General features: G+C 49.5%; 44 protein-coding genes (1 of these 44 only partly in view). 33 read left to right on the top strand and 11 right to left on the bottom strand.

Going from position 1 to position 57,671, the window contains the following annotated elements; translation table 11 throughout:
* Positions 1–336, top strand: the 3' portion of a protein-coding gene (locus tag JUF13_RS08540) for a hypothetical protein (protein ID WP_203639187.1). Its footprint begins 60 nt before the window's first position; 336 of the gene's 396 nt are visible here — the last part of the coding sequence; the start codon falls outside the window, past its left edge; the stop codon is at positions 334–336.
* 163 nt (positions 337–499) lie between these two features.
* On the opposite strand, the gene JUF13_RS08535 is transcribed toward JUF13_RS08540, so the two are convergent.
* The gene (locus tag JUF13_RS08535; protein WP_125764614.1) at positions 500–709 is read right to left on the bottom strand and encodes a YjzD family protein; all 210 of its coding nucleotides are present in this window, start codon (positions 707–709) and stop codon (positions 500–502) included.
* Positions 710–977: 268 nt separating this feature from the next.
* Between JUF13_RS08535 and JUF13_RS08530 the strand changes: the two genes are divergently transcribed.
* The 3 genes from JUF13_RS08530 to JUF13_RS08520 all read left to right on the top strand — a co-directional run bounded on the left by JUF13_RS08530 (position 978) and on the right by JUF13_RS08520 (position 3,649).
* Positions 978–2,174, top strand: coding sequence for a cation:proton antiporter (locus tag JUF13_RS08530; protein WP_203639185.1), 1,197 nt, complete (start codon positions 978–980; stop codon positions 2,172–2,174).
* A 315-nt stretch (positions 2,175–2,489) separates the two neighbouring features.
* Positions 2,490–2,831: a helix-turn-helix transcriptional regulator gene (locus JUF13_RS08525; RefSeq protein WP_203639183.1), complete on the top strand. Its 342-nt coding sequence runs from the start codon at positions 2,490–2,492 to the stop codon at positions 2,829–2,831.
* Positions 2,832–3,037: 206 nt separating this feature from the next.
* On the top strand, positions 3,038–3,649 hold the full coding sequence (locus JUF13_RS08520) for a CadD family cadmium resistance transporter (protein WP_203639181.1): 612 nt from the start codon (positions 3,038–3,040) through the stop codon (positions 3,647–3,649).
* A 49-nt stretch (positions 3,650–3,698) separates the two neighbouring features.
* On the opposite strand, the gene JUF13_RS08515 is transcribed toward JUF13_RS08520, so the two are convergent.
* Positions 3,699–6,425: a YfhO family protein gene (locus tag JUF13_RS08515; protein ID WP_203639179.1), complete on the bottom strand. Its 2,727-nt coding sequence runs from the start codon at positions 6,423–6,425 to the stop codon at positions 3,699–3,701.
* A gap of 1,593 nt (positions 6,426–8,018) precedes the next feature.
* Between JUF13_RS08515 and JUF13_RS08510 the strand changes: the two genes are divergently transcribed.
* The 6 genes from JUF13_RS08510 (at position 8,019) to JUF13_RS08485 (ending at position 17,257) form a co-directional block, all read left to right on the top strand.
* Positions 8,019–8,711, top strand: coding sequence for a response regulator transcription factor (locus JUF13_RS08510; RefSeq protein ID WP_203639177.1), 693 nt, complete (start codon positions 8,019–8,021; stop codon positions 8,709–8,711).
* Positions 8,701–10,050: a sensor histidine kinase gene (locus JUF13_RS08505; RefSeq protein ID WP_203639176.1), complete on the top strand. Its 1,350-nt coding sequence runs from the start codon at positions 8,701–8,703 to the stop codon at positions 10,048–10,050. Before JUF13_RS08510 ends, JUF13_RS08505 begins: the two co-directional genes overlap by 11 nt.
* An 821-nt stretch (positions 10,051–10,871) precedes the next feature.
* Positions 10,872–11,837 (top strand): LacI family DNA-binding transcriptional regulator, encoded by a 966-nt coding sequence (locus JUF13_RS08500; RefSeq protein ID WP_203639175.1) that lies wholly within the window; start codon positions 10,872–10,874, stop codon positions 11,835–11,837.
* Between the two features lie 194 nt (positions 11,838–12,031).
* Positions 12,032–13,405 (top strand): SLC45 family MFS transporter, encoded by a 1,374-nt coding sequence (locus JUF13_RS08495; RefSeq protein ID WP_203639174.1) that lies wholly within the window; start codon positions 12,032–12,034, stop codon positions 13,403–13,405.
* Positions 13,406–13,856: 451 nt separating this feature from the next.
* On the top strand, positions 13,857–16,127 hold the full coding sequence (locus JUF13_RS08490) for a glycoside hydrolase family 65 protein (protein WP_203639173.1): 2,271 nt from the start codon (positions 13,857–13,859) through the stop codon (positions 16,125–16,127).
* Positions 16,128–16,780: 653 nt separating this feature from the next.
* Positions 16,781–17,257, top strand: coding sequence for a hypothetical protein (locus tag JUF13_RS08485; RefSeq protein WP_203639172.1), 477 nt, complete (start codon positions 16,781–16,783; stop codon positions 17,255–17,257).
* Positions 17,258–17,301: 44 nt separating this feature from the next.
* On the opposite strand, the gene JUF13_RS08480 is transcribed toward JUF13_RS08485, so the two are convergent.
* A complete protein-coding gene (locus JUF13_RS08480) occupies positions 17,302–18,219 on the bottom strand; it encodes a LysR family transcriptional regulator (RefSeq protein ID WP_203639170.1) in 918 nt (305 codons plus the stop codon).
* A 155-nt stretch (positions 18,220–18,374) separates the two neighbouring features.
* Between JUF13_RS08480 and JUF13_RS08475 the strand changes: the two genes are divergently transcribed.
* Entirely contained in the window at positions 18,375–19,349 is a 975-nt protein-coding gene (locus tag JUF13_RS08475; RefSeq protein ID WP_203639169.1) for an NAD(P)H-dependent flavin oxidoreductase, read from the top strand.
* Between the two features lie 55 nt (positions 19,350–19,404).
* On the opposite strand, the gene JUF13_RS08470 is transcribed toward JUF13_RS08475, so the two are convergent.
* From JUF13_RS08470 to JUF13_RS08460, 3 genes are all read right to left on the bottom strand, one after another.
* Positions 19,405–19,848, bottom strand: coding sequence for a hypothetical protein (locus JUF13_RS08470; RefSeq protein WP_203639167.1), 444 nt, complete (start codon positions 19,846–19,848; stop codon positions 19,405–19,407).
* A gap of 717 nt (positions 19,849–20,565) precedes the next feature.
* Positions 20,566–20,835 carry a 30S ribosomal protein S14 gene (gene rpsN, locus JUF13_RS08465; RefSeq protein ID WP_203639165.1) on the bottom strand — a complete coding sequence of 90 codons (270 nt, stop codon included), beginning with the start codon at positions 20,833–20,835 and terminating at the stop codon, positions 20,566–20,568.
* Between the two features lie 577 nt (positions 20,836–21,412).
* Positions 21,413–22,444: an aldose epimerase family protein gene (locus tag JUF13_RS08460; protein ID WP_125764640.1), complete on the bottom strand. Its 1,032-nt coding sequence runs from the start codon at positions 22,442–22,444 to the stop codon at positions 21,413–21,415.
* A gap of 284 nt (positions 22,445–22,728) precedes the next feature.
* Between JUF13_RS08460 and JUF13_RS08455 the strand changes: the two genes are divergently transcribed.
* On the top strand, positions 22,729–23,544 hold the full coding sequence (locus tag JUF13_RS08455; RefSeq protein ID WP_203639163.1) for an alpha/beta hydrolase: 816 nt from the start codon (positions 22,729–22,731) through the stop codon (positions 23,542–23,544).
* A gap of 43 nt (positions 23,545–23,587) precedes the next feature.
* Here JUF13_RS08455 and JUF13_RS08450 read toward each other — a convergent pair whose 3' ends face one another.
* The gene (locus JUF13_RS08450) at positions 23,588–24,406 is read right to left on the bottom strand and encodes a Cof-type HAD-IIB family hydrolase (RefSeq protein WP_203639161.1); all 819 of its coding nucleotides are present in this window, start codon (positions 24,404–24,406) and stop codon (positions 23,588–23,590) included.
* A 245-nt stretch (positions 24,407–24,651) separates the two neighbouring features.
* Here JUF13_RS08450 and JUF13_RS08445 point away from each other — a divergent pair, with 245 nt between their 5' ends.
* The 10 genes from JUF13_RS08445 to JUF13_RS08400 all read left to right on the top strand — a co-directional run bounded on the left by JUF13_RS08445 (position 24,652) and on the right by JUF13_RS08400 (position 33,567).
* Positions 24,652–25,035, top strand: a complete 384-nt coding sequence (locus tag JUF13_RS08445; protein WP_125764646.1) for a MarR family winged helix-turn-helix transcriptional regulator — start codon at positions 24,652–24,654, stop codon at positions 25,033–25,035.
* A 207-nt stretch (positions 25,036–25,242) separates the two neighbouring features.
* A complete protein-coding gene (locus tag JUF13_RS08440) occupies positions 25,243–27,096 on the top strand; it encodes a glycoside hydrolase family protein (RefSeq protein WP_203639159.1) in 1,854 nt (617 codons plus the stop codon).
* 472 nt (positions 27,097–27,568) lie between these two features.
* Positions 27,569–28,069, top strand: a complete 501-nt coding sequence (locus JUF13_RS08435; RefSeq protein WP_203639157.1) for a hypothetical protein — start codon at positions 27,569–27,571, stop codon at positions 28,067–28,069.
* Between the two features lie 212 nt (positions 28,070–28,281).
* On the top strand, positions 28,282–28,833 hold the full coding sequence (locus JUF13_RS08430; RefSeq protein ID WP_203639156.1) for a hypothetical protein: 552 nt from the start codon (positions 28,282–28,284) through the stop codon (positions 28,831–28,833).
* A 14-nt stretch (positions 28,834–28,847) separates the two neighbouring features.
* A complete protein-coding gene (locus JUF13_RS08425; RefSeq protein WP_203639154.1) occupies positions 28,848–29,363 on the top strand; it encodes a hypothetical protein in 516 nt (171 codons plus the stop codon).
* A 42-nt stretch (positions 29,364–29,405) separates the two neighbouring features.
* Positions 29,406–29,903: a hypothetical protein gene (locus tag JUF13_RS08420; RefSeq protein ID WP_203639152.1), complete on the top strand. Its 498-nt coding sequence runs from the start codon at positions 29,406–29,408 to the stop codon at positions 29,901–29,903.
* 61 nt (positions 29,904–29,964) lie between these two features.
* Positions 29,965–30,399 (top strand): hypothetical protein, encoded by a 435-nt coding sequence (locus tag JUF13_RS08415; protein WP_203639150.1) that lies wholly within the window; start codon positions 29,965–29,967, stop codon positions 30,397–30,399.
* 60 nt (positions 30,400–30,459) lie between these two features.
* Entirely contained in the window at positions 30,460–31,647 is a 1,188-nt protein-coding gene (locus tag JUF13_RS08410; protein ID WP_203639148.1) for a hypothetical protein, read from the top strand.
* 239 nt (positions 31,648–31,886) lie between these two features.
* Positions 31,887–32,756: a CAP domain-containing protein gene (locus tag JUF13_RS08405; protein ID WP_203639146.1), complete on the top strand. Its 870-nt coding sequence runs from the start codon at positions 31,887–31,889 to the stop codon at positions 32,754–32,756.
* A gap of 388 nt (positions 32,757–33,144) precedes the next feature.
* Positions 33,145–33,567, top strand: a complete 423-nt coding sequence (locus JUF13_RS08400) for a Spx/MgsR family RNA polymerase-binding regulatory protein (protein ID WP_203639144.1) — start codon at positions 33,145–33,147, stop codon at positions 33,565–33,567.
* A 386-nt stretch (positions 33,568–33,953) separates the two neighbouring features.
* Here JUF13_RS08400 and JUF13_RS08395 read toward each other — a convergent pair whose 3' ends face one another.
* Entirely contained in the window at positions 33,954–34,721 is a 768-nt protein-coding gene (locus JUF13_RS08395) for a C40 family peptidase (RefSeq protein WP_203639142.1), read from the bottom strand.
* Positions 34,722–35,131: 410 nt separating this feature from the next.
* Between JUF13_RS08395 and JUF13_RS08390 the strand changes: the two genes are divergently transcribed.
* Positions 35,132–35,842, top strand: coding sequence for an MIP/aquaporin family protein (locus tag JUF13_RS08390; protein ID WP_203639140.1), 711 nt, complete (start codon positions 35,132–35,134; stop codon positions 35,840–35,842).
* 180 nt (positions 35,843–36,022) lie between these two features.
* On the opposite strand, the gene JUF13_RS08385 is transcribed toward JUF13_RS08390, so the two are convergent.
* A complete protein-coding gene (locus JUF13_RS08385) occupies positions 36,023–36,733 on the bottom strand; it encodes a TatD family hydrolase (protein WP_203639138.1) in 711 nt (236 codons plus the stop codon).
* A gap of 461 nt (positions 36,734–37,194) precedes the next feature.
* On the opposite strand from JUF13_RS08385, the gene JUF13_RS08380 reads away from it, so the two are divergent.
* Positions 37,195–39,735, top strand: coding sequence for a MucBP domain-containing protein (locus JUF13_RS08380; RefSeq protein ID WP_203639136.1), 2,541 nt, complete (start codon positions 37,195–37,197; stop codon positions 39,733–39,735).
* Between the two features lie 70 nt (positions 39,736–39,805).
* On the opposite strand, the gene JUF13_RS08375 is transcribed toward JUF13_RS08380, so the two are convergent.
* The gene (locus JUF13_RS08375; RefSeq protein ID WP_203639134.1) at positions 39,806–40,240 is read right to left on the bottom strand and encodes a MarR family winged helix-turn-helix transcriptional regulator; all 435 of its coding nucleotides are present in this window, start codon (positions 40,238–40,240) and stop codon (positions 39,806–39,808) included.
* Between the two features lie 107 nt (positions 40,241–40,347).
* On the opposite strand from JUF13_RS08375, the gene JUF13_RS08370 reads away from it, so the two are divergent.
* The 9 genes from JUF13_RS08370 to JUF13_RS08330 all read left to right on the top strand — a co-directional run bounded on the left by JUF13_RS08370 (position 40,348) and on the right by JUF13_RS08330 (position 56,459).
* Positions 40,348–40,806: a DUF2798 domain-containing protein gene (locus tag JUF13_RS08370; RefSeq protein ID WP_203639132.1), complete on the top strand. Its 459-nt coding sequence runs from the start codon at positions 40,348–40,350 to the stop codon at positions 40,804–40,806.
* 92 nt (positions 40,807–40,898) lie between these two features.
* Positions 40,899–41,765 carry a hypothetical protein gene (locus tag JUF13_RS08365; protein ID WP_203639130.1) on the top strand — a complete coding sequence of 289 codons (867 nt, stop codon included), beginning with the start codon at positions 40,899–40,901 and terminating at the stop codon, positions 41,763–41,765.
* A 308-nt stretch (positions 41,766–42,073) separates the two neighbouring features.
* A complete protein-coding gene (locus JUF13_RS08360; RefSeq protein ID WP_203639128.1) occupies positions 42,074–44,335 on the top strand; it encodes a MucBP domain-containing protein in 2,262 nt (753 codons plus the stop codon).
* A 251-nt stretch (positions 44,336–44,586) separates the two neighbouring features.
* Positions 44,587–46,761, top strand: a complete 2,175-nt coding sequence (locus tag JUF13_RS08355) for a MucBP domain-containing protein (RefSeq protein WP_203639126.1) — start codon at positions 44,587–44,589, stop codon at positions 46,759–46,761.
* A gap of 226 nt (positions 46,762–46,987) precedes the next feature.
* Complete coding sequence (locus JUF13_RS14555) at positions 46,988–48,628, top strand: MucBP domain-containing protein (protein ID WP_203639124.1); 1,641 nt, start codon at positions 46,988–46,990, stop codon at positions 48,626–48,628.
* Between the two features lie 101 nt (positions 48,629–48,729).
* Positions 48,730–48,981, top strand: a complete 252-nt coding sequence (locus JUF13_RS08345; RefSeq protein ID WP_203639122.1) for an LPXTG cell wall anchor domain-containing protein — start codon at positions 48,730–48,732, stop codon at positions 48,979–48,981.
* A gap of 439 nt (positions 48,982–49,420) precedes the next feature.
* On the top strand, positions 49,421–51,709 hold the full coding sequence (locus JUF13_RS08340; protein ID WP_203639199.1) for a leucine-rich repeat domain-containing protein: 2,289 nt from the start codon (positions 49,421–49,423) through the stop codon (positions 51,707–51,709).
* A 415-nt stretch (positions 51,710–52,124) separates the two neighbouring features.
* Positions 52,125–54,083: a KxYKxGKxW signal peptide domain-containing protein gene (locus JUF13_RS08335; RefSeq protein ID WP_203639120.1), complete on the top strand. Its 1,959-nt coding sequence runs from the start codon at positions 52,125–52,127 to the stop codon at positions 54,081–54,083.
* A gap of 207 nt (positions 54,084–54,290) precedes the next feature.
* Entirely contained in the window at positions 54,291–56,459 is a 2,169-nt protein-coding gene (locus tag JUF13_RS08330) for a collagen-binding domain-containing protein (RefSeq protein WP_203639118.1), read from the top strand.
* Positions 56,460–56,841: 382 nt separating this feature from the next.
* Here the strand turns inward: JUF13_RS08330 and JUF13_RS08325 are convergent, their stop codons facing one another.
* On the bottom strand, positions 56,842–57,585 hold the full coding sequence (locus JUF13_RS08325; protein WP_203639116.1) for a sulfite exporter TauE/SafE family protein: 744 nt from the start codon (positions 57,583–57,585) through the stop codon (positions 56,842–56,844).
* Positions 57,586–57,671 lie beyond the last annotated feature (86 nt).

Here is a 57,671-nt window from a genome sequence, read left to right as displayed (position 1 = left end):
ATGTTGACGGCACCTCAGCCAGCCGCTGCGCAGAGCGTTTATCAGTCGGTGCCACAGGCTTATCGGGGGACTTGGAAACTAAAGCACGCCACTTGGTCAGCGAAAAAGAATCTCAAATTAAAAATTACCGCGCGCTCGTTTAAGAGTCAGTTTGGGTCTTATGCGGGCAAGGAACTAGGGGTCTATCAAGGCAAGCACAGCATCTCGGTCTTTAAGATTGCCGGGGGCATGCAAGTGGGGGCGTACAACAACCTGCAACGCACGCGCTACCAGCAAAAGCCCGCCCTGAAGTGGTCGTTTAACGGCCAATCGATGACCTATGTTCGGGCACGGTAAATCAGTTGATACTTAGAACGACAAAGCGCCTGGGGTAATTCCCAGGCGCTTTTACGGCTTACTTCTGTATGGCTGAAACGTGTGCCAAGAGGCAATCAGTTCCGCTCTTTTTCACATCAAAAAAAGCCTCAGCATCAGCCAAGGCTCCGTTTATCGATCAAGCTTAACGTGACTTTTTATCACTGGAAGCTTGGTTATCACGGCTAAGTAGCGTGATTCCGTTGACCGCAATCACAGCGACTACTGCCATCCAGATCCCAATTTTCATGGGTTCCCAAGTCATTTGTTCCAACGTACCACCGATGTAACCCATAACTTCGCCGAAGATAACGGACCAAAAGATCACGACTAAATTAGATTCAAGCCACTTCACACGTGTCACCTCACAATCGTTATTAGTTTACCACGATTAGTCCTTCAACGGGTAATTAAGTTTGCGCTCGCAGGTAATTTTATCACCAATTTATTGCGTGGCCTAACGGAGCGTGGTCGTCTGTGTTGCGATTGGTGGCGTTTTCTAGTATACTGTATGAAATATGAATTAGAGATGGTTGAAGCGAGTGCTTTCAAGAACGGCGTCCTCCTTGGGTTGGGGGGACCGTTTTATGGCGGTCGCTTTTTTCGTGCGAGGGAGGAAACTTGTGGAACTATTAAAAGACTTAACGTTAATCTTATTGGCAACAACCGTGGTGGGTCATTACTGTACCCGTATCGGGATTCCGGCCGTCATCGGCCAACTGCTAGTGGGAGTCCTGGTGGGACCGGCCATGTTGGGCTGGATCTCACTCAGTCACTCACTGGAAGGCTTTGCGGAAATCGGGGTCATCATCCTGATGTTCATCGCCGGTCTCGAAAGTGATTTACAACTGTTGAAACGCTACCTGAAACCCAGCGTGTTGGTCGCCCTCATGGGGGTGTTGATTCCCGTGTTGGGGACGTACGCCGTGGGGATGTTTTACAACCTGGGCGTCACGGAAAGCTTATTTATCAGTGTGATTTTCGCCGCGACCTCCGTTTCAATTTCCGTGGAAGTCTTAAAGGAAATGAACGCGTTAAACAGTCGCGAGGGGACCACAATCTTGGGGGCCGCCGTGGTCGATGACGTGTTGGCCGTTGTGATTTTGAGTGTGCTGGTCAGCACGACCGGGACCGCCGTTGGCGAGAGCGCCGCGCAGTCTAGCAGCCTCTTACTGACCACAATCGAACAGGTGATTTACTTTGCGGCCATTTACTTGGTGGTCCGCTGGTTAGCGCCTTACATGGCCAAAATTGGCGAACGCTTATTGATTCCCATGGGCCCAACGCTGATGGCCATCATCCTGTGTTTCGGAATGGCCTACGTGGCCGAACTCGTTGGCCTAAGCGATGTGGTCGGGGCCTTCTTCGCCGGTATCGCGATTTCCCAAACGACGGCACGCTCCACGGTCGACCGGCACATTGAACCCGTCGGCTACGCGCTGTTCATCCCCGTGTTCTTTGTCAGCATTGGGTTGAACATGGACTTCAATGGTTTGGGCAAACAGATTGGGTTCATCCTAGTCCTAACGGTCGTGGCCGTGCTGTCCAAACTGATTGGTGCCGGGAGTGGGGCCAAACTGGCCGGCTTCTCCTGGGGCAGTTCCGCCGCAGTGGGTGCCGGGATGGTGTCTCGGGGTGAAATGGCCTTGATCATCGCACAAATCGGGTACGCGGCCAAGCTGATGTCACCGGTTCGCTACTCGGCAATCGTGGCGGCAATCATTATCGCGACGCTGTTGGCACCGTTCCTGTTGCGGTGGACGATGGATCGCGTGCACCATGGGGAAGTCGACCGCTCCAAAGTCCGCCCGTCCGAATAAAACTATGGTCTTTGTTGGCGCCTCCGGGCTGGTGAAAATGGGCCGTGACGCTGTGGGCGCACGTCTGGAGCCGAAAGGCGGTCTCCAGACTTACTTTGAGCCGAAGATCACGTCTCAAAGATAGTAGTTGCCTAAGCGGGAAACCCGCTAAGGCAACTTCCACGGCTGAGCCCATTTTCACCAGCCCTGCGGCTGAGACTCGTTTGATTCGTGGTCGGCTGTGTCGGTGTTCCACTCTCTTTATTGAGTAGAGAGTAGAGACTTTTGCTGACGCTGCTGGTCACTTTCACGACTACCACTAAGGAGTTGAAGGCCATGCTACATCGTGAAAACAGAATCCGTCAGTATCATACCAGTTCGGCTGCGGATTTGATTAAAGAAATTATGGAATTTTACCAGATTACGCAAACTGATTTAGCTGACCGATTAGGGGTTAGGGTTAGTCAAAAGAATATTTCTGAAATTTTAACACGCAAAAGATTTATTAACGAAGTAGTGGCATTAAGAATTGAAACTGTTATGGGAATCTCTAGTTCACTATTGTTGGAATTAGATGCAAACTTTAAGTTGCGTCGAGCTAAAGAAGCTGTTGAAAAGTCTACGCCGAAGAACCCCTCTGACAAATTTCTTAAACGATATGATTGGGTAACAGCCTGATTTTCAAAAGCTGAAAGGGTTCAACTTATTAACAAAAATACAATTCAACCGAATGAGTCAACCATCAAATTAACTTGGTGGTTGGTTCATTTTTTGTTCCAAATTTTCACCGTTTCCCATCCTTAGGGAATTGCCTACTTGTCGGTAACGGAAAATGTGATACACTGCAATTGTAAGAGTTTTCACTACAGATTGGAGTGCCCGTCATGTTCCAGACCATTCTAACGGCCGTGATGTTGTATACCGCCACCGCCGTTGACCTGCTCGTCATCCTCTTGATTTATTTCGCCCACGTCAAAGACAAACGCCAGTACCTGGACATCTATTTGGGCCAGTACCTGGGATCCGTGGCGTTGATTTTGATGAGCCTCTTTTTCGCGTTCGTGCTGCACTATGTGCCCGAAAAATGGTTGTTGGGCTTATTGGGATTAATTCCCATCTACTTTGGGATTCGGGTCTGGTTCGTTGAAGATTCCGGAGAGGCCAAGGCGAAGGAACGCCTGCATAGCAAGGGCCTCAGTAAGTTGACCGAGACCGTGGCTATTGTGACCATCGGGAGCTGTGGGGCGGACAACCTCGGACTGTTCGTGCCGTACTTTGTGACGCTGACCCACCAACAGCTCATCGTGACGCTCATCGTCTTCCTGATCATGATCTACTTGCTGGTGTTCACGGCGCAGAAGATTTCCTGCCTGCCGGGGGTCGGCGAGTTCATCGAGCGCTACAATCGCTGGGTCATTTCGGTCATCTATATCGGCCTGGGGCTCTTGATTATTTTGGAAAATGGCACGATTCCACAGCTATTTAAATTTTTGTAAACGAAAAGCTGACACTAACCTGTGAAGGGTTAACGTCAGCTTATTTTGGTTAAAAATGATGTTGATTGGCTAAATCTTCTTCGCGTCTTTTCAGGGGCCGTTGCCATTCCACCGTGAACCACAGGAGGAGGAAGATAACGAAGCTGGCCAAGCTAATGGTCATGCCCAACTTCAGTCCTGGCGTGGTGTAGTGCAGGACAACGTGGTTCTTACCCGGCTTGAGCGGCACGCCAATCATTCCCGGATAGTTGTGGTGTACGGGAACCAGGGATTGCGCGTGTGTGGCTGATTGGATGGCGACTGGCTTGCCGTTAACCGTTGCCGACCAGCCCGGTGTCTTCGGAATCGCGACGTAAAGCAGGTTGCGGTCCGTGGTCCCCGTGACGTCCCCGGACAACCAGGAGACGCCGCTGTTGGCCCGCAACTTGAACCGTTGTTGCTTCAGGCTATCGGCCAGTTTGACGTATTTACGCTCGTTCATTGAGGCAAACTGGTTGGTGTAGCCCGCCAGTGGCGTCTGAGTGATGTAACTGATTTTCAACACATCGCCCTTGGTGAACCAGCCCAATTTTGCCAAATACCGGTAACCATCGGCCTTGATCATGGGTCTAACCGAACGGCCGTTGACCGCTAGACTCGAGTAGATCATCGCGTTGGCCGGTGAATAACCGTGCAACAGGCCGGTCGCGTTGACCCGCACCTTAAACGTTTGGACAAAGCGTTGGCCCGGCATTTCGGTTGAGCCGGCAACCCGTTTCAGGTCGTCCTCGTGGGCGCGGTGGGTCGTGACGCTCAAGACCTTCACGGGCGCCAACGTATTCTTAGGCGCATCTAAGGCCGCCAGAATACGCTGCTGGTTGATCAGCGCCGCCTGGTCATCCAACTGAAGCTTGCCAAATTTCTGCGGCACTGCGAAGCCGAAACCGGCGTACGTATCCAGCAATGAGATGGGGTCTTTGTGTTTAGCGTTCAGCCGATATTTAACGCCCATCAGCGTGTCACTCAGACTAGTATAGCCCTGGGAACTGATCCGCCGCACGTTGGGACTGAAGTAGCCGAGGTCGTGTTGGAAGACCCGGGCCTGCTCGTTCAGCGTAGAGCTGTAGTAGCTGACGCCGGGATAATTGAACATGATGGCGTCGTTGTAGTGGTTGTAAACACCTTCATAGGCCCGGCCGATTTGCGAATGGCTGAAGTCGATGCGGTGCAGGTTGGGCTTCGGTTTGGCAGCCGTCACCCGGTTGAGGGTCGCAGCGTCCTTTTGATAGTATTTTTCAAACTTAGGCTGAGACCCCCATTCCATGCCCTGCGTGGCGATTAGGAAGGTGCCACCCAGTTCAAATGAAATCAGGATGCCCATTAATCCCAGCCGAATCGGGCGCCACTCGGTGATAAAGAGCAGCATCGTGTTGAGTAACAGGAGTCCTAACGCCGGCCACAGCAGGTGAAAGGCCGGTTGACTCATGACGTACAGGTCGTGATTGTAGCTGGGCAACAAATGGTCCCAAACGGTCGGAATCACCTGAGCGCTCAGAAACCCAATGACCAGTAAACCCGCGGCCCAGACCAGGGCGAGGACCTTTTGCGGGTCATTCATCGACTGGGACGGGTGCGTTTGCCAAGCCCGGTAGGCCGTCGTCAATGCCAGAAACGTAAAGAAGTAGACGTTGCGGTACGGGAAGCCAGCGGGCTGTTGGAACATGTGCCAGGTGGTGTTCAATACCGTGACGAATAGGCCTAGTCCCATGACAATTAAGAGCCACATCGTTCGCTTCTTTTCCACCGCGTGAATCTGGGGGGAGACGAAGTAGACGATGAGTAGCAGAAACATCAGGGTGCCCATGAACAACGACGGTGCATGGTATAAATGGGACGCGTAGGTGCTGGTCCCCGGCGCAAACTGGGCGAGCACTTCCGGTCCGAACATCGGCGTGGGCAAGTAATTGTTGATGAAGAAATTACTCTTTCCGGTCAGTAGCATCCCCATCGCTGTTGGAATCAGGACAATCATCGACATTCCACCGGCAACCAAGGAACCAATCGTAAATTGGCGAATGGCGGGCCAGTGCATGTGCCAAACGTCCTTGAATGGCGTCGCGTTTGGTTGATGTTCAATGATTAAGTAGATAAAGTACATAACTGAAAATAGGCAAGTCATATAACCCATATAGTAATTGCTGATAATGGTGACGGTTAAGCTAACCGTGTACAGGCCATAGCGGTGCAGGCTGACGATGCGGTGTAGGCCCAAAGCCACCAGTGGCAGCCAAATCAGGGCGTCTAACCACATCATGTCGTAGAAGTACATGCTAACGAACCCGCACAGGCTAAAGGCCGTGGTGAACAGTAACATGGACCAGCCGCTCTTTAGAAAGGCGTGCCGGATGAAAACGGCCATGGTCAGGCCAATCGTGCTAATTTTTAAAATAATGATCCAGGTCATCGCTACCGGCAATTTGGTCGCCGAAAAAAGAAAGACCAGGAGATTGAATGGACTGATGACGTAGTAGGTCAGAAGGGGAATAATCCCGCTTCCAGACCCAAGTGAAAAGGAAAATAGGTGAAACTGCCCGTGCAGGACGGTTGCCCGCAGATTTTCCAGAATGGGGATGTACTGGGTCCCCATGTCGCTAAATAGTAAGTTTCGTGGGCCAAACGGTGTAATCTGTAAACGCCAAAAGATTAGACACAGAATGGCGAATGGAATTAGAAATGCTCCCCCATACACCCAGCGGCTAACTCTTAGGTCCGCTAGGGTGTGCCGTTGTTGCTTCATGAATACCCCTCCGTTATTGATCCTGGTTAAATTGGTCTTTGTCCGCGCCTCCGGGCTGGTGAAAACTGGGCCGTGACGCTGTGGGCGCACGTCTGGAGCCGAAAGACGGTCTCCAGACTTACTTTGGGCCGCTGAGAAACGCGTCTCAAAGATAGCAGTTACCTAAGCGGGAAACCCGCTAAGGTAACTCCCACGGCTGAGCCCATTTTCACCAGCCCTGCGGCTGACACGGAATTTAATCCGCATCAATCGTCGTGGACAGTCTGCTGTTATGATGTGTTGGTGAAAATGGTGTCGCGTTGCGTCCGTTCCCGGCGGTGCGCTCAAAGTGCCCTGCTGTGGGGCCGGTTCCAGCCTGGAAAGCGGGCTTCCACCTCAACTTTGAGCCTGAGAAGCGGTCTCAAAGGTTGCCCCATGCTCTAAATAGAGAAAATCACTCTATTAAGACCATCGACACAGCCGGGCAGTTTGGCCCGCCTCTGGTCACTTCCACGACCGGCCCAGTTTTCCCAGCCCTGCGTCTGACACGGAATTTAATCCGCATCAATCGTCGTGGATGGTTTGCTGTTATTATTTCATGGTACGTCGTTTTTTATCCATGATGATTGCTGACTAGTTTTTAGTCAATTGTGAAGCGATTGGTCGTGACCCGACTCGAAAGTCAGCGGGAATCAAACCAACCAGTACCAAATATGTCTGACTATAATAGAATACCATGCAGACTCTTTGGTTAAAAGTCTACCGCAAAAATGGAGGAGCTCCGCCGGTGATGACCCAAACTTCGTAAAAACTTAGCGTTTAGTTAGGGGAACGACTTAAGCTCGTGGTCAGCACCGGGATTTGTTGCCGATTTTCGGTGATTTGGGGCGGGTGAAATAGGTGAATTTTCAGGGAAGTTTAGCCAAGTCAAGATAGGCGTAACCCGACAACTTAAGGTTACGTTATTGTTAATGGTGTAGGGTATAAGCTTAATTGCCCTGGCCGGAAACGATAAGACCGGGTAACCACTCCGGATACGCAATCAGTTGTGGTAAAATTTAGCTGATTGGCTGCCTAAATCTAGTGGGCGATGCAATTAAATTGTTGTTGGATAAAATGAATTGTAAATTAAATAGCTGGAGATTTGAGACAAATGTTTTAGGCAATCATTAAATGCTGGTGACTTTCATAGTTGTTGAAAGCGCGACATTAAACCTACGTTGGTGACCACTAGTATCAACCAGCGCATCGGCATGTACACAGAAATAACGGTTGGAATTGGTGCGGGTTAAATCTGTGTGAGCCGTAGGGCTGGTGAAAAGGAGCCAGTCGTGGGAGTGACCAGAGGTGAGCCAAGGCGACCAGCTGTGTCGATGGTCTTAGCTGAGTGGTTTTTCTCAGCTTAGAGCATGGGACGACCTTTGAGACCGTACTTTGGCTCAAAGTCGAGGTGGAAGCCCGCACTGTGGCTGGAACCGGCCCCACAGCAGGGCACCTTGAGCGCACCGCCGGGAACGGACGCGACGAGGCTCATTTTCACCAGCCCGGAGGCGCTATCAACGACCGATTTAAACTGAACCAAAACCAAGATAAAATTATTAGGAGGAATGCCCGTTGAGTACTACTGCGAAGGTATTAGTTGTCGAAGATGAAAAGGAATTATCCGCGGACATTGTCGAATTAATTTCGCCAATTTGTGAAACCGAAACCGCTTTTGATGGCGAACAGGGAGAGTTTTTAGCCAGCCAGGATGTGTTTGATGCCATCATTTTGGACCTGATGCTGCCCGGTGAAAGTGGGCTGGACCTGCTTTTACACATCAGAAATAAGGGTATCAAGACCCCCGTACTGATTTTGACCGCGAAGGATACGATTGCTGATAAGTTGCGGGGCTTCAATGATGGGGCCGATGATTATGTCACCAAGCCGTTCCATCGGGAGGAATTACTCGCCCGTATGAAGGCGCTATTGAAGCGGACAGGACATCTGAATAGCTCGGATGTGATTACCCTCGGCCAATTGTCGATCAACACCAGCAAGCATTTAGCCACCTTTAACGGGGAACCTTTGACGTTAAAGGGTCGCGAGTTTGATCTGCTGGCCTATTTGGTGGCCAATCCGGGGACAATCATTACCAAGGAACAAATTTTTAACCGGCTGTGGGGCTTTGACTCCGAGACCAGTCTGTCCGTGGTCGAAGTTTACATGAGTAACCTGCGTAAAGAGCTGAAGAATGCCGGCAGTGACCTGTCGTTGCGGACCATCCGGAATGCGGGGTACATCGTGGAGGCCCCAGATGAGCAATAAAGTCAATCGCGCCCAACAGTGGCGGCTTTTTTGGAGCAGTTTTATCGGCTTCACCCTGATTTTCGTGTTGCTGGGCGTCATCGTGTTCGTGCTGTTTCGGCGAACGATTCTGACGTCTACGGATCAGACACTGCGGGTCGAGCGCAGCGCTCGGCTGGCGGGACCGCCACAACAGAAGACGGTGCAACCTTTTCAAAAGGATAAGCAGGACGCGCAACAGGCCCTGCACCGAACCGCCATTCATCCGTTCATGACGACGACGGTGATTTTTAACACGAACGGGAAAATCTTAAACAAGAACCAACTGGGCTCGCGCTACGAGACATTAAAAAATGTGGTCCTGGACACCGCGCAACAGGGACAACTCCATTCGATCGTCATCAATGGCAAGTATAATTTCCGAACATTATTGGTGAAGGTACCGCAGAACAATACGGACAAGACGGTGGCGGGCAAGTACCTGCTGATTATGGAAAATATTGACCCGCAAAAGGCCGCCATGCATACGTTTACCAAGGTCATGTTGATCACGATGGGTGTCTTCTGGTTGTTGTCAATCTTGATGAGCATGTGGATGTCGCGCTTGACCATGCGGCCGATTCTTCGGTCGTGGGGCCGGCAGACCGAGTTTGTGGGCAATGCCGCCCATGAGTTGCGGACACCGCTAACCATCATCCAAAATAAGCTGGAACTCCTCCTGACGAAACCGAACGATAAAATTATTGATCAGGCGGAAAATATTGCGATTGCCAGTAGTGAAAGTCAGCGACTCCAAAAGCTGACCCAGGATCTGTTAGCGCTAGCGCGGTCGGATTCCAATACGCTGCAAACGAACTTTGAAATGACCCACGTTGCCCAGTTCTTGGACCGGACCGTGGAACCCTACACGGAAATTGCTGCCAGTCAGGGGAAAAAGTTGGTCATGGAACCCGTGGCAGATTTCAAGGCGACGTTGGACCAGAACCTAATCCATCAATTGATGAACATCCTGATTGATAACGCCATGAAGTATTCGCCCAAGGGCAGTACCATCACGGTGACGGCCAAGCTCGTCAATCGCAAATGGCAACTGATTGTCGCCGACCAAGGCATCGGCATTCAGTTGGCCGACCGTAAGCGAATCTTTGACCGGTTCTACCGAGTCGACACGTCTCGGAGCCGTCAAACCGGCGGCAACGGCTTAGGCCTGTCGATTGCGCAGTGGATTGTCAGTCTCCATCACGGCACGATTGCGGTCAGGGACAACCAACCGCACGGGAGCCAGTTTGTGGCGACGTTGCCCCTCAATCCAGAAAATGGGTTGACCAGCCGGCACGAAAAGAAACCCAAGAAAAAGTAAGGCGACTTAACTAAGTGGTCGTCAATCAGGTTCCAGCTAGTTATCTGCGGCTGGAACCTTTTGTTTACCCCGGCCAATACGAAACCATTCAATCCGGAAAAAGTTTCAATGGCGCCGGTTCTATGGTAAGGTTGTTTCATCAAGACCACTGGCTACTGGGACTACTAGTCGTTGTCAGTGCCTCCGGGCTGGTGAAAATGGGCCGTGACGCTGTGGGCGCACGTCTGGAGCCGAAAGGCGGTCTCCAGACTTACTTTGAGTCGCTGAGAAGCGCGTCTCAAAGATAGCAGTTGCCTAAGCGGGAAACCCGCTAAGGCAACTCCCACGGCTGAGCCCATTTTCACCAGCCCTGCGGCTGACCGCGGCTTGGCCCACTAGCCAGCTGGTCATTGGCGACATTGATGATTCTATCAGCCGACGTGATGACTGTAATTAGATGTATTAACAATGAATATAATTAAAATGGTTAGAAATAAACATAATGTTAAAGCAGTTTGATTTGAAACGGTGGCTGAAGTAAATTGTCGCCGCGGTAAAATGCGTGAACCGGTGTTAGTGACCAGAGGCGGGCCAAAGTGCCCAGCTGTGTCGGTGGCCTTGGCTGGGGTCCTTTCCCAGCCTAGCCCACGGGACGACCTTTGAGACCGGTCTTTGGCTCAAAGTCGAGGTGAAAGACCGTTTCTCAGGCTGTAACCGACCCCATAGCAGGGCGCTTTGAGCCTGCCGCCGGGAACGACCAGGTCACGTATTTTTCGCTGGTAAGGTGACGAACAAAGCCAACCGGTTCGGATCAACTGATGAATAAGGAGTATGTCAAAAAGATGTTAACTATCCGCGATATTGCCGCGAAGGCCGGAGTCTCAGTATCGACCGCCTCACGGGCTTTAAATAATAATCCGCGTATTAGCCAGGCGACCCGGGAACGCATCCAGGCGCTGGCCGAGGCGGAGGGGTATTTACCAAACTATAATGCGAAAAATTTAACGGCGGGGGAAGCCAATGCCGTGGGGGTGGTCTTTCCGACCGCGGACCACAGTCATCCCGAGAATCCGTTCTACATTGACCTGTTACGGGGAATCAACGGCCAATTGACCCAACGACATTACGTGTTGTCCGTGGCCATCAGTAAGACGTCCGCAGACCTGTTGGAGAACGTTAAATCCATGGTCGTCCAGGGAAAAATCAAGCGATTCGTCCTGATGTATGCGCACCACGATGACCCGATTGCGGCCTTTCTGCGCCAGCATCACCTGCGCTTCGTGACGATTGGACAGCCGGATGACAACGCCAACGATTACTTCGTGGACAACGATAACCTGCAAGCTGGGATTGGTGGGGCCACCTACCTGCTAGACCAATTGGCGGTCAAGCATCCCGTTTTCGTAGAGTCGGCGCACGACTGGGCCTACGAACAACAACGGCGTCAGGGGTACGAACGCGTCGCTGCCAGTTTCAACGTGGAACCGTTGACCTGCAAGCTGGGCGAGGTCAATCGGGCCCGCTTGTTCATTAAGCAACATCCAGAAATTGATGGCATCATGGCGACCGATGACTTTAACGCGATTGAATTTTATCGTTTGGTTCGCGAACAGTCCAGCATCCGTAATTTTCCGGTGGTCAGCTTCAACCATTCGCTACCAACGGGTTTGACGGATGCAGATTTGCATTCGGTGAACTTGTTCCCGGAAAAAATGGGTTCGGCAACCGTGGCTTTATTGTTTAGTGACCGGGAACCGTTGGACACACCGACCCCCGGACAGATCAGAATTCCGTACGAAATTAAATAGATTGTGAGGGCTTGCACGACTGGCGATAAATCCAGTCGGCAGGCCTTTTTTAATTGTCAGTGGCATAAAAGCGCTTTAAAAAAGTTCACAAAAAAGTTGCGCAAACGGTTGCATTAATTTCAATCCGGTGCAATAATGATTCATGTAATCGTTTTCAGCAATTATTTAAAAATGAGATTTTAGGAGGTTTTCACATGTCAGATGTTGCTTCTGAAAAGGCACCAACAGCTGAAGCCAAGCCCAAAAGTGGCCTGCCTAAACTGCCTGCCAGCACAATTTGGATGATCAACTTTGGTTTCTTGGGGGTTCAAACGGCCTTCACGTTACAAAGTTCTCAAATGAGTCGGATCTTCCAAACCATTGGGGCCGATCCTAACAGTTTAGGGTGGTTCTTCATCTTGCCACCATTGGCCGGCTTGATTGTGCAACCGATTGTCGGGTACTATTCCGACAGAACTTGGGCACCAAAGTGGGGTGGCCGCCGGTTACCTTACCTGTTACTTGGAACGATTGTCGCGGTCATTGTCATGTGCCTGTTGCCTAACTCAGGGAGTATGGGCTTCGGGTACGCGTCACTAGCTGCCTTACTGTTCGGTGCCATTACCGTGGCCTTCCTGGACTTGTCTTCTAACGTTGCGATGCAACCGTTCAAGATGATGGTTGGGGACATGGTCAACGATGACCAGAAGAGTTACGCTTACGGGATTCAAAGTTTCTTATCCAACACGGGTGCCGTTTTAGCCGCCATCCTGCCATTCCTGTTTGCCGCAATTGGGATTGCCAACACCGCTTCTAAAGGGGTTGTGCCCGCAACGGTTAAGGTTGCCTTCTACGTTGGGGCTATCCTGTTGGTCATTACGAGTTTATTCACGATTTTCCGGGTTCACGAATATGATCCAGATACTTATGCAAAATACCATGGCATTACCAAGGAAGATAACGCTGAAGGTGGGAACTGGTGGACGTTACTGAAGTCCGCACCTAAGGTCTTCTGGACCGTTACCTTAGTTCAATTCTTCTGCTGGGTTGCCTTCCAATACCTGTGGACTTACTCCGCCGGTGCTATCGCTGCCAACGTTTGGCACACGACGAACGCCGCATCCGCTGGCTACCAGGCTGCTGGTAACTGGTACGGGGTCTTAGCCGCCGTTCAATCCATCGCTGCTGTTATTTGGTCATACGTTTTGGCTAAGTTACCAAACAACGTGCACAAATTGGGTTACGCCGGGAGCTTAGGTTTAGGGGCTCTTGGGTTTATCTCCGTCTTCTTCCTGCACAACCAATACGCTTTGATCGTGTCATTTATCTTAGTTGGGATTGCTTGGGCTGCGATGAACACTTACCCATTGACTATGGTTACCAACGCTTTGTCCGGTGCCCACATGGGGACTTACCTGGGGTTATTCAACGGATCAATTTGCTTGCCACAAATCGTTGCTTCCTTAGCTAGTTTCGCTTTGTTCCCACTGCTCGGTGGTGCCCAAGCCAACATGTTCTTGTTAGCTGGTGTCATCATGGCTATCGGTGCCTTCTCCGTCGGCGCCATCAAGGAAACTTACAAGGCTTAAACGGATGCTTAATTCGCCTTACCGGGTGAGAAAAATGAGACTGGAACGCTGGGGGCAGGACGCCCGAAGCCGAAGGGCGGTCTTCGGGCTCGCTTTGAGCCTCTTAGACCGAGTCTCAAAGTCGCCATTTACTGAGCAGTGCGCTCAGTAAATCCCCCGGCTGAGCTCATTTTTCTCACCCTCACGGCTAACATCGGTTTAAACCGGTCAGTTCTTTTCCTTAACTGATTGCTTCGATTTGATTGGAGCTTTCTTGTATGATGTAACTTAGACTCCGGTCCCATTTACAGGCTCCCGGAGGCGGACAGTACACCATTTATAACATTGTAAATAAACTGGTCAAAGGAACTTTGGCTGGGGCGGCCTGAGGGTTTAACCATTTTGGCTGAGCGCTTGGGTCGCTTTTCTTTTAAACGAAAATAACACACTTAAAAAAGGAGACATGTTTACCATGAAACGTATTTTTGAGGTACAACCTTGGAACGTCATTACCCATACTTTTGACCCCCAAGACAAGCGTCTTCAGGAATCCATGACTAGCTTAGGTAACGGCTACATGGGAATGCGGGGCGACTTTGAAGAAGGTTACTCTGGCGACTCTTTACAAGGCATTTACTTGGGTGGTGTCTGGTACCCAGATAAGACCCGGGTCGGCTGGTGGAAGAACGGTTATCCTAAGTACTTCGGTAAAGTGGTCAATGCCGTTAACTTCATCAAATTACCCATCGAAATCAATGGTCAAGCCGTTGATTTAGCCAAGGATAAGTTTAGTGACTTCACCTTGGACCTCAACCTACAACAGGGTGTCTTGAACCGGTCATTTACGGTTGAACGCGGGGACGTCAAGGTTGCCTTGACCTTCCAACGCTTCCTGAGTGTGGCCCAACAAGAACTCTCCGTTCAAAAGGTCACGGTCAAGAACTTGAGCGACGCCAGCGTTGACGTCACCATCAAGCCAAGCATCGATGCCGATGTGAAGAACGAAGAAGCCAACTATGACGAACGGTTCTGGGACGTCTTGGCCGCAGAACAAGGCCAAGACAGCGGTAGCGTGGTTGCCAAGACGACGCCTAATCCATTTGGCACCCCACAATTCACTTCTGGGATGGAAATGCGGACCGTGACGGATCTTAAGAGCGTGGCCGTTACCCAACCGAACGACAAAGAAGTGGTCAACGCTTACACCGGGAGTTTAGCCCCACAAGCAACCACTGAATTAGAAAAGCGGGTTATCGTAGTGACTTCCCGTGACTACGACAGCCAAGAAAAATTAACGGCCGCGATGCACGAACTTAGCGACAAGGTTGCCAAGTCTTCCTATGAAGATTTATTCGACGCCCACACCAGCATCTGGGGCAAGCGTTGGGAAAAGTCCGACGTGGTCATCAACGGCGACGACGAATCGCAACAAGGGATTCGTTTCAACCTGTTCCAGCTGTTCTCCACTTACTACGGTGAAGATTCTCGCTTGAACATTGGGCCTAAAGGATTCACGGGTGAGAAGTATGGTGGTGCTACTTACTGGGATACTGAAGCCTTCGCCGTTCCTGTTTACCTGGGAATCACGAACCCCGAGGTTACCCGCAACCTGTTGATGTACCGTTACAAGCAATTGGACGGTGCCTACATCAACGCCAAGGAACAAGGCTTAGACGGTGCCCTCTTCCCAATGGTGACGTTCGATGGGATCGAATGCCATAACGAATGGGAAATCACCTTCGAAGAAATTCACCGGAATGGTGACATTGCCTTCGCCATTTACAACTACACCCGTTACACGGGCGATACCAGCTACGTCCTGCATGAAGGGGCCAAGGTCTTGACCGAAATTTCTAAGTTCTGGGCCGACCGGGTACACTTTAGCAAGCGGAACAACAAGTACATGATCCATGGGGTCACGGGTCCTGACGAATACGAAAACAACGTTGACAACAACTGGTACACCAACATTTTGGCCCAGTGGACGTTGAAGTACACGTTGGAAATCTTGGGTAAGGTTGATAAGGAAACGGCTAAGAAGCTGAACATTTCTGCCGACCAAAAGGCCAAGTGGCAAGATATTGTTGACCGGATGTACCTGCCTTACGACAAGGACTTGAACATCTTCGTCCAACACGATGGCTTCCTGGACAAGGACATCGAACCCGTCAGTGCTATTCCAGACGGTCAACGGCCAATCAACCAAAACTGGTCGTGGGACAAGATCTTGCGTTCACCTTACATCAAGCAAGGGGACGTGCTCCAAGGTATTTGGGACTTCATCGACGACTTTACGCCGGAACAAAAGAAGTCAAACTTTGATTTCTACGAACCATTGACGGTTCACGAATCAAGTCTGTCTCCCGCAATTCACTCCGTCTTAGCCGCTGACTTGCACTACGAAGACAAGGCCGTTGAACTGTACAACCGGACGGCCCGTTTGGACCTGGACAACTACAACAACGATACGGTCGATGGCTTACACATCACGGCCATGACCGGTGGTTGGATTGCCGTGGTTCAAGGATTCGCTGGCATGCGGGTTCGCGATGGGCAATTACACTTTGCGCCATTCCTGCCTAAGCAATGGAAGAGCTACAGCTTCCGTCAAGTCTTCCGTGGTCGCCTGATTGAGGTCAGCGTTCACGCTGATGGTCCACACTTCAAGTTGATCAGTGGGGAACCATTGACGATTGACGTGGCTGGCGAAAAGGTCAACTTAAGCGCCGCAGTCACTGAGTAAAAATGTGTACGACTTCGTTCCCGGCGGCGGGCTCAAGCGGCCCTGCTGTGGGGTCGGTTCCAGCCGAAGGGCGGGCTTCCACCTCAACTTTGAGCCTGAAAAGCGGTCTCAAAGGTTGCCCCATGGGCTAAGCTGAGTAAGAAACCTCAGCTAAGGCCATCGACACAGCTGGGCGGCTTGGCCCGCCTCTGGTCACTGACAGGGTTCGCACCCGTTTTTATCAAGCTGATGGCTAAACAGTTCTGCTGGCGCCTCCGGTATGGTGAAAATGAGACCGGTTCGCTGTGGGCGCCCGCCCGGAGCCAAAAGGCGGTCTCCAAGCTTACTTTGAGCCTCCTAACCCGAGTCTCAAAGATAGCAGTTTCCTAAGCGGTAAACCGCTAAGAAACCTCCCCCAGCTGAGTTCATTTTCACCATGCCTGCGGCTGACACTGATTTAGCCCATAGGTAGGCGGAGTCATCAAGGTTGACTGAATAGAAATCGTACAAAATGTAGTCAAAAGGCAGCACTCACGTTAATTGTGGGCGCTGCTTTTGTTGTCGATTGAGGTTAGGAAGTTCAGTGTGTATCACCATGTGTTTGGCTAACGCTTTGAAACCATTGCTCGGTATAATTTCCGCAAATTTCAATCCGATTCAAGGGGATGATGGCGGTGAAAAAGCAAGATTTCATCATTGACGCTAACTTTAAACGACTGCGAAACTATTGGCTGGCTTACGCACTGGGCCTGGTCACTTACCTGCTGGGACTTTTGATTAATTGTCGCTTGGTTTTCGGCCAATTTGTGCCGGTGTGGGATGGTGTTTCCTGGTATCTGACGGTCAATTTGATAGGACTCTTTCCGGTGATCTGCATTGTCGGTGAAAAGGTGATTGTCCGCCATTACCGACGCAGGGTGCCGCAGTTTGGCGATGCCACGGCCCCGCTTCAGGACCACCATGTCTATGCGCACATGGGTGGGCCTTTCTTGATTGGTGGTGCCATACGTATTAAACGTCCGACCAGTCACGCCGGCAATTTTGATTATGTGATTCGCCGGTCAATTGATTTCTTGGGTGTGGTGTTGGCGCCACTAGTCTTAGTCGGTTTGTTGGGGATACTTGGCTGGCAACAGTTGATGAGTCGGTAAAATAGTCCTCACCGTAAGTGGTGGGGGCTATTTTAGTCGCTGTTTTAGCGAATTGCCCGTACCAACTCATCAGTCAAGAAATGGGCTAACTGTTGAATCGTTTGATCCGCCGTGGTCAGGGTCATGATGGAGGTGTCGGTGCGAATAAAGTTGGTCGGCAGGGGCATCAGGTTGTAGCGACCCGCGGGCAAGTGGCGTTCGGCCAGTTTGCGGGTCGTGATGGTTGTGGCATTGGTCATGTTGAAGACGGTTTTCAGGGCGCTGGCTGGCGTCGGTAAGAACAGTTGGTTGCGGGGGTGAATGCCGACGCGCTTGAAGAGATTGTCTACGTAGGCCTGAAATTCGGAATGACCAGAAAGCCCGACGTATCGGCACTCTGCCATTCTGGTCAGCGTGTCGTCCTCCAAAGGCAGATAGAGCGTACTGGGATCGAATGGCTGACAGGAGTCGGCAATCGGCAGGTAGAAAACGGGCGAGGGGAGGTCGTTGATTTCAATGTCCGCGGCATTCCAACGCTGGCCAATTGAAATATCGATAGCGCCCTCAGCCAGGTCGCTGGCCACGTGGCGGGTCTGCGATTGGGTGAGTTCGATGTTGGCTTGGGGATGAGCATCCAGGTAGCGCGTGATGGCGTCGATAATGTCCTCGGTCAGAAAGGGATTCCCGTTGCTGATGCGGATGGGACGGGATTGCTGGGCTTTGAGGTTTTCAATGCCCGTGTTTAGGCTGTCCTCAGCACTGGCGATTTTTTTCAGGCTGCTAAGAATAAAGGTCCCAAATTTGGTGAGCTCAATCGGCTTGTCGCGCCGGTTGATCAGGACGACGCCAAACTTGGTTTCCTCGTCCTTTAAAATGCGGCTCACGTAAGGCTGACTCAGGTAAAGCCGGTCGGCAATTTCTGAGATGGTGGCAGAAAATTCGACTGCTTGCAAAATACTTAATAGGGTTCGCTGACGATTCATGGGATTAGGCTCCTTTGGTCATGGGTTATTACACTTTGGTTATATTTTAAGAATGAATGCGTATTGGTCAGGGACGCTCTTTGCTAATATAATAGCACTTGTGAACGGATTTACAAATTAAAAGATAACCAAAAATCACCCAGGAGGTAATAGTCATGACCAATCGAATTTGTGATATTTTAGGAATTGAGAAGCCCATTATTCAGGGGCCACTACTGTGGTTGACGGATGCTAAATTGGTGGCCGCCGTTAGTAATGCCGGTGGCTTAGGGATGCTGGGGTTCAACGCGGACCAAACCACGGTCACGAAATCTTTGGACGAGACGATTGAGCGGATGCGTACAGAAATTCACAAAACCAAGGCACTGACCGACAAGCCGTTTGGATTGAATTTCGGACCGACCGGCGATCCCAAGACCGATACCTTTACGCGGCCAACGCTAGACCTGATCTATGCCGAAAAGATTCCGGTGGTGGCCTACGTGGGCCCCATCGTCCCAGCCTTGTTCAAGGAATTACACGAACACGGGGTCAAAATCGTTTACCGGTACATCACCCCGTCCGTTGAGAACGCCCAAGAGGCCGAAGCCAACGGTGCCGACATCATTGTGGCGACTGGTTTTGACGAGGGGGGTACCGTCCCCGAAAGAACGGTTGGGACCCTGTCCATCGTGCCGTTATTGGTCGATGCGGTTGACCATACCCCAATCATGGCCGCTGGGGGCATTACGGATGCCCGGACGGCGAAGGCCGCCTTTGCCCTTGGTGCGGAAGGTGTGTACTGCGGCACGGCCTTTCTGATGAGTCAAGAATCGCGGATGGCCGAGAACATCAAGCAACAGGGTGTTACGACTAATGCCGATGACATGTTGATGTACCGGTCAGAACCGGCCTACTACCGGTCCTTGCCGGGGGAATTACCGAACCACTTGTTGGAGATGAACCAAGCTGGCGCAACTGGTCAGGAAATTTTCAAGGCCTCTAATGCGTATGATGGTATGCGTCAGGGGATGCTGGTCGGGGACCTCAGTAAGGGGTACGCCTCGTTTGGTCTTGGGATTTCTAACATCCACACGATTGATCCCGTACAAACAATTGTTGATCGAATTAGCGCAGGAATTCCTGCATAGAAATTAAAAAGGAGCCGTGACGATTGGGTCACAGCTCCTTTGTCATATATTGTGTTTAAAAGTCGTTTGGCATATTTTCCTGTTGCTGTTCCTTGGCCTTGACCATGGGCGCGTCTTCTTGCCAGTAGGCCAGCCACTCACCGTGCGTGGTCAGGCTTTCCAAGTCGAGTTGGTCCTTGACCAAAAAGTCTTGTTCGAGCCGCTCTTTGAAAGTGGTGAGGAGGTGCTGCATGGTCGCGAGGTTGGCGTTCAGGTCGTCGCTACCCATGTTGGCGATGTCTGCTTCAAATTCAGTGCGGATAGCGGTTTCAATTTTACGCAGTTGCCGTTCCTTGTCACGGGCTAACTTCGGTTGGTTATGCACGTCAAACGCCATGGCGGGGCTCACGCCAACGAATTGCGCGCTGATTTTAGGTAAGTCGAGGCCGTAGGGAACCTGATCTTCATCCCGGTTGCCATAAACGGTAAAGTCGCGAATGACCGTTAAGATTTCTGTCATGTGATTTTCTCCTTTTTAGGAACAATGTTAACTCAAGTTTACGGCAGGGAAAAACCCACGTCAAACGAAGCCGCGGGCAGGGTTTGACGTGGGTCAGATTTTGAAATTTTGTTCAGTCTTAGTAATGGACTGTGTCGTTTGACCGGGAAACGGTGTTAGGTCGTTTGATTGGTTCTACACAGCTCTGTCCCGAGTCTGGCAGCCTCCGAAACGTGCTACACGGGGCAGGTCCCTGCGCTTAACCCCGGTTCAGCAATGACCGTGCACGTTGACCGGGAAACGGTGTTAGGTCGTTTGATTGGTTCTACACAGCTCTGTCCCGAGTCTGGCAGCCTCCGAAACGTGCTACACGGGGCAGGTCCCTGCGCTTAACCCCGGTTCAGCAATGACCGTGCACGTTGACCGGGAAACGGTGTTAGGTCGTTTGATTGGTTCTACACAGCTCTGTCCCGAGTCTGGCAGCCTCCGAAACGTGCTCCGCGAGGCAACTCCCTCCGCTTAACCACTGGTTCAGTAACGAATTACACGTTGACTAGAAAGAGTGTTAGGTCGTTTGACTGGTTCTACGAGGTTCTATCCCGGTCCTGGCAGCTTCTGAAACGTGCTCCGCAAGGCAACTCCCTCCGCTTAACCCCATTAAGCACCGGACCGGGTCCCCCGGTCGGGCACTTAATGACGTTAATGCTCAGGAGTTAACAGCCTTGCTCCGCACTCTGTCTACCAGCTAGCCTTCCGGACCCCAGGAATCTGTCCCTGATGGGCTAATTGGCGGAAGTTTAACCGGGACAAACCGAACTTGCGCATGTAGGCGTGTGGTCGGCCGTCGAGGCGGTCTCGGTGGTGCATCCGGGTTGGGGAGGCATCCCGCGGTAACAGGGCGAGTGCTTCGTAATCGCCCGCTGCCTTTAATTCAGCGCGGCGTTCCGCGTACTTTTCAACGGTTTTTTCAATCCGTTTTGCTTTTGCAATCTTTGACTTCTTTGCCATGAATAGATGTCGCTCCTTTATAAATAGTAATAATTACGTTTTACTAACTTATCATAGCGGCCATTTAATTGTCAAACGAAGCGACTCGGAATCTTTCGGTAGATGAAATCACTTAACGTTGCTAAAAAAATCTGACCACCCACATAAAGTGGCAAGTCAGATTTTTTAACAACTATTTTTAGAAAAACGCACGCGGAAAAACATTTTGCTAATACTGACGATAGGCTAAGCCGACCACCACAAGTAAGCACGTGATGGTGAGTTAAACCAGTGTCAGCCACAGGTTTGGTGAAAATTCGCCAGCACGGTAAGTGTCAGTGACCAGAGGTGGGTCAAAATGCCCGGCTGTGTCGGTGGTCTTGGCTGAGGTCCTTTCTCAGCCTAGCCCACGGGACGACCTTTGAGACCGCACTTTGGCTCAAAGTCGAGGTGGAAGCCCGTTTCTCAGGCTGGAACCGACCCCATAGCAGGGCATTTTGAACCCACCGTCGGGAACGAAAAGTTACCGTATGTCGGCGCAATTTTCACTAAACCTGACGCGCAGACAACGATCGTTTATCTCACCAAAATCAAGGGCTTAGTAAGTGATGTCGTAGATGATTTCGTCGCGCTTGGTCTCGCCTGGCGCCAGCTTAACGTCCCCAAATTCAGGGAAGTTCTGTGAGTCGGGAAGTCCTTGCGCTTCCAACGCAACGCCCATGTAAGGCTGGCCAGCGCCGGTCGTCAACTTCATGTCGGACGTGAAGGAGTTCGCGGTGAAGACCACGAGGCCGTTACGCTTGGACTTGATGGTGACGGCCCGGTTGGATTGCGGATCGGATAATTTAGCGACCATGTCGTCGGCACCGGGAACCACGTGGTACACGTCATCGAAGCCCTTTTCGGGAATGTCTTGGAGTCCACGGATGGCCTTGCCTAAGTTTTGACCATCGGCGAAATCGTAAGGGGTACCGGCGTTAGCGACCATTTTCCCGGTCGGTAATTTTTCGCCATCCAGGTCGAGGTGTTCTTGACTGTTGATCTGCAACGTTTGTCCGGAAATCAACTGGTCATCGCCGACGTTAAAGTAGACGTGCAGCGTTGGGTTGAAGAGGGTGAGCGCCGTGCTAGTGGCTTCGAAGGCCAGGGTCACGCGGTCGTGGTTGTCCAGACTGTAGATCATTTTAGCGGTCAGGTCGCCAGGGAAGGAATCGTCGGTGCTCTTGAAGGTGTGGGTCAAAATGATCCGCGCCTTGTCGGGGTCCGTGGTGTCCAGGTTGCCGGCCCAGTTGACCGTGTTGAAGCCGTGGGGACCACCATGCAGGGTATTCTTGCCTTCATTAGGATCAACGTGAACGGTTTGACCGTCTAAGTCGAAAGTTCCCCGGGTGATTCGCCCAGCGGTTCGGCCAATGCCCATGCAAACGTAGAACGGATTGTCGAGGTAATCGGCCATCTTGTGGTAAGATAGCACCAGATTCTTATCACCCTTGGCAGTCGGCACCATTAACTGGTGCAACGTGGCTCCCCAGCTCAGGATGGCAAGCTTCACACCATTGTCATTTTCAATGGTGTATTCAGTGACGGCTTCATTTTGGTAGGTATCCCAGTGGTTCGTAGCAGTTTGCATAGCAAGTCCTCGTTTTCTATTTGTCTAAAGCGGTTTCATTTAAGTCTATCATATATTTTTGTCCGGACAATTGTCAAATGAATTTCTAACAAAAACCAATAATTGGTGCGGTTAATCACAAGCCGGTCGGCAGGCAACGTTCATTTGGCTAAGATGGGCCATAACTTATGCGGATGAATTTCCGAGCAAAAATGTTAACGGTGACAAATGTTTTGTGAACGAAATTTCACTTGTGTACAATTGAGAGAACTGGCATAATGGATTAGTTTAAGGAGGGTTGCGGTATGTGGCGTAAATTACGTTGGTTGCCAATGGTTTTGGGTGCAAGTTGGTTGGGGTTTCACTGGGCAAGTCGGCAGACGACCCCGGCAGAGCCTTTGCGACGACGGCGACCACGGTTAACTTACACGACAACACCGACACTCTTTATTCCTGGCTGGGGCGGCAACGCGTGGACCTATAATGGGTTACTGCGGTGGCTGGCCCGAGTCGGATTTGGTCACAAAGTGTTAACGGTGCGCGTCGACCGTCACGGGGAGTTACATGTCACTGGAAACTGGACCGGCCAAGCCGACAATCCACTGATTCAAGTGATATTTGACCACACGTTTACGGCCGACTATCAACAGCAGATTGGCTGGATCACCGCGATTTTGCGGCATTTAAAAAGCCACGACCACGTGCAAGCCTATAATCTCGTGGCTCACTCGTGGGGTGGCAGTGCTGCAGTTAATAGTTTGTTATTGTACGGTGCGGCGGGGGATGTTCCCCGGCTGAACCGCTTAGTCCTCTTGGGAGCCCCCGTTGATGAACATGATGCGGACCACCCCGTTGATGCCACTTTTCAGCGGCTACGGGCCACGCCGGTCGACTGGTCGGCTCTGGGGACGGGGATGATTCACAATGTCTACGGCACGCTTTCTGGGCGGCTCACGGACGGGTCCGTACCGGTGTCTCAGATTACCCCACTGCGCCCGCTACTAGCGGACAGTGCGCTTGGGTATCAAGAACACCACGTTCCCGGCGTTGGGCACGGTCGCCTACACAGCTCACCACGGATGTGGCGGCTGATTGCCCGGTTACTGTGGGCAGACGAATGAGACAGGCTACCAGCAACTAACCGTTTGAATGGTTTAGTTACTTTTAAACTTCGTCGGCTAAAATGGCCTCAATGACGTCTAATACGCCATCGTGATCATTGTCAGCCGGGGTAATTAGGTTGGCGACCTGTTTCACGGAATCCGTCCCGTTTTGCATCGCGACGCCGAGTCCCACGTGGGCCAGCATCTCCCGGTCATTGTCGTTGTCGCCAAAGGCAGCGATTTCGCTGGGATCGATGTGCCAGGTCTTGGCGAGTTCAGTCAGACCAATGGCCTTGTTCATGTGGGCGGCGACGATGTCGATACTGCCGAAGCCACTGGCCATGGCGTTGATCTGTCCAGGGAACCGGGCGTTGAGTTTAGCGGCCAGTTGCTGGATGGATTCGTTGGGCCACTCACCGTTGATTTTATAAATGGTGTCGTGGACCTGCGTCAGGTCGGGCACGCGAACCACGTTATTGAAGAAGTAGGCCTGAGATTTTGCGTCCGCGGGTTGGTCCGTCTGGTTAATGTAGGTGCCATGGGCACCGGACAGGCGGAGTACTTGTGGCCGGAGGGCTTCATCGGCAAGAATGGCAGTCACCACTTGGCTGACGACCGAGGCATCGACTGGTGTTTCTAACAAGGTCTGGCCCTGGTCAACGATCAAGCTGCCATTTTCCGCGACGAACGTTTGGACGCGGGGCGTGGGGGCAAACACTTTTTCTAAATGGCCAAGGTGGTTACCACTGGCCACGACAAAGTGGATGCCGGCGGCTGTCAGGCGGGTGAGTTGTTGGTCAAAGCGGGTGTGATTGTATTGCCGTTGTGAATTCAGGAAAGTCCCGTCAACGTCGGTGGCAATCAGTTTAATACGTGTCATGTTGGTCTCCTTCATGTGTTAAGAATTTCTAATATTAATGATAAAGACTTCCGGTTAGGAATTCAATGGTGTAGGTTAACGAGAGAATGAAAATAACGGTTCTAATTACTAGTGTTTTTAATCAATATGCTATAAACTATTAATAAATCGGTAACATAAAGACTGAAAATAAGGGTTATAATAAATGGTTAGCGGGTCAGATAGTAGAAGCCACGCTAACGCAATGCAGAAAGGAAGAAAGATTAATGACGCAAACGAACGATTTAAACCAATCCTTGGAATGGTTCTCACAACTCCAAAAGATCATGCGGCCAGTAACCACGATTAAAACGGAGGATATCACGATTTCGTTGGAACAATTTAACTTGTTGCACGCCATCACTGACCAAAAGGAAGAATTCACGCCAACCAAATTTGCTGGGCAAATTGGTGTTTCCAAGTCAATGATCTCCGGTCAAATCTCTCGGTTACTGCGCGCTGGTTTAATCGAAAGCATCGCCTCACAAGTTGACCGTCGTCAACACAACTTAAAGTTGACGCCAGACGGTGTAAAAGTTTACACCCAAGTTCGGGGTCAAGTTGTGGAACGCCTCAACGGCTTGCACGATGACATCTCACAATTAATGTAAGCTCTCGTGCAAACGAGGTGATTTCTGGGTAGACACTGTCTTCCGGGAAAATGAGTCATGAAGTAGCTGAATTTCTAAGTTAAAAATAAGTCCCCTTTACGACTGGAATCTTTCAATCGTGTGACATTTTGGTTAAGATGGCCCAACGCTTTCTTGTCTTAGCTATAATGGAGCATGTAGAAAGAATTTGGAACTGGAGGGGATTTTTTGAATTTGAGGAAAAAGCTCGGCCTATTGGTTACGGTTGCCGCGGGAGCAACATTGGTAGGTCTAAGCTCGGTCAATGTATTACCGAGTCTGAGTGCGAACGAGTCAGTTGCCTACGCAGCGACAACGATTAACGCAAAGCACCAGGGGATGGTTGCGGACGCCAAGACGGCGAACAATGACGCTTTGCAGAACATGATCGACAAGTGGAGTGGGAGTGTCACCATCCACGTGCCAAAGGGGACTTACCTCTTTGACGCGGGGAACATCAAGTTACATTCGAACATCACGTTTAAGTTTGATAAGGGTGCCGTTTTCCGGATTACTGAAGGCAACCGGGTGAACTTTGTTTATCCTAGTCCGGAAGCCGGTTACGACGGCGGTATCAGCAACGTGACTTGGCAAGGCGCCACGTTCCAAGGCGACAACACGTCTGCCGGACAGAGTGTCTTCACCCAAAGTATCCATCACGCCACGAACGTTAACTTTGACAAGTGTGTCTTTGACAACGCCGAATCACCGACTGGCCACTACATCGATATCGATGGGAGCCACAACGTGAATATTACGAATTCCGTTTTCACCGGATTCAACGGGTCACAAGATTTCAAGGAAGCCATTCAAGTGGATTACTCCAACAAGAAGGCCATGTCTTACAAGAACAAGGGCGACCAATACGATAACTTACCTAGTTATGACGTGACGGTCGATAACAACCAGTTCTTGCCAGTTTCCAAGAAGTCCGGGCAAGTCTCTTCGTACGCGCCTAACCCAATTGGTGAACACGCCATCTACGGCCATGGGAAGGCGGGCATCATTCACGACGTCCACTTCACCAACAACACGGTCGTTGATCCTAAGCCACTGATGGACGATGGGGTTGCCACGATTCACTTTAAGGGTATTTCTAACCTGTGGATCACCGGTAACAAATTTATCAACCAACACGTGTTAGGTTCCGGGAACTACATTTACCTGTTGAACTCCGAACCTGCTTACACGATGACCAACCTGAACATCACGGACAACACGTTTACCAACGTTAACCCTACCAAGCAGTACGTTTACTTGGATAGCACGTCCGATGATAACCCAATGACGGACGTCACCATCACTGGGAACAATGCCATCACCCAGAAATTGGGTGCCACGTTTGTGAAGGGGAACTTCCCATTAACTAGCGCCGGCATTGACATCAATGACAACAAGATTACCAAGGGCAGCGTGGTCGACACCGATGTGACCTCGCAACAGACCATCACCGACACGACGGTCAATAAGCCATCTGGTTCCAACTCAACCAGCAAGCCCAACAAGGACAAGCAAAAGCTGAAGAAGCGTAAGCAAACTAACAAGAGTGAAAAGTACGTGGGCGGGTTAGATACCCAACACGCTGAGCTCAAGGATAACTTCGATACTTACTCCCTGTACAATCATATTCGCGGTCACAAGAACTGGAATATCATGAAGTACAACTGGAAGAAGCAAAAGAAGATGCGCGTTTACGTGGATATGCGGGCCACGGCCGATACCGGTGACTGGTACCGCATCCGCTTCAGCAAGAAGTCCACGACCAAGTACTGGATTCGTAAGGGTGCCTTGCAATTCGATACCTTCTCCAACGAAGAATACAGCCGAGACTTAACGCTGATGAAGATTTACCCGGTTTACACGCTGCCATTTAACGATCCGATGTTAGCCAAGCAAAAAGGCACCACGGCGGACATTTCCGAACGGCGCGTCACGATTACCCACCGCGTTAAGCGGACCGATTCTGACGGCAAGGTCACGACTTATTACCAAATGAGTAATGGATTGTGGACCCGGGCCTTAGCCTTCGATCTCGATTCATAAACCATTTTCCTCGCCTTACCGGACGGCAAAAATGGGGCGGAACGCTGTGGGCAGGACGCCCAGAGCCAAAGAGCGGTCTCTGTGCTCGCTTTGAACCGCTGAGTAACGCGTTTCAAAGACGCCATTAAAGAAGCAACGGCGGAGGCCGTCGCTTTTTTAATCCCACGGCTGACCCCATTTTTGCCGTCCTCTCGGCTGAGACTGGTTTAACCATGTCTTTGTCCGTGTGACGATTTTGTAAATAGTTTTATGAGGTCCAACCTGCTTATTTGCGGGTTGGACCTTTTTTGTGCAGTGACGGCATGCAGAGTTGCGGGCAACTATTGTGGTCGGGAGTTCTGTTATCGGCCGCTTGGTTTTGCTACGATTGTTGCGGTGCTTGTGAATTGCTTGAACCTTGGGCGAGATTCTCAGGCGTCTAATAAAGAGATGTTCAGTGATTGAACTGGCACATCGTGGAGGATATCTATAGATGACAAGATTACATAAGCAATTACTACATGCTGGTCTGGCCTTGATGACGGTAGCAACGGTTGGGGCCGCAATCCCTGGAGCGACGGCTAATGCCGCAACGCGGACAGTGCCACAGTCCTTGAGAAATACCTGGTTTGCTTGGGGCGGCGAGGCCGGTGCCCATAAAATTAAGATTACGGCCAAGACGTATACCAACACGTTTGGGTGGTATAGGCATGGCAAATGGATTGTGAATGGCACGAAGTATACGCTGAAACTGGGCAAGAAGGTAAAGAAGAATAAGACCTTTACGTTGAGTAAGCGGGCAGATAAGAATGGCTACCGGACGTTGACGACCAATCTTTCGGATCAGATGGGGAAGACTGTGATGAAGGTTAAGCGCGTCAAAGTTCACAACAAAACCAAGCTGAAGATGGTCGTCAAATTTTCTGAAAACTCTAAGGCAACGAATATGTTCTTCCCGGTTACTAAGAAAATCATTAACACGGATATGAATTAGGACAAGTTAAATTGAGATAGTTGCGGGCGTTTTTGTTCGAGGGATGAAATGTAGAGTTACATGCGTTCTTCCGGGTCGGAAATAGTCTTATCGACCATCTTAGTTTGCTAGGCTTTATACGGTGTTTGTGAAGCGCTTCAATGACAGAATGTGACGTAAGCACTAAATAAAGATGTGTCCGCTGAGTGTAGATACATCATGGAGGATTGAAAATGACAAGATTACATAAGCAGTTGTTGCGCGCTGGCTTGGCGTTATTGACACTGACTAGCGTGGGATTAGCTGGGACAACGGCTAACGCGGCGACCAAGCTTGGCAATTCTGTGCCGAAGTCCTTGTGGGGAACTTGGTACGAGTTGAACAGCCAGTCGGGAATCATGCGGGTCAAGCTGACAGCCAAAACCTACAGTATTTCCAAGGGGTTCTTTATTAAAGGCAAATGGACGCCTAACTGGAACGGTGGCAAGACTTATCGGCTAGGGAAAAAGGTCAAGTTACAAAAGACATTCACGATTTCGGCCAAGAACAATAAGAAGGGTTACCGAACGATTACGGCACGCCATAACAGTTATTCCTATGTGAAATCTCAGTATAAACGGATGACCTCTAGGTATTCAAAACAGATTGTTTTGGGCCATAGAGCAATGACCTACACCAATAAACATACCCCTACAACGAGTGATACGTATCCGTCGGAGCTGGCGCAATATGCCAATCCGGCCAAGCATTTTTACGATGAATATGGCATTGGTAGTCTGAAGTAGGAGAGGTGAAGGAAATGAAACGTAGCGTATTGATTAGTGTAAGCCTGTTATTGGGGGCTCTCGGGTTAGGGATGAGTCTGCCAACGGCTGCGGATGCCGCAACGACAATTCCACAAAATATGCGGGGAACTTGGTTTTTCTCTAATGGTGATGAAGATCCTGGACTTACACGGGTTGTGATGAAGGCCAAGACTTACGATATTGCTTTTGGGACGTTCAGTCATGGAAAATTTGTTAAAAAGTGGAACAACAAGCAACCTTTGAGGCTGGCTAACCAATTGACGGTTAATAAGACGTTTACGACCAGTAAGCAGGGTAAAAAACTCATACTGAAGACGAAGATGGCGGATTGGGGATTGATCACGTATACCTATTCGATGAAGAAGGAGCATCTTTATCAGCATTGGATCAAGCAGGATAGTGGTGCTAAAAGCGTTTACTCAAGTGGGGTATTTAAGTATAGCAAGCTAGCTCACCCAGAAAAATACTTGAATGAAGTGTATAAAGCGGGAACTGCTCGCCGGTTATAACGTTTAGCGATTAAGAAAATTGACTAAAGGAGTAATTCTAAGATGAAAAAATCAGTATCAAGAATGGCACTTGTCCTGTCGTTATTAGGACTGGGGATTGTTGGCGCAACCGGTGTTTCAACTACGACGGCCCATGCCGCTAAGTTGTCAGCGGTTCCTAAAAATTTACGGGGAACCTGGGGTACGTTGGGTGAATCATTTTATATGGTTACTTTCACTAAGAATAGTTTTTCGTTCGCCCCCGTTCTACAAACCAAAAATAAAAATTGGGTGATGCAGAAATATCCTGATTTGTACCAACACTTGAAGCTGGGTAAGAAGGTTAAGGTGAATAAGACATTCACAATCAGTAAGAAGAATAAGCATGGTTATGTGTATGTTCACTCAAAAAGTAAGGGTGATAGTTTTAGTAATAAGTATTACTTTAAAGTCAAAGGTAAGACGTTGAAGTGGAGTAACTATCCAAATGGGAAAAGGGCTGATGAGTATACGAAATTGCCGACGATGGCTAGTCGAAAGGCATTCTTCGGGAGCTTCTAGGTACCGAATTGAGTCGCTTTTGTGTGGATGATATATTTTTTTACAAAAGGAGAATTTTTAAATGAAGAAATTAGTGAAATTAGGCGTTGCAGCGTTAGTTGCTGTGAGCTTTGGCGGATTAACAGTTACTACGGCGGATGCAGCAACTTGGCATAAAGGCTTACCGACATTTATTCAGAACAAAAAATTTAAGAGTAAAATCAAACGTGAGACTGGTGTGTGGTCTAAGGCGACTAAGACTACAGTGTTCATGAAATACACCCAGGGTGATCAAACGCCAGTCATTAGTCATACTAAGTACAAGAAAATGGGAAAGGGCTATTTGATCAAAGGTAAGTATCACGAATCCCGCATGGGAAAAGGCATGCATACGTACTATTACCGGGTTCAAAAGCTTACTAGTAAAAAAATAAAGATGGCAGAGGGTAAGACTGGCAAGTTAATTACAATGACAAGATTTAAGCATGCCCCTAAGAATAGTCAGACTTGGTGGTAGCGGGATATATGATCTTTCAGCATATTTAGTTGAAGCGGACTTAAGGAGCTAATGAAAAGGATGAAAAGAAGATTTTTATGGCTGAGCTTGCTGGTGGCACTTGCCGTCGTAGGTGCTGGGTGTGGCAAACAAGCCAACTCTAAGACCGGTCACAAGGACAGTCGGTCAACCAAGGTTGCCGACAAGGCTGGCAATAAGCAAGCCACCGCGACTAAAGCGGAAACGCCTAAGCCCTCGGCGTTGACGATGTTGCTGTCCCCATTGATGGGGAAGAATGCTGAAGATCCGAGTACCCAATCGCAGAATGAATTGACGTATTCTCAGTTCTATTATCAACATAACAATTGGTATTGGCGGCTATCTTCTAAGGCACAGAAAACAATTGTTGGCGGAAAGATTACAACCCTAAATGGAGATTCTGGTGAGTACAAGTTGACTGGCAAGCAGACCAACGGGGATGAGTTTACCGTGAAGTTAATGCGGTATTCATCATCAGATCAATCCTATTGGCTCAAGTCCAGTGCGCCCAAGTTTAACCGGGCGTACGTGATTGGCGACACCAATGGCTCCTGGACGACCGGGGCACCGACAGCGTTAATTGGGACCTGGTCGACCCATATTTATAAGCCAGCACCAAGCAAATACGATGATGCCGAAACGCTAAAGAAGGCGCCTTACAGTCGAACCCGTTTCTTTATTAGTAATCAGGGAATCGATGGCCAAAAGGATTCCTTCACGCCGAAGTATACCGTCTATGATACCGGAAATGGGTGGGGAGCCAACGATGCGACCACTTACAAACAACTTAGCGACAATACTTATTTATTGCGAACAACTTTAAGTGGACGACTTTTTAACGTCTACAAGGTGACGCTTAAAAATAAACAACTGACCGTGGTTGGGGGCGAGAGCGACCTAGCCAATCTGAACAAGGTTTCCAGCAAACCGGGGCAGGCCTTTGGTTTCGACAACAGCGCGGCACTACACTTAACCTCGAAGCAACTGGATAACTGGATTGATCGGCACTTGTCGGACTTCAATCGGGACTCGCATCAGGTCAAACAGGCTTCGTTTATGGCTGATACGGACAAGAAGGGGCGGGTGACCGTCGACGTCTATGATTATGGTCTTGATAGTCCGGTTGCCCCGCGGGTTGGTCGGTTCCGGGTCACCGCAATGGGGGTCTTAGAAGGCCAAGAAGCTGATGATACGACATGGTGGCCAGTTTCTGATGATCCCACCAATTAACATTTCTGAAGTGGCGTCACTATGTAAATGGGATAAAGGCAGAAGCGTAGACAAAATTACCGACAATGGCCAGTCGGAAGGCGTTCCTCGGTAACTATTAACACCCCGGTTTGCGCCGCTTTAGCGTAAGTGATATATTTAACGAGGTAAACGGTTGTGAATTGACAGTAATTTCAATTCGACCGATTGCCTCGTTTTGTACATAGAGGTTTAAAATAAATTTTCAGGAGGAAAACAAGATGAAAAAGTTTTATTTAGTTTTAACCGTTCTGGCCATTGCGACGGTCGGTCTTAGTGCCACGACCACGCCGGCTGCGGCCAAGACTGGTGTCAAGGTACTCAGCACCAAGAAGGTCAAGAAGACCGCCTACCATGTCACGAAGGGGACTATTTACAAGACCAATAAGCTGACCAAGGTTGCCCACCACGCCAAGAACTACAAATACACGACGCTGTACGTGACCAAGCAGAGCACGGTTCGCAAGGCTAACCACAAGAAGGCCGTCTACAGTTACATCACCACGAAGAAGGCTCGCGGTTGGATCTTGCGGAGCTACCTGAAGAAGGGGGTTGCGCCTAAGAAGTCGACTAAGACGATCCAGACGACGACCACCACCACGACGACTACGGCGAAGAACGATGACTCGACCACGACGCAGACCACGGCGGCTACGTTTAACGCCCAAGCGGCCAATGCCGATTTCTTAGCCATGGTCAACAAGGAACGGGCTAAGACTGGCGCCGCACCACTGACGATGGCGACTAAGCTGACGAATTTGGCCAACCAACGGGCCGCCGACTGTGCGAAATTAGGCGATATTACCCACTACGATAGTGCGGGTAACACGGTCTACCTACAGGAAGGACCCAAGTTTGGCATCGACTTCAACGAGGGCCTGAGCTCTGAATGCCTGTACATGGCCGATGAGGGCTTTGTGGGCGACTACCAGAAGGCTGGCACCAACGCCGCCGACCAGTACCTCTACCACGATGCTGAGTCCAACTGGGGTCACCGGGACAACCTGATCAACCCTGAAGCCAAGACGATTGGGATTGGCTGGAAGATTTCTAACGGCACGATTTACAACGCTGTCGACCAACAAGGATAAAGAATATAAATGCAGCCCACCGGAGAATACAAATTTTTCGGTGGGTTGTTAAGTTTTCCTTCAAACTTGATTCACATCAATGACACCGTTTTCCTGAAAATGGTACACTGTTTCCAAGTTCTAGCGAGCATCTTCAAACAATCTTCACCTTTCCACCGTAAAACGGTTGCATTCCCCTGATAGAGTGTATTGTAAGCCCATGAAAAGTGGACGAACAGGCTAGCCAATCGTGAGAATCTGAAGAAATTGTTAAAAGGTGGCCTAGACCGAGTAAAATGGGTTTCATCATTCCAGATTGTGGTGTACAATGAGAAGCATAATTAGCACTCAAACAAAAGAGTGCTAATCCAAGTACCTCATCGAAGATAATCAATTGGAGGGCGATTCTATGATCAAAATGTACTTTCACGCTAAAACGACTGCGGTAACTAAAGCCATGAAATGGTTGGCGAACCACGATGCCATCTTTACCTCTCGCGACATTAAAAAACAACCTTTAACCAAGGATGAAATTCTTTACATGCTTTCTTTAACTGAAGAAGGCACCGACGACCTGATTTCAACGCGCTCTAAGGCTTACAAGGCCTTGCCTGCGTCCGTACAAGACATGGGGATGAACGAACTCGTTGACCTCTTGCAAAAGAATCCGGGGATTTTAAAGAACCCGATTGTCGTCGATCAGAACAAGTTAGCCACTGGCTTCGACCTGGAAACCATCCGGGAATTCGTGCCAGCCGCATACCGTAAGAAGGAACTGGCCAGTTTCTTCAAGATTTTAAATGGCGGGAACAACAACGCCGCTCTGGCTTAACACCAGCATAATAGAAGAGTAGATGACCAAGCACCGTCACAATTTTGTGGCGGTGCTTTTTCTGTCGGTCGCTGATTTTCGCTCCCGGCGGCAATCTTCGTTCTCACTGCTGTGGGGAACGCCTGCGGCCTGGGGAGCGTTCCGCCGTCTCGACTTGAAACCTCGCCAGAACCGCGAGTTTCCAAGGTCGTTCCATGGTGTCGGCTGGGAAAGAACCCCAGCCAACGCCATCGACACAGCTGTGTCCACGAAGTTGCCTCTGGTCGCTGACAACGATCAGAAAGTCACTGTCATAGTTTGTGTGGGGGCGGCCTTTACTTGTCGATAGTCTGATTGTGCAAAAAAAGACCGCGATTTCCCGCGGTCTTCAGTGATTACGTTTAACCTTAATTCAAACTAGCTGGCCGGGAATACCCCACCGTATGCCACCACGAAACGTTGGTAGCTTCGTTGACCACGCCGCGAAGTTGGGCGTCGATCATCTTGTTGCCCCCCTTGTAGATGCCGACGTGGCTGATGTTGTTCTTGCTAGTGCCGAAGAAAATCAGGTCGCCGGCCTTGGCATTGGCAGCACTCACGTGGGTGTAGGTGTCGTACTGCGATTGGGCCGTCCGGGGCAGCGTCTGGCCAATGGCCTTGTTGTAGACGTACTTGGTAAAGCCGGAACAGTCAAATGAGCTGGGACCATTGGCGCCGTAAACGTAAGGCTTGCCCAGCAGCGACTTAGCCTCACTGTAAATGGCGCTGTACGTGCCGTTACCGGTTGTGGCGGTGCTAGTGTGGGCGTAGCTCTTCTTCTGCAGGTAACCGTGCCAGATCCAGCCGGAAGCGGTCTTCCTGCCGTTGGTGACGTAGTAGTACAGGTACTTCACGCCATCCTTCTTGACGATGTAACGCTTTTTAGTCGCGTGCCACGTGGTGTTGGGGTAGTTCTTTAAGTAGTGCGTTTTCTGGCCAAATTTCATATCGCTGGCAGTGCCACTCAGGTTGTAGGTCCAACCGGTCGCGCTCTTGCGCGTGTAGGCGGTGTCGGTCATGTTGCTGGTGCTGACGATGGTGTTGGTGCTGTTGGCCTGAGCGGTGGTTTGGCTCAGCGCAGGTACTAAGGCAGCGGCGAAGGCCACGGCCAAACTAACTTTTTTAAGTGTTTTCATAATTTTAATCCCTCATATGTAAGATATTTGTGGTGCTTACTACTCCTTCTAAGATAACGTATGGCTGTAACAAATTGATTACGGGGTGACATCATTGCGGTTACCATTGTGTGTATGTCAGTCATGTGACAAGGGTTGGATGATTTGGGTGAAATGTCATGACTAGTTGTCATCAGGCTCTAATTGTTCAAAAAGTTCATGGGAACTAGTCACCAAAAAGTCGACCTAAGCTGTGCGGGGACGGCGGTTAGTTGCGGTAACAAACTTTGACAGAATTCACATTAAATTCTCATATTAGCTGGCTAATCTGTAACCGTTAACATTTCAGTATCTACAATCCTTACAGATTGTGGTAGACTATCCGTAGCGCTTATTAATTCCATTACATATTAAGAGGAGGGTGTTATTTTATGAATGGCTTTATTGGTGAGTTTTTTGGAACCCTGGTTTTGATTCTTTTGGGTGTTGGGACCATGGCTAGTGTTAATTTGAACAAGTCCTACGCTAAGGGGTCAAACTGGACCTACGTGTGTGTGGCCTGGGGTATGGCCGTCACGATGGGGGTCTATGTTGCCGGGTTACTCGGTTCACAAGGCCACTTGAACCCAGCCGTTACCATTGGGTTCGCACTGTTTGGTTACTTCCCATGGGCGGACGTTTTGCCTTACCTGTTGGGTCAATTCTTGGGGGCCTTCGTCGGGGCCGCGTTAGTTGCAATTCAATATTATCCTCATTTTAAAGATTCTCCTGACGAAGCCAGCGGTAACCACGTGGGAATCTTTTCCACGAAGCCCGCTATCAAGAACCCACTGTACAACTTTCTCTCTGAAACGATCGCCACTTGGGCCTTCGTCTTCGTTCTCTTGAACTTAGGGAACTTCACGGCCGGCTTGAAGCCGTTCATCGTTGGTCTGGTCATCATGGTCGTTGGGATGGGCTTAGGTTCCACGACTGGGTTCGCTTTGAACCCTGCCCGTGACTGGGGTCCTCGTCTGGCCTACACCATCTTACCAATCCCCCACAAGGGAACGGCCGAATGGAGCTACGCTTGGGTACCAATGTGTGGCCCACTGGTTGGTGGGATCTTAGCTGCCGGCCTGCAATATTGGATTACTTATTAACCACGTTTCGTCCGGGACCGACTGTTTACCGGTTGGTTTGGTCACTTGCTTTTTAAAGGCGTGACCAAGTCCGTACGAGATAAGATTCATTGCTTAAATGCAACGCTTAACAACTAATGGATTAAGGCTTTAAAGCGCTAAAAAGAGGCGACCGGAATATTCTGGTCGTCTCTTTTTGTGCTATGAAAGAAATTGCTGGAGGTTTTGGTAAACGTTGGCTTCCAACTCGGCTGGCGCCATGCCCCGTAGATTGGCAATGATACGCAGACTCTGCTTGAGAATCATGGGGTAGTCCGTCACCGTGACCGGGCGGTGTTGGGCCCAGGTGACGGCGGCCAGACCGTCCGTTTCAACCAAAAGGCGGTTGAGGGGGATGGTCTTGGCCAGTTGCGTGACGGCCGGATCGGTCAGAACGTCGGGGCCAATCGTGAAGTAACAGTCGAGTCGGATATAATCCGCCTGATACTCGGGCGAGGCGTACCAGTGAACCAGGTAGCGGTTGGGATATTTCTGAATATTGGTCAATACGGCGCGCTCACAGCCCTTGGTGTGGAGCACGACCGGTTTGCGGTGATCGTGGGCGAACCGGAGCTGAGCCTCAAAAATGCGGGCCTGTTCCAGCAGATTCACGTCCGTCCAAACGCTGTCCATGCCGATTTCACCAATGATATTCGTAGCTTCCAGGTAGGGTGTGATCTCGGACCAGCGCAGTTCGGTGGCCTGCCAGGGATGAATGCCAAAGCTCAATGGCTGATGGCCGTCAACGAGCTGGCGATTGGTTTCCCATTCGGTGGGTGACTGACAATTGATTAAGGCTAAAATGTGTTCGTCGCGTTGCAGTGCGGCGAGTTCAGAACTGCCATCCAGATGACAATGCGCATCACATAACATGGTGGAGGCCCCCTCGAGATTTGTTGCATTGAGTGTAGCACGTTCTGGTGGCGCCACCTACTGGGAGGGGGTGGTTGGCACGGTATTTTGTAAAAACGGCCAATTAAGGGCCGCTCGGTAGGATTGGTTAATGGCCTTTCTTTCTACACAATTTAAGATTTGTAACATAATGATTTTTACGAAAAAGCGGTCGGATTTTGTGAAAAGGTTAAACCGTATTACCTGTTATAATGGCCTAGCCATAGGCAATTAAATCACAAACTTGTCTTGCACGTAAATTAGTCAAGCTGACGAACGTGACTGTTAAACGTTTCGCCTATTTAGTAGATTTCAAGAGGTGAAGTGGCTATAATTATATTTGTAAAGAGCATAGACCGTTTTGCATCAAAAACGGGTGGGTCGACAATTACTCATGCGGTGAGTGAGCCACAATAACATGTTTTTAGAGGGGACTGTTATGTATGTTTAATACCAAAGAACATTATAAGATGTATAAAAAAGGGAAGACCTGGATTTTTGCCAGCATCGTCACGGCCACGCTGGCTTTGGGGGCTTTCGGTGGTCAGACGGCGCATGCAGATACTAGCGACGCCGCCACGACCGGCGAAGAGACGGCAACCAAGGAATCGGTGGAACCAGCAAAACAGGTGACGCTCGGTCAAGAGAAGCAGTCACAGACGTCAGCTGATGCGGCGGTTAAGGAAGACACTGGGGCTACCGATGAGACCACACCGAGCGATGGAACGAAGGACCCGGTGGTGGCGCCCGCTAAGGAATCTGAAACGACGCCGGCGTCGGATGCGACTGGCAATTCAGCTGGCGACACGACGGATAAGAACGGAGACGCTGATTTACCAGCAGCACCAGACGCAGATAAAACGGGCTCGACGGACAGCGGTAAGGTGACTGAAAAGCCCGCCGCAGACGCACCGGTCGACCAGACCAAGAATGAGGTCACGCCGCCAACCGATACACAACCAGTGACACCAGTTAATACGGCTGAAAAGGTCAATCCACGCTTGCGGTCAATGGCTGCGCCAACACCGACACCAGCCGTGACGGCGGCCCAACCCGTTGCTGAGGCTGAGGAGTCGATTGATCAGTGGATGCCGAATAAGCTGTTGCAGCAGGCGGTCCTTGATACGTTTACAGCTAAAAATAATTATCTTAATCCTGAAGTTTTGGCTTCCGATAAAACTTGGAGTAGTGTTAACGATATTACACAGGCAGATATGTTATTACTAAATTATCTTGATGTGCAGGCATATACGACAACGTACATTGATGGTAAGACGTCATTTTCTTTGGAAGGGTTGCAATATGCGACTAATTTAACGCACTTGGATCTTGCTAATGATATGGATGCGGCTCCCTATGCGATGCGGGGAGACATTACAGACTTAACGCCACTAAGTTCATTGGTTAATCTGCAGTGGCTACAATTTACTTTGAATCGGGTTTCAGATATCACGCCGATTACCGGATTAAAGAAGCTTACGTCACTATCTATGAGTAATAATAGCGTCGCGGACTTTTCTGGATTGAATCCGGCGCAATTTACAGATGGTTTTTCAATCGGCGAGCAATATGTGGTGAACAACCTAGTTTTTGTGCCACGGACTGGCTCATATATCATGACTAATCCTGTGAAAGCACCACAAGGGAGTTCATTTATTGCAAGTACACCGGGAGGAGCTGTTGCACTTCCAATTTCGGCTCCGGTTCCAGGTAATGCAACGCCAACAGTTCGAATCTTTTGGGTAGGGGCCGTTTCGACAGTAGCTGGCAATCAAATTACTTATTCAGATATCAAGGACCAAATCATGCCAGGGCAGACCTACAACCCGCTGAGTGCGACGTATCCATACCTGGTCCAGGAAGATTATACGTATTTCTTGGATTCGGTTTTTTCTGATACTAATACTGGCATCACCGTAGCGATGGTAACGCCTTATGTTAAGGCAGATGCTGCCGAAGACGTAACGGTCAATTACGTTGATGAGTCTGGCCAGAAATTAGCTGACCCGGAAACCTTAACCGGGCTAATCGGTGAAGGCTACACGGCACCAACGAAAGAGTTTGCCGGTTACGAACTGACTGAAACGCCAGCCAACGCGACCGGGACCTTCTCCGACACGGCCCAGACGGTGACCTTCGTTTACAAGGAAGCTACGTCATCCGTGACCGTGCATTACCAGGATGAAGCCGGGACCATGATTCAAGCCGACACGGTGGCTTCTGGTCAGGTGGGGACGGCTTATGACATTGCTCATCCTGACATCACCGGGTACACCTACAAGGAAACGCAAGGGGATGCCCAAGGGACCTACACGGATACGCCAACTGAGGTGACCTTCGTGTACACCAAGAATGCCGGGACCGTGACGCCACCAGTGGTTACACCTGACCAAACGATCACGGTCACCGTTCACTATCAAACGGCGGACGGCACCACGGTCGCACCGGATGTGCTGGTAACTGGTAAGGCGGGCGACACCTACACAACGAGTCCAGCGGCTAACGTGCCGGATGGCTACAAACTAGTCACCACACCAGCCAATGCCAGTGGGACATTAGGCGACAGCGACTTCTCCGTGACCTACGTTTACGAAGAGACTGGCGGAGATGGCGACAAGGTCACGCCGGATACGGACAAGCCAACGACCAAGCCGACGAAGCCGGGAACCAAGCCTGCCACTAAGCCAGCTGCGACGAAGAAGACGCCAGCTAAGAAGACTCAGGCTGGTGGCCAAGCGGATGCTCTGACTAGCAAACGTGGTGGCAAGACTATCGCGACTGTGGCCAAGGGTGGCGCGGCCGCTAAGGTGGACTTAACTGCCAAGACGAGTACGCAAGCCAATCACCCGGCGGCTTCGAAATCAGCCGCAGCCGATTTGCCACAGACCAACAGTAGTGAACAAACCTCACCATTCTGGGGTGTCGCACTGCTAGTGGCGGTCTTAGGTGTATTCGGATTCAAATTCAAACGTAAAGAACAATAGGCACGTAATCAAACAGACAGTCATGGCTCGGCAAAGATACTTGTCGAGCCATGACTGTCTGTTTTGACGTTTATTTAGTCTGATCAAACTTTTTAGCCTGTTCACTCCAGGCTTCTAACTGCGTATAGACCAGTTCAACATCGTTGGCAGGGACGTCGCCCAGAACCTGGTCCCAAAGCGACTGTTTGAGCTGACGAATCGTCTTACAAGCGGCCTTTCCCTTAGGCGTGATGCGAATCCAAGTGATTCGGCGGTCGCTGTCATCGGGGGTTCTGGTGATGTAGCTGGCGTGTTCAAGTCGGGTCAGTTCGCGGCTCACTAGGCCCTTATTGATGGCAAGCTCGGTCGTGATTTGTTTAGCCGTGACGCCATCGTGCTCATTGATGAAGAGCAGAAAATTGGCGTTGCTGGCATTGATCTCGGGTAGCGTCAGTTCGTGATTCATGGCAATCTGAAAGCGACGGTGGAGTGCGCCGATAAACTTGCCAATCTTGGTGATGTCCAAAACAACGGCCTCCTTTTTGTTTAGTATAGCATAACATATAGTTGACAAATAAACTAAATTCGGTTATTCTGTAATAGTTGATTTATCAACTATAGGAGGATTTTTAAATGACTTTGAAACAGCGCTTAATTTTTTCTTTCTTAATGTGCGTGGGGATGGCTAGCAGCATGAGCTGGCTAGGCATGGCGAAAAATATGGGGATCAATGCAAACATGTGGCGGGTGTTTGGACTGTCTGTTGGGCCAACAATTCTGTTTGCGTTTGTCCTCAATGTGGTGGTAGTCAGTAATCTGAGTACGTTGCTGGTCAAAATAGGCACGCGGCCGCTGGTCAATGCGTCTGCCATTCAGCTAAGGGCCGGCACGATTCGAAGTTGGACGATGCTGCTGGTGATGTGCTTCACCATGAGTACCCGCGCGCTCCTGATGAACGGGACGCTGGCCCACATGACGGTGGCGCAGTTCATCCTGAGCTTCTTTAGTACCTTGACGATGGCCTATTTTATCCGTGATCTCTTGATTATGCCGGGGATTCAGCGGCTGATGACGCGGAAGCAGCGCGCTTGAGATAGGGGCTATTGAATTTAAAAGACAATGAATTTGGACTTGGTAACTGGGGCTACATCTGCTAAAGTTAAGGACATAACGGGAGGTGGAAGATGAAAATTTCAGTGAAACAATTATGGGTGCTGGGAATTGTAGTTGGGACGATGATGTCGGGGACGACCGCTACAGCTGCCGCTTTGCCCATGGGTGCACATTATTCTCAGCAACGCGCGAATTCAGTTAAATTAGTGTGGCGGCGAAGTATGACCCGCAAGGCTTATCATCCAACGGAGGTCGCGGGAGCACGTTACTCCAAACACCTGGGGATTCGCTACCAGGCGACATTAGACACGTTGACCCACTATACGTTTTTCACCGATGCGCATGAGAAGGTTCGGGTGAAAGCAACTGGGAAATCGCGCATCTATTATCACGTTAAGACTTCTGACGGCTTGTTTGGCGGCTGGGTATGGCGCGGCTATTTGAAAGCAGGTGTCACACCTGGATTGGGCAATGCCGGGCAAGCACCGACTCTGAAGGGCAAGCTTGATTTGACCAGTGCCACGAGCACCGCGAAATTTGATCGGGACGTTGTCGCTTATGAACAGAAGTTACGACCGAACTTTAAATTTAAAGCAAAGGCAAATCAGCTATCCCAGTTAGAAGCACAAAATTACTTGAATCGGGATGCGGATAGCTTGACGGCCATTCAGAAGATTGATGTAGGAACGTCTCATATGAATGGGAGCATGGCCTACATAACCGTTAGTGATTTTAATCAACGATTGAGTCGGGGGACGAGTTACACCAGTCAGGTTAAAAATATGGCAGAAGTTTTTGACGATTTACTGTCCAGTTGGCAAGCATCGCCTCAGGTAGGTATTGGTTTTTACACGCTACCGGACAATCAATTGACCGGGAAAGCACCGACAGATTACCGAGCGTTTTACGCGGTGAGCTATGAGGATGATAACGAGTAGGCAGTGGTCCCAGCCGGGATGGCTGTATTAAATTGGTTTCAAGTTATAAATCGGACATGCAATCACGTCTAGACGAGCTGAATGATATTTGGCCCGTCTTTTTGAATTGAATTGAATTAAACCGCTAATGATTGCAAGCGACTATTGCTAAAGAAAGAATAGAATATAAAATTAGTTATTAAGAAGAAAGGTTTTACGTATTTACTTGATTGTTATGTAGATGTTTCATATAATGATTTTGTGAGATGGCCGTTATAGCCTGCTTACTAGTTGGATAAGAGAGTAGTGACTGAATAGGGGGAGTTTATATGGACAAAGTTATTAGAAAATATAAAATAATGTATAATGCGGATAAAAGGTGGCTGGTGATGACCACGGTCGCGGTCTCGTTGGTGTGGGGAATCTTGGATAGTCAGCCGGTGTCCGCGGATGTTGTGCCTGATGCTGGTACTGATCAGGAAAATGTTATGGCGGACTCTGATGGGGATGGTCAGTCGGTGACGTTAACGCGACCTGTGGTAGACGGGAGTGGCCAATCTGATGTCCTGGAAAATGACAAACCAGAGACTGAAAGCCCTGTAGAGGAAAAGGCTGGCACGGATAATTCGGCGTCAGCTTTACCTAATGAGGAAAACGAGGAGAATTCAAATGAACAGGCAGATACGACGTTGCCGGCGTCGAAGGTGGATCAGGATGAAGCAACAAGTGAGTCTCATTTGAGTGAGGTAAATGACCAGAAGAAAGATAAGTTAAGAGTTCTCCCTAAGCGAGATACAGTGGTAAATGAGCCGCAACAGAATGACGTACATAAAACGCAACAATCAGTTCAAGTGACACCAACATCGACTGCTGTAATGCCGCAGGTTAGAACTAGTGCTCGTGCACAGAACTTGATTGATAATTGGATGCCTAATGAGAAGCTACAAGAGTTGGTTTGGAAGGAGCTGACAGCAGCTGACGATATTAGAAATTCTAGAGTTTTTAAGTCAGGAAGACACTGGGAAACTGCTAAAGACATCACTCAAGATGATTTGAAACTTTTGGATGATCTTGATTTAGCAGCTCATGGAACAACATACATTGATGGGAAACATTCATTTTCCTTAGAGGGGTTAGAGTATGCGACTAATTTGAAAAGGTTGGATGTTTCAAATGCTTTAAGGTACGAACCGTATGCAATTCGGGGGGACGTTACTGATTTAACACCGCTGAAAAATTTGGTGAATTTAGAGTCTTTGAATTTTACTGGGAATCGAGTTTCAGATATTACGCCGATTACTGGTTTAAAGAACATCAAGGAATTGGTATTTCCTGCGAATCAAGTAGCGGATTTTTCGTCTTTGGATATGGCGCAGTATACAACAGTAAGATTTGGGCAACAATTTGTTGAAGGAAAAGTTGAATATATTCCTCATGGAGATAAGTACACGATGACAAATCCGATAAAAAAACCACAAGGCGCCAAACTTATACTGCAACCTAGTACAAGTGGTTTCTTTATTCCAATCTCAATGGCAAACGTTGACAATTATAAAGTCGTACGAGCTATTCGTAGCGGCGCAGTTGCGAATATGGTTGATGGAAAAATAAATTTTAGCGAAATTCAAAATCAAAGTATGCCAGGAGAGGATGTTAATTGGCAGTTTCAAGAGGCACATGTGCCTATGTATGCGCCGCTTGAAAAGTATGGATTCTTTCTGACTATGAATTTTAGATTTGAAGAAGGTAATGGTTATCCAGATGTCAGCTATATAATTCCTTACATCCAAGCTGACAGAGCCCAGGACGTAACGGTCGATTATATTAACGAAGAATCGGGAAAAAGTATAGCTCCACGTGAGATACTAAAGGGATTTATCGGCGAGAATTATTATGCGACAATCAAGGAAATTGCTGGGTATCATCATGATAGCCCTGATAACGCAGAAGGAATTTTTTCTAAAGACTCACAAACTGTTAAATTCACTTATTTTAAGGATAAACTTAAACCAGTGGCCCCGCCCGTGACGCCAATCCATCCCGCCCAACTTGGTACAGTCACCGTTCATTACCAAACGACAACTGGAACAACGGTGGCACCAGATACGGTACTTACTGGTATTGTCGGGGATTCCTATAACACCAAGCCAGCCGCCAACGTGTCAGCTGACTATGAACTGACCACAACGCCGACGAATGCTAGTGGCGTTTTCAGTAGCGGGCAAATCACAGTAACCTATGTCTATGACAAGGTAGTTACTACAGGAGCAGGGGATGGTTCTAAGCCTGCACCCACACCGGAACCGGCACCAATACCTGACCAGTCAACACAGCAGCCAGCAGCGCCAGACGTGAATTCAGGCCAGCCGGATGAACAAGCTGGCACGAATCCGGCCACTACTGCCGTAACCCCAACGCATGGTGGCGCCGCAGTTCAAGGGACACCAGCAAAGACTGCAACTAAGCAAATCACCCCAAGTATCCAAGCGACTTTACCTAAAACCAATGACAAGCCAACGTCCCCATTTTGGGGAATGACCATCCTGTGGGTGATCCTTGGCCTGGTAGGCATTAAGCAACGGAAACACTAATCAAAGTATTCCAACCCCAAAGGGCGCCAGCGAAACGATTGGCGCCCTTTAATATACCCGAAAAATAGATGTGGGTCGAACTAATTCAAGTGACAAACTACACTATTAATGTTTCATCCTATGCTGGCTTTTCAAGCGATAACCGGTTATACTAGGGGTGGTTAAGGATGACCAACCAACACACTAATTATCGATTTCGTTACACCACTGTTGCTACCGGCAATGATGCCGACAAATTGAGGAGGATTAATGTGCTTAAACGGGATGAATCAACACACCGGGTGAAGATGTATAAGAAGGGGCGCACGTGGGTGTTTGCCGGCGTCTTAACGGCAGCGCTTGCGTTTGCGGCGCCAGAGGGTGTCCAAGCGGATACCACTGGTGAAACACCTTCCCCAGCCAAAGCAGAGACGACGACCACGACGAACGCCCATCAGGATCAAGAAGTGACGCTCACGACACCAGACGTTGACGGTCATCCAACCACGACAGAAACAGAGTCAGTTACTGATATTGAAAATGAAAGCGGTATCACAAACGATTCAGTAACAGCAGGCGACTTCGAAACAGAAGCCGAGGCCGAGGCGACCACCACGCCAGAGAAACCAGTGACGGCCGTGACGACAGAAGACCCACAGACAGTTGAACCGATTACCGCCGACACCATACTGGAAACGGCCGTACCCATTTCAGAAACGGCCAAACCCAAGACTCACAAGCAGACTGGGGCAACGACTGAGTTGAAGGCCGTGAAATTGGTCAAGGCCGAGGTCGCCAAGCCGGCCACGGTGAAGCTGGCACATCAACAGCGAGCGACCGCTATCAGCGAGTGGATGCCCAACACTACGCTCCAACAGGCCGTTCTGAAGAACCTGAAATCCCAGAACCCAGGCCAAAGCTGGAGTAGCGTCGATGACATTACCCAGGACGACATGGCACTCTTGAAGAGCCTGTCAATCCAGAGCGGAGCCGGCACCTATATCGATGGCAAGACCGAGTTCTCGCTGGTTGGCTTGGAATACGCTACAAATCTGACGTCGTTAAGCATGGGTGGAAATTTGGACGCGGCTCCGGGCGCTTACTATGGTGATATCGCTGATGTGACGCCGCTAGCCGGATTGACCAAACTGGAAAAACTAGACCTGCAACACAACCGGATCACCGATGTGACACCACTAGCTAATTTAACCAATTTAAAGGAACTATTGCTGGCGTTCAATCGGATCCGTGATTTCTCACCGTTAAAGGGTATCAACTATACGAAGTTTCATGCGGGCTCACAAATGGTGATTTTGGATCCCGTTAAGGTGAGTGCCACCGACCTGAGTGCCCACCTGAAGATTCAATTTATCACGATCGATGGCGACTTGATTCAGCTGGAGCAGGTGCCGGTCCGAATCGCCGACCCCGTCTTCTACTACAACGGCGCCTTTACCTACCGTTTCTACTTTACCGGTGGGGTTGGAGTGAGTGACGGCCAGGGTGGGCTGAACTATACGGAATTGCAGCCACAGATTCCGGGCATCACGGAGTATCCGAACGTGACGGTCGACCCACAGGAAAATAACTACTTTCTGACGGGCCGGGCGGATGGCTCGGACTCGTATGGCAGTTACCTGTTCGTGGTTGCCCAGGGCTACGATATCGCGGAGGACGCGGCGCCCGTGGTCGTGCAACATCATGACGAGCAGGGCAACGCCATCGCCAAGGACGTGACGCTCCCAACGGGGATGGTCGGGGAAGACTACACGACCGCGCCACTAGACATTCCGGGATACAAGTTGAAAACGACGCCGGAAAACGCCACCGGTCAGTATGGTAGCGAAGCCATCACGGTCACCTACGTGTATGAAAAGGATGGCGGCGGTACCGTGACCCCACCGGTCGTGACGCCGGCTGCGGACGTTACGATGACCATTTACTATCAGCTGGCGGATGGCACCAACATCGCCGCTAGCCAAAGGATTAGTGGGAAACCAGGGACTGCGTATTCGACGAGTGCCTTAGACGTGACTGGATATACGTTGGTGACCACGCCGGGAAATGCCAGTGGGGCCTTTGGCGACACGGATGGCACCATCACCTACGTTTATGAAAAAACGGAAACCGGGGGTGATGGGGACCTGATCACCGATGGCAATGACGGCGACGAGGGTGACCTGGTGACGGACGACGCCGATGATGGTCAGAAACCAAGCGTTTCCGTGACGACGGCCCAGGGTGACGGCGGCGCGGGGGCAACGGCCAGTGGTCAGCCAGTCCAGTTGGCTAACGGTACGACCGCTGCGACGCCACAGAAGTCGGCAGCTGCAGCGACAACCCTGCCACAGACGAATGACCAAGCAACCTCAGCCTGGTGGGGCGTGGCGCTGTTGGCCGCGACGACCATTGGTGGCTGGCTAGGTGTTCGCCGGAAAAGTGAATAGGTGAGTGGATGAAAGCCTTGATGTCTGTGATGTTGAGGCTTTTTCGCTGTTTCGAGATAAAGACCGATAAAAGTAATCGTTATATTATAAATAATTAATATTATAGTAGATTTTTACTGTCCACTACACTATAATAATGGTTAACGAAATGGTGGGCAGGGCCCACTATTAACATAATTATTTTCGGTGAAACGGCACTAGTTGACGAACTTTAGGGGGAAGACAATTGGGGAAACGACGAAGAAAAAATTGGCATAAGTGTGGGTTATGGACAGCAGCAACGTTGGCCGGACTGGGCTGGCAGTTGACCACGGGGACGGTCGCTGAGGCTGATGAGGTGCCCGAAGCCGTGCCCGTGGCAGAGCCGGTGGTGACGGCGGAGACTGCGGAGACGACCGCAGAAACGGGAGTAAAGAAACCTGAATTTACGGTAGCAACGCCTAGCTCTGAAAACGAGACTGTGGAAGAGCCAGAGTCCACTGAAGAAACGGGATCAATAGCACCGCAGGCCTTAAGTGGCGAGGGTGTCGTTTTACCTCAACCTGATAAACATAAATTAAACCGGGGTAAAGAGAACAAAGTGGGGAATGACCAACAGTCCACGACCGCTGTAATTGCGGCGACACCGGTACCAGAATTGGTGGAAGCGAAAACTGATGCGCTAGCCAAACAGCCTAAGCGCACGGAAGCAGCGATTGATCAGTGGATGCCCAATAAGACGCTACAGACAGCTGTTTTGACCGAGCTACGGCACGAACCACAGGAAGACCATAAAACCTGGGCGGCCGAGAATGAGATTACGCAACAGGATATGTTGCGTCTAGATGCCCTAAGTATTACAGGTAATACGGAATCAAGCGGAATTAGTACATATATTGATGGGCACACAGAATTCTCTCTCAAGGGCATCGAATATGCCAAAAATTTGGAACACATTGCCTTAGGCGGAGGGCTGGCGAATAATAGCCCCTATCAAGTGTTTGGAGATGTCGTGGACCTCTCGCCACTGGCTGGCTTGACACATTTGCGGTCAGCCATTCTTGATAATAATCGAATCAAAGATATTTCGCCGCTGAAAAATCTGAATAATCTAAAACAACTCTATTTAACCTTTAATCAAATCTCGGATTTCCGGCCGCTCAATGGCAAAGATTTTTGGCAATTAACGATTACGGAACAGTATATTACGTTACCTACGATTAAAGTCGACCCGGAAAAACGGACGGCTCATATGCTGGCCCCTTACTATCTACCGAGCGGGGATCTCCCCGGTCTGTACAGTCCTGGGGAATGGGTTGAACAAATTATGGATTTTCATATTGATGAGAATAACCATAATGACTATTACTTCAATCGTTATATCTATCACAATATTCCCAACGATGATGTTTTGTTGGGGGGAGATATTGATGAAAATGATTGGGGAAATCTGACCTACGTTAATATTCCAGACCAGAAACCAGGGGATGCGGAGCCTTTAGAGGAACATCAAATACAGCTTCCCAATTATTACTATTTGGTGGCGATGGCAGACGTGGAACCGGGGGATGTCGTTTCCGATGACTCGGACGTTGAGTGGTACGTGATTCAACCCTACACCACGGCTAAACAGGCGGGTAAAATTACTGTGCATTACCAAGATGAAGAAGGGGCCTCTCTGATGGATGATCTAGAACTTCCAAAGGGATATGTCGATGACGCCTACAGGACGACGCCGCTGAAAATTGAGGGATACACGCTCAGTCAGACGCCGGAGAATGCCCAGGGAGTCTATACAGAAGCGCCCATCGAAATTACTTATGTTTATCGGAAGAATGCAACGGAAAAGCCTAATGTTATCCCCCAGTTGTCACACCACCGACTGTGACGCCGCCAACCGACGGGGGAACACCCCCAACCACGGCTCCGGCACCTGGTCAACAACCAGATCAGGTGGATACTGGGAGCAAGCCAAATCAGGTAAAGCCGGTGCCACAACCAGTGCCAGTTAGTGTTGCTGGTAGTGCGGCCGACCAAGTGGATGGGGGAGCGACTAGCCAGCCCAATGCATCAGCCAAACCACAGCATGGTGAGTTACCACCTGTCATGCCAGCGACAGTGCAGTCCAAGGGCAACACACTGTTACCTCAGACAGATGGGCAGAGCGCTACCTATCAGCTTCTGGGCGTGATTGGCTTGCTGATTGCCCTTTGGGGATTAGGATATCGTGGGAAAGATTAAAGAATCAGAAAATTAAATGACCAAAGCCAAAGAACACTGCCGAGTAGGGGTGTTCTTTTTGTTTAAAGTAAAGATAAATAACAAATATAGGGTGTCCTAAAACTATTTAAAATGACGATTTTTGACTAAAACGACAGATAACTGATTTTGTCCCTAAAAACCGCTTGTCACCGGGCATGAAAGTACTGGCTAATTTTTAATTCAGAATAGGTAAAACCATTGACGAAACAGGGATTCATCATTATCAAAATTAATTATTTTGATGAAAACACGATTTAAGTGTGATTAGTTTTATCACCTGACAATTAAGCTTGCTTTTGTTGTGAATCGGACTACAATGTAGGTGTAGAAAAGATTATCCACTTTTACTGAACTGTTACAATTAAAATCAATGACTAGGGCGAACGCAACAACACAAATCAACGAGGAGGAAGCTATCATGCGGAACTTAAAGAGCGACTCAAAGGAACATTACAAGAGCTATAAGGCAGGCAAACACTGGTTTTTTGCTTGCATCACGGTCATGAGTCTCGGCTTGGGTCTGGTGGGGGCCAACGAAACGGCACAAGCTGATACCAATAACGCAAGTGAACCAGCTACAAGTGTGGTTACACCAGCGGCCAATGAACAAAAGCCAGCAGCTGGCGATACGGTTGATGATTCAGAATCTAACAGCGATTCAGGTGCTTTAGACAAAGTCGCTGGTTCCGAAAATGATGCGGGTGCGGTCAATTCCGATGCTGATAAGGACGTTAACCAAGATAGCAATAACAACGTCAACAGTGACGAGAACAAAGACATCAACAACGACGAGAATAAAGATAACAATGCCGAGGATGCTAACAAAAACGTTGACCAAGATCAGGATGTTCCAAAGAATGTGGCCAGCGACAAGCAAGATGATCCTAGTGGAAATGTCCAAAATCAAGGGCAACCAGCAGACGACCAGCAACAGCCAGAAAATCAACAGAAACCAGAACAACAAGTAGCACCCGTAAATAACGTTGAACAAGAATCTTCTAAAGACAAATTGAATGACAATCTTAGTGGGAACAAGCAAGAAGACGTCAGCACTCTTGGCAAGGTTAAGCCAGTGGTTGAGAGCTACTCCCTGTTACGGGATGCAGCACCAAGTATTGATGGTATTGATGCTTCCGTTTGGATGCCGGATGCGAACTTGCGGGCCTGGGTTGAAGGCTACTTGAGTAGCAGTTGGCGAATTGAAGTGAACGATGCCAACTTATCTGAATATGTGAAAAAGGCGACTGACTTATATGATGCCTACGGCGCTACTGTTGCTAATCCAAATAACAAAACGTATGCTGGTCCAATCAGTAGTTTAGAAGGTCTGCAGTACTTCACCAATTTGACCACTATCAGTTACGATGATTATGTGCCAGAGTCCGGCATGATTGACTTCTCATTTGCACCTAATTTAACTTCTTTGCAACTTGATAATCTGGCAGGCACTGCTACTACCGGAATGGATATCAACGCTTTGTTTAGTTTGATTGCGAATAACTCGAAGCTACAGTGGATTTCTGTTACTGGTTATGGTTTAACGGGACAAGTACCTGATTTCTCACAGTATTCTGATTTGAGTAGTCTTCACCTGAATAACAATCAGTTAACAGGCGATTTATCAGGCCTGGGAACTTTGCCTAATGTCACATCTCTTCAACTGGATCATAACCAGCTGACCGGGGCAATTCCTAGCTTGACGACGTTGCCAAGTCTGACCTATCTAGAGATATCAAATAACCATTTGACCGATATTCCTGATTTGAGTACTTATACAGGAATTTTCGATATCAGCGATAATAACCTCACTTCAGGTGTTCAAACTAGTCTAAACAACTGGAGTAATATTCTGAATCAAACTGTTACGGGTAAAAACTATACTATTACGCCAACAGTACGGTCATTTGATCCAATTACTGATGTCATTAAGGGTGCTCAAGGAAGCGATGGTCAGATTGATCTTAGCGATCCGATGGTAGCCTACAACCTAGGGTATCCAGGAGATTTATACTTCACAGTTGAATCAGACCCGGCTAATCCTATTGGCTTTAACATTGTAGTCGCTGATGACACACCCGATGGTACTTACACTATTGAAGCTTGGAACCAAAAGACCCATCATTACGAATTCGATTTGACCTTCACCGTAACTAATGCCAAAGATCCTGTCGTTGACCCAGGAACTGGCACGACGGATCCCGGAACTGGCACCACGGATCCAGACACCACGGATCCAGATACCAACACCAATCCGGGCACGGGTACAAGCACCGTCAACCCAGGTACCGACATGACGACCACACCTGATGTCACGGTCGATAATAGCGGCGATGCAGACCAAGGTGTGACTGATACCAATCCGGCCGCCACTAACACCCCACAAACCGGTGGAGATGCGGCGACGATTGACACTACGACACCTGCTAAGAAGCAAGTTGCCAAGGCAGGTCAGGCTGATAAATTAGTTGTAAAGTCAAGTCGTCAATCTGCTAAACCAGTCACCGAGTCCAAGGGTCAGGCGGCTAAAGTTGTTGCCCCCAAGGCGCTGGCTTCTAGTAGCCAATACCAAGCTGACGTAACGACGAACCAGGCCAAGACGACGTTGCCACAAACCAATGAACGGAGCGGTGCTAGTCTGCTGGCGGCAGGGATTGCCTTGCTCATCGCCACCTTCGGTATGGGCCTGACCGCTAAGCACCACGAATAGATAATCAATTTGAATTTTACGAGAGCTTAGTCAGTCGTGGCTAAGCTTTTTTGTATTCACTATAATAGCCACTTAATAGGTACATAGTGTATCTTATATTGTGAGTGTGCTGTTGAAAAATAGAAACTAACTTGTGGAAAAAAAGAAAATCATAAAACCTTCTTGTTATGGAGAACTCAAAACGATGGAGCTTAGTAAAACGGTTGATTTGACAACGATTTTATTGGCTTTTAAAAACTTTTTAATCGAAGCCAAGTCTCAGTAGGCTTTAAACTTGTTGACCAATAATTGTCGTTGCATTTAAACTTTTACGGTCTATAATAAGAGTATAAACAGATATACACAATTCATTAATTGTGTAACCAGAATAGTGAATTAGCGTTAAATAACTTCATGCCTGAAAGGAGAAGCTAACATGCAACAGACAATGAAGACGACTAAGGAACACTATAAGAGCTATAAAGCAGGGAAATACTGGGTATTTGCCTGCCTAACGATTATTAGCCTGGGACTAACCTTAGCTCAGACAACTGAAAACGTTAAAGCAGATACTGGAGAGATACCAGCCACTGAAAATGTTGTGCCAGAAAAGATAGTAACGCAGGATGAATCAGAGATAAAACCAGCAGGCAAGATTTCAGATACCGCGAATGCTGAGAAGCAACCAGAAGTTGAGAAGCGGTCCGATAGTGAAATTCCTAAAAACGACGCTCCTGAAAGTGTTAATAAGCAAGATAAAGAAAAGAAATCAGAGACGCAAGTAGAAATCAGTGAGGTCAGCAAGAATGCAGGAGCTATTCAGCGTAAAGCACCCAAGAGCCTAGAAATTTCGAAGACTAAACGGGTAGCTAGCGAACAACCAGAGCAATCTTCACCAACTGTGAAAACCGTTCCGGTTGTTGAGACAGCCACTGTCGCAACGACACTTCCTGACACAGATGCTTCAAAATGGATGCCGGATGAACATTTACGGGTATGGATAGAAGGGCAGTTAAACCAGTTTCATGATGTGACCAGTGAAACGGTTAATGATGCCAACTTGTACGTTTACGCTAAGCAAATCAAATCGCTGACAGTTAATTATTTTGGTGAAGATGCACATGCGATTAAGAATTTCGATGGACTCAATCGACTGACTGGGTTAACTATATTCGACTTTGATCAGTATATTCCTAAAGCTAAGATGATTGATTTTTCATTTGCTCCCAATCTAACCAAGGTGACCTTAACGTCACTAGCTGCGCCGGTTGGAAATTCTGAAGAGATGAATGCAAAAGACTTTTTTGATAAGTATCTTTCACAAAATTCAGCCTTAACTGACATTTACATAAGTAACTACGGGCTAACCGGGAATCTTCCTGACATTTCACGATACAAAAATTTAATTAATTTGAACCTTGATAGTAATAAGCTGAGCGGACCACTTGCAGACTTGAACGCTTCATCTACGTTGGAATACTTACAGTTGAGTGATAATCGATTGTCTGGAAATGTTCCAGACTTATTGCGTCTGTATCCCAGTCTTAAGAACTTCTATCTGAATAAAAATCAGCTTACAGGTAATTTACCAAACCTCAGTGGATTTACAGGAGACTTCATGGTAAATAAGAATCATCTAACTTCGGGCTTCCAAAATGCAACAAACAATAGTAATCAGGCAGATCAACAAGTGACAGGGAAAACTTATATTTTAACGTCAACGGTTCGGTCATTTGATCCGATTACTGGGGTTATTGCTGGAATGCAAGGAAATGATGGTCAAATTGATAAAACTGAGCCAATTGTTATTGGCGACTTTGGGTCGGCAAAACAATACTTTGATATCGAGCCAGATCCTAGTAATCCTGTTGGCTTTAACCTGGTAGCCAAGGGTGAGGTACCAGATGGCACTTACACAATCTTAGTTTGGAATAAAACAAATTATCATTACTGGGCGACGTTGACGTTCATGGTAAAAAATGAAAATAGTACGATTGTTCCGCCAACACCCACACCAGAACCCACACCAGAACCGACGCCAGATCCTAACCCAGACGTTGTGCCAGAACCCACTGAACCGGGGGCAACCGATACCAATGAATCTGAGACGACTGATCCTGAAAATAGTGGTGATGCCGTAACAGGGACACCCGAAAAATCAAAGAATAGTCAATCTGCTAAACCAGTCACCGAGTCCGAGGGTCAAACCGCTAAAGTTGTTGCCCCAAAGGCGCTGTCTTCTAGCGGCCAACACCAAGCTGCCGCAACGACCAACCAGCCTAAGACGACGTTGCCACAAACCAACGAACGGAACGGCGCTAGTCTGCTGGCTGTCGGGGTTGCTTTGATCATCGCCACCTTCGGCATGGGGCTGACTGCTAAGCACCACGAATAACCATAAATGTTAATTATCTAAGGGCTCGCTAAATGGTAGCGGGTCCTTTTCTTGTGAACTTTTTAGCCAAAATGGTCATTGTGGTAAACTAACGGACGATTAAGTAGTTTTTGTTCAAAATATTTTCGCGGTTTATATTGATTGTTTCCTTAAGAAGGACCAAAATGGGGATGGAGTATATTTGGGAAAGGTAGGGATTTAATCGATATGGAAACGAAACGGACACACTTCAAAATGTATAAGAGTGGCCGTCGCTGGGTCTTCGCTTGCGCTGTGATGTTAGTCACTTTAGGCGCGGGGGCCACGGTAACCGCCAATGCCGACACGAACACATCGAGCGCCAGCAGTACGACTGAGGTGAAGGCTGCGACCAGTTCTGAGAGTGGTTCAGAGCAGGGTAGTCAGGCCTCACAATCTGAAAGCGAATCTAGTAGCCAATCAACGTCAACGAACTCGTCTTCAATGTCCTCAGAACAAAGCAGTTCTGACGCACAAGATAGTTCAGTTAACAGTCAATCAACCAGCTCATCTGCAGCCAAAACGGTGAAGACGACCAGCGTTCAGCCAGGGACGACCCTGAAAAAGGGAACGTTGAAGCCGGGCTTCAAGGCAAACAAGTTAGTTAAAAAGTCAATCAAGAAGACGGTTAAGAACGCCACGACGACTAAGACGGTCACTTACGCCCACACCAGTGCGGCTGGTGCCAAGGCCGCTGTTGCTAGTTTAGCTAGCTCTGAGAAGACGCAAGCTGCTAAGCAAACGATTGCCAACATGCTGCAAAAGCTTGCTGGAACCGCCACGAAGACCAGTGCGTTTGAACCTTACGCGGATTCTGGGATTCAAGCCGGTGGCAGTGTTTACGATGACTTCCCTGACCTGAACAACATTCTCGGGGTCTCCTCCGTCTTTCACATTTTTGCCCGTGAAGCTGAATTGAACGCCCACACCAACGGGAACGTGGCCGTCCAAAACCTGACTGGGAACGTGAACTTCGGGACCAACATCATTGAAGAACTGCTCGACAAGGATATTTCTTACATACAGAACATTACCAACATTGCCAACAGCTCCTTCGTTTCCGGGGGCTCAACTCGGGAGAACAAGGTTATCTTCGGTGAAGGCATTGAAATTGATATCAGCAACCCGAACCGGCCGATGGTCAACGGCCAATACATTGACCACTTATTGGCTCAGGAAGTTTACCAAGACCAAAACGGCCAAACGTACATCGACTTTGACGCCGAATTTGCTAAGCTGAAAGCCTTGAACGAAGCTCTGGCCAATCAAAAGAGCGAAGCCAGCTATTCCAACAGCGACTTCGACGACCAGAACAACCGGGTCATTGATATCAGTGACATGACCCCCAACGCTAACGGCCAGATCGTCATCAATTTGACACCGGACGTGCTCAACAGCAATACGCCACTGACCATCTCCGGCTTATCACCAGACGCCGATGGGACCACGGTCATCATCAACGTGGATACCGGTGGTGCGGCTGACTATGACGTCAACTCTCAAATTAAGATCAAGTACAGTGACGGGTCCGACCGGGACAATCACGAAACGGAAGACTTTGGGGACAACCATCTGCTGTGGAACTTCTACAACAGCGGTGCCAGCGATAAGCAATACACCGGGACGTTGGACTTTAAGAAGGCCTTCCAAGGCAGTATCCTCGCACCATCTGCTACGGTCGTTGCCAGCTCCAACATTGATGGGAACATCATCGCGGACAAGGTCATCGTTAACGCCGAAACCCACCGTTGGGACTTGCAAGATAACAAGGACAACGAAGGCGACGACGGGGATGAAGACACCGACGAAGAGGAAGACCTCGAAATCCCTGTCCACCCTGGTATTGACGTTGAAATGCCAGAAATTCCTGACACGGAAGGCCCTGACACCGAAACGCCTGGGACTGAAGGCCCTAACACCGAGAACCCGAATACCGAGGAACCAAACACTGAGGAACCGAATACAGAAGAGCCCGACACCGAAGAACCTGAAGGCGAAGCTAACGGTGGCGACGAGGACTTAACCTATGAACATGAGCACCCAGAATACACGGAAGACATGGCCGAAGACTTTGAAGACGACCTGATCGACTTTGAAGCTGAGCGTAATACGGCCGCTGAAGAAACCTTGTTGAACAAGGTGGACGCTGCCATCGCCGCGGCTCGGGCCAAGGGTGACACGGAATTAGTTGCCCAATTGGAATCCGTTCGGGGTAATATCTTGCAGGCCTTGGGCTTGTCTGATGGTTTACCACAAACTGGCGAAGCCAATGACAGCTGGCTGAGTGCCGTTGGGTTTGCGCTGGCGGGCACATTATTAGCCACCGGCATCGCCGTCGACCGCAAGCGCCGGTACTAAACTGGTTTGAGTGCGCCTTACCGGGCGTCCCAAATGGCTCGGAACGCGGTGGGCGGACGCCTGAAGCCAAAGAGCGGTCTTCAGACTCGCTTTGAGCCGAAAGTCACGTCTAAAAGACGCCAGTTCTCTAAGTGACCTAAACCGTCACTAAGAGAACTCCCACGGCTGAAGCCATTTGGGGCACCCTCACGGCTTACACTGGTTTAGTACCGCTGTTGGCAGCCTTCTTGTTTTAGATTGCTGTCTGGTGGTTTTGAATCGGTGGTTGCTGAGTCACATGGATCGTTACATTTCAGTAGAATAGACAGAAACAGGCTTTGGCCTCACGCTAGTTTGCGTGGGTCAAAGCCTGTTTTTAGTTTGAAAACTATTAACGGTCTGTCTAGAGAATCATGCGCAAGCCCATGACGAGTAGGAGCACGCCCATGAAGGGCTTGACGTAGTAGTTGAGTTTTTCTGGATTCACGTGCATCAGGAGGCGGGGGGCACAGATGGCGCCGAGCACCGCACCAATCATCAGGCCGATGCCGACGTGCCAGTCGATATTGTTGGCTGACAAATGGAAAAGAAGCCCGACCAGTGAAGTTCCGACCAACACGTACGAGGAGGTGGCCGCGGCCGGTAACATGTCTAGGCCAAGGACCAGGAGCCCCGCGATAATGGGTCCGCCGCCACTCAGTCCGGCCACGCCGACCATGATGCCACTGAGCATGCCGTAAATGGCGGCCTGCAAACCTTGATGGCGTGCCGGTTTGTTGGTGTGCGTTAGAAAGCGTTTGACCAGGACCTGCACACCTAGGCCAGTCAGGATAATGGCGACAATCCAGGTGTAGACGTCGTTGGGGATGTAGGGGGCCAGCAGCGCGCCAATCACCGTTGCCGGGACGGCCGTCATCAGCATTTGATTGCCGACCTTAAAGTGAATTTGGCCGGTGCGATAGTGGCCATAAGCGCCGACCACTAGGGATGGAAATGCCGTAAATAGGGAAGTCGATGCCGCCACAGCCGGGGCGAGACCGAAGACGCTAGTCAGGAGCCCCAAGTAGATGGCCGCACCGCCACCCCCGGTGGAAATAACCAATAGGCCAACTAAGAACCCAATTATTAGAAAGACTAACCACATCATTTACCCAATCGTCTCCTTACCGACTAATCATGTTGATTAGTTTACCGGTTACGGTGGGATACGTCAATTTGGTGGGGGATTGGGGA

The sequence above is a fragment of the Levilactobacillus wangkuiensis genome (assembly GCF_016861605.1).
GTDB lineage: Bacteria > Bacillota > Bacilli > Lactobacillales > Lactobacillaceae > Levilactobacillus > Levilactobacillus wangkuiensis.
The sequence above is the reverse complement of the archived record's forward strand: the minus strand, read 5'-3'. Positions and strand labels throughout refer to the sequence as shown.

What these genes read in the sequence shown, in the direction of transcription:
- JUF13_RS08525 (WP_203639183.1), top strand. Translation starts at nt 2,490, where the DNA reads ATGCTACATCGTGAAAACAGAATCCGTCAGTATCATACCAGTTCGGCT.
- JUF13_RS08520 (WP_203639181.1), top strand. Translation starts at nt 3,038, where the DNA reads ATGTTCCAGACCATTCTAACGGCCGTGATGTTGTATACCGCCACCGCC.
- JUF13_RS08515 (WP_203639179.1), bottom strand. Translation starts at nt 6,425, where the DNA reads ATGAAGCAACAACGGCACACCCTAGCGGACCTAAGAGTTAGCCGCTGG.
- JUF13_RS08505 (WP_203639176.1), top strand. Translation starts at nt 8,701, where the DNA reads ATGAGCAATAAAGTCAATCGCGCCCAACAGTGGCGGCTTTTTTGGAGC.
- JUF13_RS08500 (WP_203639175.1), top strand. Translation starts at nt 10,872, where the DNA reads ATGTTAACTATCCGCGATATTGCCGCGAAGGCCGGAGTCTCAGTATCG.
- JUF13_RS08495 (WP_203639174.1), top strand. Translation starts at nt 12,032, where the DNA reads ATGTCAGATGTTGCTTCTGAAAAGGCACCAACAGCTGAAGCCAAGCCC.
- JUF13_RS08490 (WP_203639173.1), top strand. Translation starts at nt 13,857, where the DNA reads ATGAAACGTATTTTTGAGGTACAACCTTGGAACGTCATTACCCATACT.
- JUF13_RS08480 (WP_203639170.1), bottom strand. Translation starts at nt 18,219, where the DNA reads ATGAATCGTCAGCGAACCCTATTAAGTATTTTGCAAGCAGTCGAATTT.
- JUF13_RS08475 (WP_203639169.1), top strand. Translation starts at nt 18,375, where the DNA reads ATGACCAATCGAATTTGTGATATTTTAGGAATTGAGAAGCCCATTATT.
- JUF13_RS08470 (WP_203639167.1), bottom strand. Translation starts at nt 19,848, where the DNA reads ATGACAGAAATCTTAACGGTCATTCGCGACTTTACCGTTTATGGCAAC.
- rpsN (WP_203639165.1), bottom strand. Translation starts at nt 20,835, where the DNA reads ATGGCAAAGAAGTCAAAGATTGCAAAAGCAAAACGGATTGAAAAAACC.
- JUF13_RS08460 (WP_125764640.1), bottom strand. Translation starts at nt 22,444, where the DNA reads ATGCAAACTGCTACGAACCACTGGGATACCTACCAAAATGAAGCCGTC.
- JUF13_RS08455 (WP_203639163.1), top strand. Translation starts at nt 22,729, where the DNA reads ATGTGGCGTAAATTACGTTGGTTGCCAATGGTTTTGGGTGCAAGTTGG.
- JUF13_RS08450 (WP_203639161.1), bottom strand. Translation starts at nt 24,406, where the DNA reads ATGACACGTATTAAACTGATTGCCACCGACGTTGACGGGACTTTCCTG.
- JUF13_RS08445 (WP_125764646.1), top strand. Translation starts at nt 24,652, where the DNA reads ATGACGCAAACGAACGATTTAAACCAATCCTTGGAATGGTTCTCACAA.
- JUF13_RS08435 (WP_203639157.1), top strand. Translation starts at nt 27,569, where the DNA reads ATGACAAGATTACATAAGCAATTACTACATGCTGGTCTGGCCTTGATG.
- JUF13_RS08430 (WP_203639156.1), top strand. Translation starts at nt 28,282, where the DNA reads ATGACAAGATTACATAAGCAGTTGTTGCGCGCTGGCTTGGCGTTATTG.
- JUF13_RS08425 (WP_203639154.1), top strand. Translation starts at nt 28,848, where the DNA reads ATGAAACGTAGCGTATTGATTAGTGTAAGCCTGTTATTGGGGGCTCTC.
- JUF13_RS08420 (WP_203639152.1), top strand. Translation starts at nt 29,406, where the DNA reads ATGAAAAAATCAGTATCAAGAATGGCACTTGTCCTGTCGTTATTAGGA.
- JUF13_RS08415 (WP_203639150.1), top strand. Translation starts at nt 29,965, where the DNA reads ATGAAGAAATTAGTGAAATTAGGCGTTGCAGCGTTAGTTGCTGTGAGC.
- JUF13_RS08410 (WP_203639148.1), top strand. Translation starts at nt 30,460, where the DNA reads ATGAAAAGAAGATTTTTATGGCTGAGCTTGCTGGTGGCACTTGCCGTC.
- JUF13_RS08405 (WP_203639146.1), top strand. Translation starts at nt 31,887, where the DNA reads ATGAAAAAGTTTTATTTAGTTTTAACCGTTCTGGCCATTGCGACGGTC.
- JUF13_RS08400 (WP_203639144.1), top strand. Translation starts at nt 33,145, where the DNA reads ATGATCAAAATGTACTTTCACGCTAAAACGACTGCGGTAACTAAAGCC.
- JUF13_RS08395 (WP_203639142.1), bottom strand. Translation starts at nt 34,721, where the DNA reads ATGAAAACACTTAAAAAAGTTAGTTTGGCCGTGGCCTTCGCCGCTGCC.
- JUF13_RS08390 (WP_203639140.1), top strand. Translation starts at nt 35,132, where the DNA reads ATGAATGGCTTTATTGGTGAGTTTTTTGGAACCCTGGTTTTGATTCTT.
- JUF13_RS08385 (WP_203639138.1), bottom strand. Translation starts at nt 36,733, where the DNA reads ATGTTATGTGATGCGCATTGTCATCTGGATGGCAGTTCTGAACTCGCC.
- JUF13_RS08380 (WP_203639136.1), top strand. Translation starts at nt 37,195, where the DNA reads ATGTTTAATACCAAAGAACATTATAAGATGTATAAAAAAGGGAAGACC.
- JUF13_RS08370 (WP_203639132.1), top strand. Translation starts at nt 40,348, where the DNA reads ATGACTTTGAAACAGCGCTTAATTTTTTCTTTCTTAATGTGCGTGGGG.
- JUF13_RS08365 (WP_203639130.1), top strand. Translation starts at nt 40,899, where the DNA reads ATGAAAATTTCAGTGAAACAATTATGGGTGCTGGGAATTGTAGTTGGG.
- JUF13_RS08360 (WP_203639128.1), top strand. Translation starts at nt 42,074, where the DNA reads ATGGACAAAGTTATTAGAAAATATAAAATAATGTATAATGCGGATAAA.
- JUF13_RS08340 (WP_203639199.1), top strand. Translation starts at nt 49,421, where the DNA reads ATGCGGAACTTAAAGAGCGACTCAAAGGAACATTACAAGAGCTATAAG.
- JUF13_RS08335 (WP_203639120.1), top strand. Translation starts at nt 52,125, where the DNA reads ATGCAACAGACAATGAAGACGACTAAGGAACACTATAAGAGCTATAAA.
- JUF13_RS08330 (WP_203639118.1), top strand. Translation starts at nt 54,291, where the DNA reads ATGGAAACGAAACGGACACACTTCAAAATGTATAAGAGTGGCCGTCGC.
- JUF13_RS08325 (WP_203639116.1), bottom strand. Translation starts at nt 57,585, where the DNA reads ATGATGTGGTTAGTCTTTCTAATAATTGGGTTCTTAGTTGGCCTATTG.